The organism is Streptomyces niveiscabiei (genome assembly GCF_033794345.1).
GTDB lineage: Bacteria > Actinomycetota > Actinomycetes > Streptomycetales > Streptomycetaceae > Streptomyces > Streptomyces niveiscabiei.
This window is the reverse complement of record NZ_JARAYJ010000036.1, coordinates 53,811-94,448: the sequence shown is the minus strand read 5'-3', so window position 1 is coordinate 94,448 and position 40,638 is coordinate 53,811. Positions and strand designations below refer to the sequence as shown.

The 40,638-nt window shown below is 70.8% G+C and carries 28 protein-coding genes and 1 tRNA gene (1 of these 29 cut by a window edge); 11 read left to right on the top strand and 18 right to left on the bottom strand.

Annotated elements, in window-relative coordinates; all coding sequences use genetic code 11:
- Positions 1-140: 140 nt before the first annotated feature.
- The gene (locus PV682_RS35280; RefSeq protein WP_319735831.1) at positions 141-305 is read right to left on the bottom strand and encodes a hypothetical protein; all 165 of its coding nucleotides are present in this window, start codon (positions 303-305) and stop codon (positions 141-143) included.
- Between the two features lie 218 nt (positions 306-523).
- On the opposite strand from PV682_RS35280, the gene PV682_RS35275 reads away from it, so the two are divergent.
- Genes PV682_RS35275 through PV682_RS35265 form a run of 3 tightly spaced genes read left to right on the top strand, consistent with a single transcriptional unit; the run spans position 524 to position 2,110 of the window.
- Positions 524-751 (top strand): hypothetical protein, encoded by a 228-nt coding sequence (locus PV682_RS35275; RefSeq protein ID WP_319735830.1) that lies wholly within the window; start codon positions 524-526, stop codon positions 749-751.
- On the top strand, positions 729-1,256 hold the full coding sequence (locus PV682_RS35270; protein WP_407705795.1) for a DUF6879 family protein: 528 nt from the start codon (positions 729-731) through the stop codon (positions 1,254-1,256). The genes PV682_RS35275 and PV682_RS35270 overlap by 23 nt, the downstream gene beginning before the upstream one ends.
- Positions 1,253-2,110: a helix-turn-helix domain-containing protein gene (locus PV682_RS35265; RefSeq protein WP_319735829.1), complete on the top strand. Its 858-nt coding sequence runs from the start codon at positions 1,253-1,255 to the stop codon at positions 2,108-2,110. The genes PV682_RS35270 and PV682_RS35265 overlap by 4 nt, the downstream gene beginning before the upstream one ends.
- Here the strand turns inward: PV682_RS35265 and PV682_RS35260 are convergent.
- Positions 2,091-2,264 carry a DUF397 domain-containing protein gene (locus PV682_RS35260; protein WP_319735828.1) on the bottom strand — a complete coding sequence of 58 codons (174 nt, stop codon included), beginning with the start codon at positions 2,262-2,264 and terminating at the stop codon, positions 2,091-2,093. The genes PV682_RS35265 and PV682_RS35260 overlap by 20 nt on opposite strands.
- Before the next feature lie 11 nt (positions 2,265-2,275).
- The gene (locus tag PV682_RS35255; RefSeq protein ID WP_319735826.1) at positions 2,276-3,130 is read right to left on the bottom strand and encodes a helix-turn-helix domain-containing protein; all 855 of its coding nucleotides are present in this window, start codon (positions 3,128-3,130) and stop codon (positions 2,276-2,278) included.
- Between the two features lie 184 nt (positions 3,131-3,314).
- Here PV682_RS35255 and PV682_RS35250 point away from each other — a divergent pair, with 184 nt between their 5' ends.
- On the top strand, positions 3,315-3,773 hold the full coding sequence (locus PV682_RS35250; RefSeq protein ID WP_319735825.1) for an ATP-binding protein: 459 nt from the start codon (positions 3,315-3,317) through the stop codon (positions 3,771-3,773).
- Positions 3,770-4,282: a GNAT family N-acetyltransferase gene (locus tag PV682_RS35245; RefSeq protein ID WP_319735824.1), complete on the top strand. Its 513-nt coding sequence runs from the start codon at positions 3,770-3,772 to the stop codon at positions 4,280-4,282. Before PV682_RS35250 ends, PV682_RS35245 begins: the two co-directional genes overlap by 4 nt.
- Here the strand turns inward: PV682_RS35245 and PV682_RS35240 are convergent.
- Entirely contained in the window at positions 4,275-5,672 is a 1,398-nt protein-coding gene (locus PV682_RS35240; protein WP_319735823.1) for a M1 family metallopeptidase, read from the bottom strand. The two genes, PV682_RS35245 and PV682_RS35240, sit on opposite strands and share 8 nt — an antisense overlap.
- 39 nt (positions 5,673-5,711) lie before the next feature.
- On the opposite strand from PV682_RS35240, the gene PV682_RS35235 reads away from it, so the two are divergent.
- Complete coding sequence (locus PV682_RS35235; RefSeq protein ID WP_319735822.1) at positions 5,712-6,212, top strand: hypothetical protein; 501 nt, start codon at positions 5,712-5,714, stop codon at positions 6,210-6,212.
- A gap of 315 nt (positions 6,213-6,527) precedes the next feature.
- Here the strand turns inward: PV682_RS35235 and PV682_RS35230 are convergent, their stop codons facing one another.
- Positions 6,528-7,199 (bottom strand): hypothetical protein, encoded by a 672-nt coding sequence (locus PV682_RS35230; protein ID WP_109363336.1) that lies wholly within the window; start codon positions 7,197-7,199, stop codon positions 6,528-6,530.
- A gap of 3 nt (positions 7,200-7,202) precedes the next feature.
- Complete coding sequence (locus PV682_RS35225; protein ID WP_319735821.1) at positions 7,203-7,892, bottom strand: pentapeptide repeat-containing protein; 690 nt, start codon at positions 7,890-7,892, stop codon at positions 7,203-7,205.
- Positions 7,893-8,061: 169 nt separating this feature from the next.
- Between PV682_RS35225 and PV682_RS35220 the strand changes: the two genes are divergently transcribed.
- Entirely contained in the window at positions 8,062-9,030 is a 969-nt protein-coding gene (locus PV682_RS35220) for a zinc-binding dehydrogenase (RefSeq protein WP_319735820.1), read from the top strand.
- A 48-nt stretch (positions 9,031-9,078) separates the two neighbouring features.
- On the opposite strand, the gene PV682_RS35215 is transcribed toward PV682_RS35220, so the two are convergent.
- The 3 genes from PV682_RS35215 to PV682_RS35205 all read right to left on the bottom strand — a co-directional run bounded on the left by PV682_RS35215 (position 9,079) and on the right by PV682_RS35205 (position 14,764).
- Positions 9,079-12,555: a Tat pathway signal protein gene (locus PV682_RS35215; RefSeq protein WP_319735819.1), complete on the bottom strand. Its 3,477-nt coding sequence runs from the start codon at positions 12,553-12,555 to the stop codon at positions 9,079-9,081.
- A gap of 172 nt (positions 12,556-12,727) precedes the next feature.
- Complete coding sequence (locus PV682_RS35210) at positions 12,728-14,110, bottom strand: NAD(P)/FAD-dependent oxidoreductase (protein WP_319735818.1); 1,383 nt, start codon at positions 14,108-14,110, stop codon at positions 12,728-12,730.
- 9 nt (positions 14,111-14,119) lie between these two features.
- Positions 14,120-14,764, bottom strand: a complete 645-nt coding sequence (locus tag PV682_RS35205) for a rhomboid-like protein (RefSeq protein WP_319735817.1) — start codon at positions 14,762-14,764, stop codon at positions 14,120-14,122.
- Between PV682_RS35205 and PV682_RS35200 the strand changes: the two genes are divergently transcribed.
- Positions 14,763-15,680 carry an aminoglycoside phosphotransferase family protein gene (locus PV682_RS35200; RefSeq protein WP_319735816.1) on the top strand — a complete coding sequence of 306 codons (918 nt, stop codon included), beginning with the start codon at positions 14,763-14,765 and terminating at the stop codon, positions 15,678-15,680. The two genes, PV682_RS35205 and PV682_RS35200, sit on opposite strands and share 2 nt — an antisense overlap.
- Positions 15,681-15,777: 97 nt before the next feature.
- Entirely contained in the window at positions 15,778-16,881 is a 1,104-nt protein-coding gene (locus PV682_RS35195; RefSeq protein ID WP_319735815.1) for a DUF4037 domain-containing protein, read from the top strand.
- Positions 16,882-16,904: 23 nt separating this feature from the next.
- On the opposite strand, the gene PV682_RS35190 is transcribed toward PV682_RS35195, so the two are convergent.
- The 3 genes from PV682_RS35190 to PV682_RS35180 form a co-directional block, all read right to left on the bottom strand.
- Positions 16,905-17,636, bottom strand: a complete 732-nt coding sequence (locus PV682_RS35190; protein WP_319735814.1) for a nucleotidyltransferase family protein — start codon at positions 17,634-17,636, stop codon at positions 16,905-16,907.
- A 305-nt stretch (positions 17,637-17,941) separates the two neighbouring features.
- A complete protein-coding gene (locus PV682_RS35185; RefSeq protein WP_319735835.1) occupies positions 17,942-18,400 on the bottom strand; it encodes a hypothetical protein in 459 nt (152 codons plus the stop codon).
- 209 nt (positions 18,401-18,609) lie between these two features.
- Positions 18,610-19,695, bottom strand: coding sequence for an ABC transporter ATP-binding protein (locus tag PV682_RS35180; RefSeq protein WP_055722631.1), 1,086 nt, complete (start codon positions 19,693-19,695; stop codon positions 18,610-18,612).
- 214 nt (positions 19,696-19,909) lie between these two features.
- On the opposite strand from PV682_RS35180, the gene PV682_RS35175 reads away from it, so the two are divergent.
- Together PV682_RS35175 and PV682_RS35170 are read left to right on the top strand one after the other, a co-directional pair.
- A tRNA-Thr gene (locus PV682_RS35175) sits at positions 19,910-19,986 on the top strand.
- 215 nt (positions 19,987-20,201) lie between these two features.
- Positions 20,202-33,053 carry a DUF7927 domain-containing protein gene (locus PV682_RS35170; RefSeq protein WP_319735812.1) on the top strand — a complete coding sequence of 4,284 codons (12,852 nt, stop codon included), beginning with the start codon at positions 20,202-20,204 and terminating at the stop codon, positions 33,051-33,053.
- A 67-nt stretch (positions 33,054-33,120) separates the two neighbouring features.
- On the opposite strand, the gene PV682_RS35165 is transcribed toward PV682_RS35170, so the two are convergent.
- From PV682_RS35165 to ispD, 6 genes are all read right to left on the bottom strand, one after another.
- Positions 33,121-35,199, bottom strand: a complete 2,079-nt coding sequence (locus PV682_RS35165; protein ID WP_319735811.1) for an InlB B-repeat-containing protein — start codon at positions 35,197-35,199, stop codon at positions 33,121-33,123.
- 199 nt (positions 35,200-35,398) lie between these two features.
- Positions 35,399-36,967, bottom strand: a complete 1,569-nt coding sequence (locus PV682_RS35160; protein WP_319735810.1) for a DoxX family protein — start codon at positions 36,965-36,967, stop codon at positions 35,399-35,401.
- A gap of 117 nt (positions 36,968-37,084) precedes the next feature.
- A complete protein-coding gene (gene rlmB, locus PV682_RS35155) occupies positions 37,085-38,029 on the bottom strand; it encodes a 23S rRNA (guanosine(2251)-2'-O)-methyltransferase RlmB (protein WP_319735809.1) in 945 nt (314 codons plus the stop codon).
- Between the two features lie 109 nt (positions 38,030-38,138).
- Positions 38,139-39,539: a cysteine--tRNA ligase gene (gene cysS / locus PV682_RS35150; RefSeq protein ID WP_319735808.1), complete on the bottom strand. Its 1,401-nt coding sequence runs from the start codon at positions 39,537-39,539 to the stop codon at positions 38,139-38,141.
- A gap of 47 nt (positions 39,540-39,586) precedes the next feature.
- Positions 39,587-40,075: a 2-C-methyl-D-erythritol 2,4-cyclodiphosphate synthase gene (gene ispF / locus PV682_RS35145; protein ID WP_319735807.1), complete on the bottom strand. Its 489-nt coding sequence runs from the start codon at positions 40,073-40,075 to the stop codon at positions 39,587-39,589.
- On the bottom strand, positions 40,065-40,638 hold the 3' portion of the coding sequence (gene ispD / locus PV682_RS35140; protein ID WP_319735806.1) for a 2-C-methyl-D-erythritol 4-phosphate cytidylyltransferase. Its footprint extends 173 nt past the window's final position; 574 of the gene's 747 nt are visible here — the last part of the coding sequence; its start codon lies off the right edge, out of view; its stop codon occupies positions 40,065-40,067. Before ispD ends, ispF begins: the two co-directional genes overlap by 11 nt.

The window sequence follows — 40,638 nt, the reverse complement described above, 5'->3', positions numbered from 1 at the left end:
AGTGCGTAGAGATCGGTTCCGTCCAGCATCGTCGTACACCTTCCAGCTCGACTGGGACACGGCCGTGAGGTGGGCCGCCGCCGTCCGAATGCGTGGGCATCGGGCGGGAGTTGAGGGGGAGCAGGGGTGGACGGAGGACGTCAGTGCGCCTCGGCGAGGTGCCTGCGCAGCAGGACGTTCGCGTCGGTGACCGCGCTGTGGTCGTACGTCGAGCGGGCGTTCCGTCTCGCCGTCGCGAGGGACAGGCAGTCGGCGCAGCCGGGGACCGGGGACGGTTCGGGCAACGGGTAGTGCTGGGGTTCCATGGGGTGGCTCCCGGTGTTGGTCGATGCGGTGACCGTAGGGAGGCGGGGAGTTGGGGGGCTATGAACTTGCGTGAGCTTGCGCGGGGTTCACTCGGGTGGGTCAACCTCCCTGGTCAGGGGGTTGATCTCGGGGTTCGTAGAAGTTCGTGCAAGTTTCTGGCTACGGAGGGTTGTTGGGGGCAAGACTGTGCGTCATCGTCAACGTGAGGAGGTCAGCAGTGGCGCTGATCAAGCTGGGCAAGGACCCGGAGAGCAAGAAGGAAGGGTCACCCACCGTCTATCTGGACGACCAGACGGACAACTACGTACTCCAGGGCTGGGAACTGGACCCCGAGCGGCGGCGGCAGATGGACATCCCGGAAGGGGAGACGGCGATCGAGTTCCCCCGCCGTATGATGCAGTTCTTCCCGGAGGTGATCGGCCGTGGCAACGGAACCGACAATTAGGGAACGGCTGTTGGCCTGTACCCGTTCGGCCGTCCACCTGGAGATGCGCGACGGTTACATGGAGTCCGACCCCTCGTTCATCGCCTGGCAGAACGGTGTCCGGGGCGACATCGTCGACAACGACCCTGACTTCCGGCCCTGGTTGAAGCTGATCTCCGACATCGTGGCCAAGGGCGTCGAGGTTCGGCGGGCGCGCATCGTCTCGGAGCCCGTGTCGGACTACATCAGGTTCGAGCACCACGTGACTCCCGCCAACGTGACGGCGGGCGAACAGGTCCGCTGGCTGCCGCGCCGTCGCGCGTCCGCGCTCGCGCTCCCCGGCAACGACTTCTGGATCTTCGACAATAACTCGATGATCTTCAACCACTTCACCGGCGACGGAGAAGTGCCGGACACCGACGACCAGGAATTCACCGATGACCCGGCGGTCGTGAAGTTCTGCGTGGACTCGTTCGAGGCGGTCTGGGCTCTGGGGATCGACCACTCGGAGTACGTCCTGCGTTGACCGGCTCGTCCTCCAGCGTCGCCGAGGCCCGCCGCGCACTCGGCCGGCGCCTGCGCGAGATCCGGAAGGAATCCGGCCTCACAGCGCGGGCGCTGGCCGAGTTGTCCGGCTGGCACGAGTCCAAGTGCAGCAGGATCGAGAACGGCCGGACGATACCGTCCGACGCGGACATCCGTACGTACACGCTGCATTGCGACGCGGAGGACCAGACCGCCGACCTGATCGCCGCCGCGCACGCGGTCGAGGGCATGTACGTCGAGTGGCGCCGCCTCCAACGAGCGGGGCTCCGGCACATCCAGCAGTCCGCTCTGCCGTTGTACGAACGCGCGCGGCGCTTCCGCGCATACGAGTCGGCGGTGCTCCCGGGCCTGCTCCAGTCGGCCGCGTACACCCGCGCGATCCTCAACATCGCGGCGCTCCCCAGTGCGGGCCCCGTAGACACCGACGACATCGACGCGGCCGTAGCTCTCCGCATGGACCGCCAACGCGTCCTGCACTCCGGCGGACGCCGCTTCGTCTTTCTCGTCGAGGAATGGGTCCTGCGCACGGTCATCGGCGATGCGGAGACGATGGCGGGAGCGCTGGGTCACTTGATCTCGGTCGCCGCACTTCCCTCCGTGTCCCTCGGCATCATCCCCATGGGCGTGCCACGGGGCGGGGGTTGGCCGACGGAGTCCTTCCTGATCTTCGACGACACCTTGGTCAAGGTGGAACTGGTCTCGGCGAGGCTGTCGGTGACTCAGCCGAGTGAAGTGGCGGAGTACGCAAGGACGTTCGCGGAGTTGTCGGCGATCGCGGTGCGGGGGGCGGGGGCAAGGGGGTTGATCACGGCGGCTATTGACGCACTTGGGTGAGGAAGCGGGCCCAGGCGGAGTGGGGGAAGGTGAGGTGGGGGGTGGTGGGGGTTTTGGAGTCGCGGATGTGGATGGTGGTGGGGGCGGGGGCTATTTCGAGGCAGTTGGAGGTCTCCGCGCTGTAGGAGGACTTCCGCCAGGTGAGGGTGCGCACGCTGATTCCTTTCACAGGTCCTGGATGAGGCGGTGGACGAAGTCGCGAGTCCGGGCCGGGTCGAGAGCGCAGGCTTCCATACGGTCCAGGAGGTTTCGGTACTTCGCCAACTGAGCCTGGGCATCCAGGAATTCGCAACCCTCGTGGTACGTGTCCACCTGGACCGTGTCGAGTTGGGGCACCGAGCCGAGGGCGTAGTCGAAGGGCTGGCCGTTGCCGGGGAAGTGCCGCGTGGCGAAGGGGATGACGAGCACGGTGACGTTGTCCCGTTCGCTCATCTCGATGATGTGGGCCAGTTGGGCGCGAGCGACGTCCGGGCCGCCGTACTGCATCCGCAGGGCCGCCTCGTGGATCACCGCCGTGTAAGGGAGTCCCCCGGAGCGGTGGAGAACCTCCTGGCGCTTGATGCGATAGGAGAGGCGGTGTTCGAGTTCGTAGGGGAGGAACGGTGTGGCGGCATCCTCGAAGATCGCCCTGGCGTGCGCGGCGGTCTGGAGCAGCGCGGGGATGTGGAGAGCGATGGCCACCCGCAACGCGCTTGCGTGGTGCTCCAGTTCCGCGAGGTCGACCAGCCCGACAGGCAGATGCTCCCGATAGTCGTCCCACCACCCCCGAACCCGCCCGCCCGTCATCGCCGCGAGCGCCTCGACCAGCTTCTCGTCGGCGCAGCTGTACGCGCGGGCCAGCGTGCGTACCCGGTCCGCGCCGACCGCGTACCGGCCCGTCTCGATGCCGCTTATCTGCGCCTGCTTGAGGCCGAGGAGTTCCGCGGCGGCGGTCGCCGTGAGGCCCGAATGCTCCCGCAGTTTCCGGAGTTCGGCGCCGAGGCGCTGCTGGCGCAGGCTGGGCGGAGAGGTGGGCGGCACTGTCCTTCTCTCGTCAGGGGCACGCCCCGCGTGTCACTCACGCGAGGGAATCGTGAACCATTATTCCAGTTCGTCGTTAACTATCACATCGACGCCTCTAAGGTGTTCCACGTACCGCCGCCCAACTGTCCCACCTTTGCACGGCAGTTGAGCCAATACGTCCCCTTCCTCCCGGAGTTCACCCATGAGCACCGTACCCAACCCCGACACCTGGACCTACTCCCTCCGCCTCCCCCACGACCCCCGAGCCTCCCGCATCGCCCGCATGACCGTACGCGCCGCCCTCACCGCCTACGCGATGCACGAACTCCTGTACCCCGTCGAACTGTTGACCTCCGAGCTGGTCACCAACACGTACCGTCACACCAAGGGCCCCGCCTCGGTACGGCTGACCGCCCCCGGCAACGGCGGCCTCCGCGTGGGTATTTGGGACACCCACCCCCACATCCCGGACCCCTTCGCGCACCCCACGGCCGGCCGCACCCCGATGCCCCCGGCGAACAAGGAGGGCGGTCGAGGACTCTGCCTCGTCCAGGAGTACGCGTACGCCTGGGGCGGCTGGCCCCTCCAGGACGACCCCGGCAGCCCGGTCACCGGCAAACTCCTCTGGTTCGAGGTCCGCCCCACTACCCTCGCGGCATGATCCTTACGCCCCTCCCGCTCACGCCGGACCACGACATCCCGGCACCCGTACTCACCGAACTGACCGCCCTGTACGCCGCGAACGAGACGTTCCTCGCGTTGAGCGGCGACTTCCCGGACCCGGCGAACGTCCGCCCGGAGCAGATCGCGAAGGAACTGGCCGACGAACTCGCGAACCCGCACGCCGAGGTCCTGCTCGCGAGGAGTGAGGGCCAACTCGCCGGTATGGCGGTCACGTTGGCGCACCACCCCGACCCGTCGGACCCGGACCCCTGGATCGGCCTCCTGATGGTGAGCGAACACCGCAAGGGCCACGGCCGCCGCATCGCGGAAGCGGTGGAGGACACATTCCGGGAGGCGGGCCGAACGGCAGTTCGCCTGGCGGTGCTCGACAACAACCCCCAGGGCATGGCCTTTTGGACGGCCCTCGGCTACGAACTCATCGACCGCCGCAGAGACCGCCAACTCCAGCGCCCGTGCGCGGTGTTGCGGAAGCCGCTGGTCAAATAGCGGGCTTGGACTTCCCGTACACCCACTGCTCCCACACGCCGTCCCAGTCCTCATCCGGCGCCAGCTTCTCCAGGTACGCCTTCAACTGCCCCGCGTCGACGACGAGATGACGATGCTCGCGGGTCCACCCCTGCAAGAAGTCGTAGAACCCGTCGTCCCCGAGGATCTGCCGTATCCGGTGGACGACCATCGCGCCCCGCATATAGACGGGCGGATCGGAGATCTGCTCGGCCCCCGGCGGATCACCCGGCGCGAACGCCCACACCGCCTCGTTGGCCTCGGCGTCGTCGTAGTAGTCCCCGGCGTACACGGCGTCGAAGATCTCCTGAGCGGAGTCCCCGTCGTGGTCCTCGGACCACAGCCACTCGGCGTACGTCGCGAACCCCTCGTTGAGCCACATGTCGCGCCAGGTCCGGGGCGTCACCGAGTCCCCGAACCACTGATGGGCCAACTCATGGACGAGCAGGGAGAGTTCAGGTGCCCCGGGAAAGAAGGGCCGGTTCTGCGTCTCCAGCGCGTACCCGGCGTCACCGGTCCGCCCGACGACCACCCCGGCCGAACGGAAGGGGTAGGGCCCGAAGTTGTACGCGGCCCAGTCGAGAACATCCCCAAGCCGCCCCACAACCGCGCGACTTGCGGCCACCTGAGTCGTGTCGACGGCCGAATACACCGGAAGCCCGTCGACAGCCGTACGCCGCACCTCGAACTTCCCCACCGCCAGCATCGCGAGATAGCTCGCCATCGGCTCCCCGGTACGCCAGGCGAACGTACGCCGCCCCGCGCCGGCGGCCTTCTCGCTCACCAACTCCCCGTTGGACACGGCCGTCAGCCCCTCCGGCACCGTCACTCTCAGGTCGTACGTCGCCTTGTCGGAGGGGTGATGGCTGCCGGGGAACCAGGCCATCGACCCCACGGGTTCCCCGAGCGCGACCGCCCCGTCGGCCGTGGGGAGCCAGCCCTCCTCGGACCCGTCGGGGTCGGTGATCGTCTGCGGCGTACCGGAGTAGCGGACGGTCGTCCGGAAGACCTTGCCCTCGGAGAGGCCGCTCGCGGGGCGGACCGTCAGCTCCTGCCCGGAGCGACTCGTCTTCGCCGGTTCCCCGTCGACGGTGACCTTCTCGACGTCCAGACCGGTCAAGTCGAGGTGGTACGAGGTGAGTTGCCGCGTCGCGCGCGCCGTGATCACCGCCGTGCCGGTGAGACGGCGGGTCCCGGGGGCGTAGTCGAGCGTCAGGTCGTAGTGCGTGACGTCGTACCCGCCGTTCCCCGCCTTCGGGAAGTACGGGTCCCCGACACCGGCCGCACCCTCGCCGGCGTCGTCACTCTGAGAGCTGCACCCCGCCAGGAGCAGGAGTACGGCTACGGCGGCGGCGCGGGTTCGTCGGGACATGTCGGAGATCCTAGGGCGCGGTCATGACACCATCGGGGCGTGCTCGACATCGGCTATGCCCTCTCCAACCGCTTCCCGGACCCGCCGCAGACGGACTACCGGCGCGCGGACGTCCGCGCCCTGCGCCACGACCTGTTCTGCGGTGACGTGTACCTCGCGGACACGAAGGCCGACCGCGAGGTGTCCACGGCGTGGGGGTGGGTGCCGGTGCTCGACTTCGCGTGGGCGCTGTGCGACATCGTCGAGCGGATCGACCGGGACCCGGCGGGGTCCCGCGCCTCCCGGCCGCAGTACGCGGAACTGGACTTCACCGAGTCGACCGACCGGATGCTCTTCGCGCGGCGGTTCGGGTGGGTGGACATCGAGGCGGACTGGATGCGGGCGGAGGAGGAACCGCTGACGTTCTCCCACAGCGAGCTGCGGCGCGAGGCCCGTGACTTCCTCCACGACCTGATCGCCGACCTGACGGACCTGCACGAGGACCTGGGCGAGAACCCGGCGATCTGGACGCTCCAGGCGAAGTTCCCCCGGGTGAGCTGACCCCTGCGGGGGCGGGGCCGGGCGCGGCGGAACGTGCCGGGCGAGGCCGTCGGCGGTTGAGGTGCCGTGCGGCTGCGATGCCGTGGCGGCCGGTCGCGCCCACGCGGCGGAGCCGCGGATCGCCCCAGCCCCGCGCCCCAGCCCCGCGCCCCCGGCCCGGCCTCAGCCCCACGCCCCCGGCCCGGCCTCAGCCCCACGCCCCCGGCCCGGTACCGGCGCCCCGGCCCGTGCCACCGACGCCCCCGCCCTCAACGCCCCGCGCCCCTGAACGACGCGCCGCTGAAGAACCCGGCATCAGCCACTCCGCACTGCCCGTCACACCCCCGACGCCCCCGCCGGCGCACCTCCCGCCCAGAACGTCGCCCCGCCCAGCAGCCACAGCTCCGTCAGCGCCGTCCCCGGCGGCAGGTAGCCCTGCGACAGTGCCCCGTACCCCGTGTTCAGCCTCGGTGCCGACAGGCCCAGCAGCGCCATCACGTCGTAGTGCTGCGCGTCCGCGAACACGTACCGCCCGTCCTTGCCGTCCTCCCGCGCGAGCGGCACGCAGCGCAGCACGGACTCCAGCGCCGGGATGTCGAGGGGCGCGGCGGCGAAGGGGAGGAACGCGGTGGGGGCGGCGCCGAGCGGCTCGGGCCAGTCCGGTGCCGGGCCCGAGGACCACGTCTCGGCGGGCCGCTCCGCGCTGAAGTACCCCGGCCACGAGTCGTAGACGTGCCGCAGCTCGCCGTCGTCGTACACCTGCATGACCAGTACGTCCGAGTCGAAGACGTACATGCCCAGCGTCGGGACGGACAGGCGGCGGCTCACCGCTTCCGCGAGGGTCAGCGCCTCCGTCTCCTCAGCGGGATGGATCACGGTGTGCCGGGGGCCCACCGCGAGTGCGTACCCGCGTATCGCGGGGCGGCCCGCCGCCGTCTCCTCGGAGAGCAGCGGCACCACTTCCTGGCACGGCCGCGCCACCAGTACGTTCCCGTAAAACGTGCCCATCGGTCACTCCTCCACCCTGATCCCCAGTTCCCCCGCCAGCACCGGTGCGAGGTCGAGCAGCTGTGCCGTACTGATGACGGCACCGCGCAGTCGGTCCACACCGGCGGTGATGCCCAGTTCGACCGCTCCCCTCAGATCGACGTCCGACAGGGTCGCCGCGCTGAAGTCCGCGCCCTTGAGCGCGCAGTCGACGAACTCCACCCGTTCCATACGCGCGCCCGCGAAGTCCGGTTCGACGAGAACGCAGTTTTCGAAAACGACATCCTTGAGGCGGGCCTGCCGGAGGTTCAGACAGTCGATCTTTCCGCCCCGCACGACGACCCTCTCCAGCACGCTCCCGAACATCTGCGTGCCGCCCAGGCGGGCGTCGGTCACCTCCACGTCCCGCAGCGTCGCGTCCGCCAGGTCCGTCCCCACCCCGCGCGGCGCGGTCAGCCGGGAGTCCAGGAAGCGGGCGTTCCTCAGCCGCGTCTCGTCCAGCGCGCACCCCGTCAGCGCGCAGTCCATGAACGTCGACCCCGCGCCGTCCTGCCCCGCGAGGTCCAGCTCCTTTAGCTCCACCCCGTCGTAATCCCCGTCCGGCTCCACCTCCCCGCCCTCGAACCCCCGCAGCTCCGGCAGCCTCACCTCGGGCCGCCGAGCCCCCTTGACCCCGCCCCGCCTGCCGTCGCTGCCACGTCCGTTGCTCGCCATGCCCCCATCCTGCACCCCGCCACTGACAACGGCCCTGACCTGTGGATAACTCCGGAACCAGCGCCTCCGGCCCCAAGCTCCTTGACCTCAAGCGAGGTTGAGGCCGAAGGCTGGGACGCCTGACCGGTACGACAACAACACCGGCCACCCGGCATTCCCAGGGGGACCCATGCACGCCATCCGCCTCCACGCCTTCGGCCCCGCCGAGAACCTCACCTACGAGCAGACCGACGACCCCCACCCCGCCCCCGGTCAGGTCCGCATCGCCGTACGCGCCTCAGGCGTCCACCTCCTGGACACGGCCCTGAGACAGGGCGTCCAGGGCCCGGCCCCCACCCCCACCGCCCTCCCGACGATCCCCGGCCGCGAGGTCGCCGGCACGGTCGAGTCCCTCGGCGAGGGCGTGGACAGAACCTGGCTCGGCCGCCGGGTGGTCGCCCACCTCGGCTTCGCCCCCGGCGGCTACGCCGAACTCGCCGTCACGGACGCGACCCGCCTCCACGAGATCCCCGACCCCCTCGACGAAGCCCAGGCCGTAGCCATGATCGGCACCGGCCGCACAGCCCTCGGCATCCTCCAGTTCGCCACCCTCACCCCCGCCTCGATCGCCATCATTCCGGCAGCGGCGGGCGGAATCGGCACCCTCCTGGTTCAGTACGCCAAACACCGGGGCGCCACGGTCATAGCCCTGGCAGGCGGCCCGGCGAAGACCGCGCAGGCGCGCGCGAACGGCGCCGACCTCTCCCTCGACTACACCACCCCCGACTGGCCCCACCACCTCCGCACCTACCTGGGCCCCCGCCGCGCCACGATCGTCCTCGACGGCGTAGGCGGCGAAGCGGCCCGCGAATCGACCGCCCTCCTGACCCCCACCGGCCAACACCTCATCTTCGGCTGGTCCTCCCAGGGCGTCACCAACGGCACCGCCTACGAGGTGCCGGGCCTGTCCCAACACGTCCTCGGCCCCGTCATGTTCGAGAAAACCCCCCTCCGCACACTGGAGACCCAAGCCCTGACAGAGGCCGCGACCGGCACCCTCACACCAGCCGTCCACCGCTTCCCCCTCGCGAAGGCCGCAGCCGCCCACCGAGCCCTGGAAACCCGAAGGACCACCGGAAAGGTGGTCCTGGAACCGTGACCCCGCGCGCGGGTCGGACCCCCGAAGGCCCACCCGCGCGCGGGACGCTCACTTCACGACCGCCTTGGTCGCCGCACTCACCGCCGCACCGTCCTTGTGCCCGGCCCGCCGGGCCGTCACCCGCACGGTGATCCTCTGGCCCTTCTGCGCGGCCTTGAGCACCAGCGACGCCTTGGTGGCCCCGGAGATCGCCTTCCCTCCGGCGTACCACTGGTACGCGTATGACCCAGCCGCCGGACTCCACACACCGGCCCCGGCCGTCAGCGTCCGTCCCACCTTGGCCGTCCCGCTGATCGTGGGCGCCTTGGTGGCCCGGGGCGCGTCCCCGACGGCGACGGTCACGGCGGGAGAGGACGCCGTTCCGTTCGCCCATCCCGCGCGCACGGCCGTGACGGTCAGCCCGAGCTTCTTGCCACGCAGGGCGGCAGGCACGCCGTACGAGGCCCCCGTGGCGCCGGAGATCGCCTTCCCGTCGGCTGTCCACTGGTACCGGTACGAGCCCGCAGCAGGGCTCCACACCCCGGCGCCGGCCTTGACCACGGCCCCCACCTTGACCGCCCCGACGATCGCGGGCGCCTTGGCCGCCTTCAGCGCGTCCCCGCGGGCGACGACCACAGCGGCGGACTCCGCCGACCCACTGCCCCACCCGCTGCGCGCGGCCGTGACGGTGACCCCGAGCCGCTTGCCGAGCAACTCGGCAGGCACCACGTACGACGCGCCGGTCGCCCCGCTGACCGGCGAGCCGTCGGCGGTCCACCGGTACGTGTACGACGCCGGCACCGCCGACCAGGACCCGGTCCCGGCGGTCAGCGTGGCACCGACCTTCGGGGCGCCGGTGATCACGGGGGCGGCGGTGCCGGTGAGTTGGGGCTGGGTGACGGTGAAGGAGCCGCGCGAGTACTCGATGCCGGGAGTTCTGACGCTGACGCTCCACACCCCAGGCTCGGCGTCGGTCAGGTCGACGACCGCGGTCACGGACCGGTGATCGGGGGCGACCCGCGTCGCGGTGGCGGTGATGGTCCGGCCACCGCGGTAGAGCTGCACCTCGGTCTCAGGGCTGAGCGCGGTACCGGTGACTGTGAGGGTGGCCTTGCCGCCCCCGGGCGCGGTGGTCGGGGTCACCTGGCCGACGGTGAGCCTGTCGGGTCCGCATGGGGTGGACTTGCAGACGAGCCGGGTGCCGAAGGTGGCGGTGGAGGCGGTCTTCGGCAGGCCGAGCACGAGCACGCTCGGCTCGTCGGTGAGGGACGACATGCCGTTCACCGCGCACTCCCCGCCCGACGGGTAGTAGTGGATGCAGCCGTCGGCCCAGGAAGACCTGGTGTAGAGGGCGAACATCGCCGCGTCCGGAGCTTCCGTGCTCTCCATGTCGAACCGGTCGAAACGGCCGGTCGGCAGAGCCGCGCAGACGGCTGTGTGCTGCTCGTCGAGCGTCCCGGTGACCGGTCCGTACCCGTACGCCACCGACGGCACGCGCGTGCACTCGGGAGCCGGCCCGTCGGCCGTTGCGATGCGCAGGGCATCGAGGTGGTACTCGGGTGCGGCCTTGGACGTGGTCCTGACCTGGGTCAGGACCTGGTAGGAGGTGGAGCCGGTGACGGCGCAGGGCGCGCTGCTGAACGGGCACGCGGAGGTGCCGTCGGACTTCAGGACGCGCTTGATCGTGGTGCCGAGGGAGTCCCGGACGAACACGTGGATGACGTCGGTGGATGCGCCGGTCGTGATCTGACGGCAGCTCAGGGTGCCGGGCCCGGCGTAGGAACTGGTGACGGACGGCCCGCCCGCCTTGTTCGCCGGGGCACTCGTACAACCCGCCGAGGCGGCGGTGGCGGTGACGTCGCGTCGGGTCAGCGTGTAGTCGGCCGTCTTGTCGGAGCCGGTGACCAGGACGGTGTGCGCGAGGCCAGGCGTGAGCGGACAGACGATCCAGCTGCCGGCTCCCGAGGTCTGGGCGCAGATCCGCTTGCCGGTGCTGTCCAGGACTGAGAACCGTGCTGCGAGGTCACCGGCCAGCTGGAAGACCTCGCCACCAGTGTGAGCGTCCGCCGGAATGCTCAGACACTGCGAGAAGACGCCGTTACCCAAGGTGAAGGCGGCTTTGGCACCGTCGGCGGCGAAATTCCCCGACGGCAGGACGGGACAGTCGCTCGTCACGTCGGTGCGGTGCAGAGCCACTCCGTACGGTCCGGTCTTGCGACTGGACCTGTCCGAAGCGTGTGCCAGCGCGCGATAGGGAGCAGTCCCCGTCAACACACAAGACCCGTCACCCGCCAGTTCGGAGTCGTCGCACTGCACCACCCCGGCACTGTCGACAACCTCGACCCCCGCCCGCAGCTTCTCCGACGGCCCCAGCGGCGTCAGCGCCGCCACGGAGGCCCCCTCGGGCGCGTCGAGGGTCAGGCAGTCGTACTGGCCCGGGGACGTCAACTCGCCCTGGAACAGCCCCATCGGCACCGCCACGCACCCGGCGCCGGACGCCCGGTCGAGGGCGATCAGCGCCTCGCGGTCGGAGTGGTACGGGTAGGCGCCGTCGAGGACGGCGGTGTACGTCCCGGCCCGAGGCACCTCGCAGACCTCGCCGTACGCCTTGCAGACGGTCTTCCCTGCCGCATCGTGCACGGTGACGAGGCCGACCTCACCGCCCTCGTCCACGGACCGCAGTGTGTACGGACCTGCCCGGTCGGCCGTGAACGTGTGGCATGGTACGGAGCCGGACTCCAGCCCGGTGAGCGGTCCGAAGGGACGTACGGGAGTGGGCACGCACCCTTGAGGGTCGTTCAGGCGCCGTGCCTTGACCGCGTACTCGGCGGGGAAGCCGCGCTCCGCGTAGGAGATCCGCGACAGCACCCGGTAAGGCCCGTCGCCGGGCAGGACGCAGCTCGTCTCGTCGTCCTCGGAGAACTGCGGACAGACGCGCGCGCCGGTCTCGTCGGTGATCCACGCGAGGGAGCTGCCGTAGTACCGGGAGCCCGAGGTGAGCCGGATCCGCTCACCCGGCGCCGCGTCGAACGGGTGGCAGTCGACCTCCAGCGCGCTCGCCGTCGTCGTCCCCGGGTCCGGCTGGTCCCAGCGGGTGCTCACCGGGTCCGCGCACCCGCGCGTGCCGCCGAGCGGGACCACGGAGGCGGTCGTCTCGTCCCTCTCCCAGCCCCGGTTGGTGAGCGTCAGCGTGTACGCACCCGCCGTCGGCAGCGTGCACATGCCGTTCGTTGCGTACGAGTCGCCGGAGCAGTCCACCGCGCTGTCGTCGGGGCCGGTCACACTCAGGTCGGCGCGCCCGCTCTTCGGCACCAGAAACATTCCGGCGGCCTCGGCCGTGAACCTGAAGCACGCCGAACCGTCCGGTTCCAGCGTCGCCTTCGCCACCGCCTTCCCCGGGTCCCCGAACCCGGCGACTTCCAGCGGCGCGCACTCCGCACCCCCGGGATCGGCCTGCGCGGCCCCCGCCGCGCTCACGCTCACCAGCGAGGCGAGCAACGGCACGACGGCGAACAACCCCACCGTCCGCCGTCTTCTGACACCCACACCCCTCAACGCATCCCCCCTGGGATCGTGCTCGGTCGTTGAGGCGAATCGTCGCACACAGGTACGACACAGCTTCGGAGTTATCCACAGGCCCCCGAAACCCCCAGCTCAGCTGGTCGAGAACTCTGGCTCAGCCGCTCGGAAACCTGTACCCGGCCCGCAGCGCCCCCCTTCACCCCCGCCCCGCCACCACATCCGCCACCCGGGCCAGCCGCGAGGAGCCCGCCCCCGCGCGCATCTCCCGCTCTCTCCGGTCCGCCGCCCGGTACACCGCGTACAGCCCCCGGACCCCCACCCACCGCAACGGTTCCGGCTCCCACTTCCGGACCCGGTGCCCCACCCACGGCAGGCGGCTCAGCTCGCCGTCGCCGCCGAGGACCAGCTCCGTCAGGGTGCGGCCGGCGAGGTTGGCCGTAGCGACGCCGGAGCCGACGTAGCCGCCCGCCCAGCCGAGGCCGGAGGCGGGGTCGAGGGTGGCTGTGGCGCACCAGTCGCGGGGGACGCCGAGGACGCCGGACCAGGCGTGGTCGACGCGGACAGTGCGCAGGGCGGGGAAGAAGTCGGTGAGGACCGCGCGCAGGGCGTCGACCGTGGCCTCGGGGGTGCGGCCGTCCGCGTCCGTGCGCGAGCCGAAGCGGTACGGGACACCCCGCCCGCCCAGGGCGATCCGCCCGTCGGCGGTGCGCTGCGCGTACATGTACGCGTGCGCCATGTCGCCCAGCGTCTCGCGCGCGTGCCAGCCGATCTCCTCCCAGAGGGCGTCGCTCAGCGGCTCAGTGGTGATCATCGAGGAGTTCATCGGCAGCCAGGTGCGCCGCTGCCCCTTCAGCTCGGACGTGAACCCTTCGGTGCACCGCAGGACGTACGGCGCGCGCACGGTGCCGTACGCGGTGACCGCCCGCCCGGGACGGATCTCCGTCACCGCCGTCCCCTCGTGGACGCTCACGCCGAGCCGTACGACGGCTTCCAGGAGCCCCGTCAGCAGCTTGACGGGGTGCACGCGCGCGCCGTGCGGCGTCCACGTGGACCCCAGCGTGTCGACGATACGGACCCGTTCCGACGTCTCGGCGGGCCCGTACAGCTCGCGGTCCGTCTCGCCGTACGCCACCTCGTGCTCGTGGAACGCGCGCAGGCGCGCGAGCTGCGCGGGTGTACGGGCGACCTCCAGGACGCCGCCTTGGTGGACGTCCGCGTCGATCCCCTCGGCCCGGGTGACCGCGACGACCTCGGCGACGGTGTCGTTCATGGCCCGCTGGAGCCGTACGGCGGCCTCGTGGCCGTGCACGCGCGCGTACCGGTCGCGTCCGGCGATCCCGTTGTACAGCCAGCCGCCGTTGCGCCCGGAGGCGCCGTACCCGCAGAACGCGCGCTCCAGGACGGTGACCGCGAGGGAGGGGTCGGCCTTCTTGAGGTAGTAGGCCGTCCACAGGCCGGTGTATCCGCCGCCGACGATCACGACGTCGGCGGTCGCGTCCCCGGGCAGCGGATCGCGCTCCCTGGGGAGGCCGTTTCCCGCCCACCAGAAGGAGACACCGCCGTTCGCGAAAGCACCCATGCGCGGACGTTAGCCCGTACGGGTGAGGGCTGTCCCCTTCGGATTTCGTCGTCCCCGGGTCAGCGGATACGCCGCGAGCCCCAGCAGGACGGCGATGAAGTGGCCGAGATCGGTGAACGTCGGCGTGACCGTCAGGGGCGCCGCGAAGAACACCAGGAGCCCCGCCGCCCAGACGTACCGCCACGGCGCGCGCAGGCGGTACGTCAGGACCGCGGCGACCCCGGCCAGCGCGTAACTCACCCCCACGTCCAGCGTGTTCATCGCCGACCTCGGCGCGACCCCCTGCTCGATGGCGACCAGCAGCGCCCCCTCGCTGATGAGCGTCGCCAGCACGTGCGCGCCGGCCGCGACGGCCAGCCAGCGCGCGGTCCCCAGCCAGCGCTCCACCGGCGCGTGGATCACCGAGTACAGCGCCGCGTACGGCAGCCAGTACCCGCCGTCCAGCCACATCGCGCTCGCGACCAGTACGCGCACGGGGTTGTCCGACAGCTCGTGCAGGTTCGTCGACCGCTGTCGCAGGAACTCCTCCTCGAACTGCGGCGACATGCGGTGCGCGGCGGCAGTCGTGAACAGCAGGATCCCCAGCCAGACGTAGGTCCCGGGGGAGCGCCGGACGTACCTCCGGACCGCCTGTGGCCCGCGCTTAATTCGCATGAGCGGATGCACGCGGTTCAGTATCGTCCGAGAGGTGATCGACATTCCGCACGGATTGGTGAAGTCTCAGCAAAGGGCCAACGGGGAGGCGGGGATCGCTTTCCTGGACGGGCTGCCGGCGCTCGCGCAGGAGTTCCTCACGCGCTGGGACCTGCGGCTCGACGGGCCGCCGATGCACGGCATGTGCGCGCTGGTCCTGCCCGTCGTCCGTACGGACGGCCTGCGCGCCGTCCTGAAACTCCAGCTCCTCGACGAGGAGAGCGAGGGCGAGGCGGTCGCCCTGCGGCTGTGGGACGGCGACGGAGCGGTGCGCCTCCTCGACCTCGACGACGCCACCGGGACGATGCTCCTCGAACGGCTCGACCCCGAGCGCATGCTCGCGCGCGTGGCCGACGTCCACACCTCCGTCGAGGTCATCACCGGCCTGCTCGCCCACCTCACCGCCGGGCCCGCGCCGCAGGGCATGCGGCGGCTCGCCGACATCGCCGCGTCCATGCTGGAGCGCACGCCGGCCGCGCTGGCCCGCATCCCCGACCCCGAGCACCGCCGTATCGTCGCCGACTGCGCCTCCGCCGTCGCCGAGGTCGTCGACGAGCCCGGCGACCGGCTCCTGCACTGGGACCTCCACGACGAGAACGTCCTCGCCGCCGACCGCGCGCCCTGGCTCGCCATCGACCCCAAGCCCCTCGCCGGCGACCCCGGCTACGACCTCTGGCCCGCCATTGCCAACCGCTTCGACGCGGACGACATCCGCTGGCGCTTCGACGCGATGACCTCCGGCCTCGGCCTGGACCGCGCCCGAGCCCGGGCCTGGACCCTGGGCCGCCTCCTGGAGAACTCCCTCTGGAACGTCGAGGACGGCGAACCCCTCGACGAGGAGGACCTGGAAATCGCACGGCGACTGAGGAACGCCTGAAGGGGCGGCACGAGAGGCGAGGAGGATTCGGAAATTGCCCAATGACTCGGGAACTCCCGGCGAATCCGGCACGTTGGACCCGACAACAGCCCGATCCTTGGCATCGAGAACAGAGCGACAGACCTTCCTCCCCGGCCTGCTCCTGGCCCGCCGCTTCTACACCGAGGCCGTCCGCCCCCTCCTCCCCGGCCTCCCCCACTCGGCCGCCCGCATCGGCCCCGGCTCCGAGGTCCTCGGCTACGACACACCCCGCTCCGCCGACCACGAGTGGGGACCGCGCCTCCAGCTCTTCGTACACGACGACGACCCCGCGGCCCACGACGCCCTGAGCGCCCACCTCGCGGAGAACCTTCCGAAGTCCTTCCTCGGCCACCCCACCCACTTCGCCCCCACTGGCACCGACGGCGACCGCGACATCCGCGTCATGACCCCGACCGACGGCCCCGTCCACCACCGCGTCGAGATCACCACCCTCCCCGCCTGGCTCACCCGCACCCTCGGCTTCGACCCCACGAGGGGCGTCACCCCGGCGAGCTGGCTCACGACCCCGACGCAGCGCCTGGCCGAGGTCACGGCCGGCGAGGTCTTCCACGACGGCCTCGACACCCTCGTACCCACCCGCGAGGCCCTCTCCTGGTACCCGCCGGACATCTGGCGCCACGTCCTGGCCGCGCAATGGCAACGCGTCGCACAGGAAGAGGCGTTCGTGGCCCGCAGCGGCGAGGCGGGTGACGAACTGGGCTCCGCCGTCACCGCCGCCCGCCTGGTCCGCGACCTGATGCGGCTCTGCCTCCTGATGGACCGCCGCTATCCCCCGTACGGCAAATGGCTCGGCACCGCCTTCTCCCGCACCCCCCTCGGCGCCCGCCTCACCCCCGTACTCCGAGCCGCCCTGACCGCCCCCGACTGGCCCACCCGGGAAGCCCGGCTGGCGCACGCGTACGAGGAGATCGCCGCCGCGCACAACACGCTCGGCCTCACGGCCCCCCTCGACCCCGCCACCCGCCCGTACCACTCCCGCCCCTACCGAGTCCTCCGCGCCGACCGCTTCGCCGAGGCCCTCGCGGCGACCGTCACCGACCCCGCGATCCGCGCGCTGCCGCTGCTGGGCGCGATCGACCAGCACGTCGACAACGCGGACGCGCTGAACATGCCGAAGGCCCAGCTCAGCGCGGTACTGAACCGGGCCTCCGAGGGCTAGCGCCGGCAGCACCCCGCGTTCGGTCAGCGGTTCAGCGCCGCGAGTTCCTTGGCCGCCTCGGTCAGGTCCTTCGCGGTGTCGATGGCCCGCCAGTAGGCGCCCTGGGGCAACGGGAACCCGGCCAGTCGCAGTTCCCGCGCGAGCTGGGGGAACGTACTGCGCTCGTGGTCCCCGCGCTCCGGCAGGAGCCCCGCGAACTCGGGCGAGAAGACGTACACGCCCGCGTTGATCTCGAACGTCGAGGGCGGGGACTCTATGAAGTCGGTGACGTGGCCGAACCCGTCGGTCTGGACGGCGCCCCAGGGGATGCGGGGGCGGGCGAGGGCGATCGTGGCCACGGCGTCGCGCTCGGTGTGGAAGTCGGCCATCTCCCGCAGCGAGAACCGGGTCCAGATGTCCCCGTTGGTGGCGTACCAGGACCGGTCGGGATGCGGCAGCCGAGCCGCGGCGTACCGCAGCCCGCCGCCCCGCCCGAGCGGCTCGGGCTCGACGACGGTGGTGACGGAGACCGGCAGGTCCGTCTCGTCCAGCCACTTCTGGAGGACGTCCGCGAGGTGCCCGCAGGAGACGACGACGTCGGTCACCCCCTCCTCCGCGAGCCAGTTCAGCTGGTGCCCGATGATCGGCGTCCCCGTCCCCGGGATCTCGACCATCGGCTTCGGCCGGTCATCGGTGTACGGGCGCAGACGTGAGCCCTGGCCCCCGGCGAGGATGACGGCTTGCGTGGGCCGCGACGCGGCGTGCGGGTCGGTCATGACCGCACTGTACGAGACGGGGGTGAAGGGGAGACCGGGAAGGGGCTCCTACGTGGGAATTCTCGCGCACGACCCGGCACGCCGGACCTCGCACCGCCGGGCCTCGCACCGCCGGGCCCCGCACGCCGGGACCCCGGCGCCGGGCCGCTCGCTCCCGGCCTCTCGCACGGCGCCTGCGCCGGACCCGGGCGCCGGTGCCATGACGCCGGGCGTCCCGCGCCGACGCCCCCTGTCGGCCCCCTCACACGCGCCAGGCCCCGGGGATCGCCGTGATCCCCGGGGCCAGGTGGCGGTACGCGACCGGGTCAGCTCGTGTGCGCCGCGAGGACGCCGGACGCGAAGGACGTGTCGCAGACGGGGCGGGAGAAGGACTGGGCGCGGCTGGGGCCGTACACACGCACGGCGGCGCGGCCCAGCGCCCGCGCGATGGACGCGCAGTGCTTCGCGAGGGCCGGCTTGCCGTTGACCGCCTGCTGGAGGTGGGTCAGGGCGATGCCGGGGTCCTTCTGCTGGAGCTCCGTGAGGAGCTGGTCCCGCAGGACGTCCTGCGGTGCGCGGGCGACGCTGCCGTGGCCGGTGCGGGGCGCGGAGACGTCGGACGCGGTCAGCACCGAATCCGACGGGTTTCCGGTCCAGTTGACCCGGGTCACCGCGAGGGTCCCGGAGAGCACCATGACGACAGGCAGGACAAGGGCGAGGGAGCGACCGATCCGGCGGGCGGGACCCCTGCCGCCGCGTCGCGTCCGCGTGGTGGTGTGCTCCACGGAGCGCTTCGAGTGCTTCACGCGAGTGATGGTAGCGCCCAGTAATGATTTGGAGACATTTAGTCACTCGGATGGGGGACGATGAAGTGGCGGTTATTGGGTAGTGGGTTGACGCGAGCGCCCGAAAAGTCGGGAGTGCCGGGGATTTTCAGGGGGACGCAGAGGGACCCCGCGGCCTCTCGGCCACGGGGTCCTTCTCACATCTCGCGTCAGTCCGACAGGCGCGCGCCCGTCGAGGTGGAGAAGACGTGGGTCTCGCCCGCGCGCGGGACGACGGAGAGGGTGGAGCCCTTCTCCGGGACGGCACGGCCGCTGACGCGGACGACGAGGTCCTTGGACTCCTCGCCGACCTTGGCGGTGCCGTAGACGTACGCGTCGGCGCCGAGCTCCTCGACCACGTTCACGGTGACGACGAGGCCCTTGTCCGTCTCGGTCGCGACCTCGAAGTGCTCGGGGCGGACACCGACGGTGACCGTCTTGTCGGTGGTCGCGGAGAGCGCGTCGCGCTGGACCGGGACGACCGCGTTGCCGAACTTCACACCGCCGTCGGCGATCGGGACCTCGACGAGGTTCATCGCCGGGGAGCCGATGAAGCCGGCGACGAAGAGGTTCGCCGGGCGGTCGTACATGTTGCGCGGGGTGTCGACCTGCTGGAGCAGACCGTCCTTGAGGACCGCGACGCGGTCGCCCATCGTCATGGCCTCGACCTGGTCGTGCGTGACGTACACGGTCGTGATGCCGAGGCGGCGCTGGAGGGACGCGATCTGCGTACGCGTCGACACACGGAGCTTCGCGTCGAGGTTCGACAGCGGCTCGTCCATGAGGAAGACCTGGGGCTCACGCACGATCGCGCGGCCCATCGCGACACGCTGGCGCTGACCGCCGGAGAGCGCCTTCGGCTTGCGGTCCAGGTACTCCGTGAGGTCGAGGATCTTCGCGGCCTCCTCGACCTTCGCGCGGATCTCCGCCTTCGGGACGCCGGCGATCTTCAGGGCGAAGCCCATGTTGTCGGCGACCGACATGTGCGGGTACAGCGCGTAGTTCTGGAACACCATGGCGATGTCCCGGTCCTTGGGCGGCAGGTGCGTGACGTCGCGGTCGCCGATGCGGATGGCTCCGCCGTTGACGTCCTCAAGACCCGCCAGCATCCGCAGGGAGGTCGACTTGCCGCAGCCGGACGGGCCGACGAGGACCAGGAACTCCCCGTCCTCGATGTGGATGTCGAGTCCGTCTACGGCGGGCTTCTCGGAACCCGGGTAGATCCGGGTCGCCTTGTCGAAAGACACAGTGGCCATGGTGCTAGGCCCCCTTCTACCGGCAGGAACGTGCCGGACGATCCGTTGTAGGAAGGTGGTGGTGTAGTCCACGGGTGGACTGCCTCAGGACGCTACCTCGCGTTTTCCGTTATGTCAGTACCCGGAGGACTGTGAACTTCGCGGAAATTTTCGACGGGGCGGCCGATCGGCTTGGGTACACTGCACGGGTCGCGTACGCGCTCTTGTACGCCACGCCTCCTTAGCTCAGCTGGCCAGAGCACCGCTCTTGTAAAGCGAAGGTCGTCGGTTCGAATCCGACAGGGGGCTCCAGCACCATGGACAGCCAGCTCGCAAGACGCGCGAGCTGGCTGTTTTCGCGTACCGCCGCAGCGGCACGACCGCATCCCCCCTGAACGGCGCATCCGGAAGGCCGGGCACGGCGCCGTCCGGGCGATTTCGGACAGTCTGATGATCAAGAAATCTGACGCAGGGTTATCTCTCCCAAGGCTGACGGATAGTCATACTTACCTGGTCTGGGGTTGCCCGTGTTCGCGAAGGTCACACACCGTTACGGCCGCCTGGTGGCGGCGTTCGTGGCGCTGGCGCTCGGCACGGGTGCCGCTCCGGCGCTCGGGCAGCCGTCCGGACCGGGCAACCCGCTGGGCACGGGGCGCGCCGTCCTCCTCGCCGACTGGCCCGGCGGTGCCTCCGGTGCGCTGGGGAAGACGGTCGAGGACTCCGCCGGGTACCGGATGGAGAGCACCGCACGACGGTCCGCCGGAGACGGTTCCCCCGCCACCCGTTGGTCCACGGTCGAGCTGCCGGAGTCCGTCGCCGGGCGTCAGGGCGCGCGGGGCCTGCGGCTGCCCGCCCCCGGTGAGGGACGGCCGTACAGCGTGACGCTCACGCTTCCCGAGGCCCGGCCGGGGTGGCTGCGGCTCGGAGGGCTGGCCGCGGGGGCGGTGACCGCGGTGGGGAAGGGGGCGGACGGCGAGGGCGTACGGCCCGAAGCGGCCGGTACCCGTGCGCTCACGTCGGTCATCGGCGGCAAGCTCGCCGTGAACTCGCTCGCCGGGGCGGACGAGGAGGTGTGGGGCGCCGAGCGGTCCGCCGAGGTGGTGTTCCGCGAGGCCGTGCGATCGGTGACGCTGACGGTGGGGGAGGGGAACGCGGACGGGGTGATCGTGGCGGGGCCGTTCGGGACGGAGTCCGGCTCCTCCGACGAGGACGAGGACGAGGCCAAGGCCAAGGGCAAGGCCAAGGCCGAGGACGACGGCGAGGCCAAGACCGCGTCCGCCGCACCGCGAGAAGGAGCCGAGGCGTCCGCCGGACCGAAGGGGACCGCGACGCCCGGGGCGGCCGACGCCGCCGCGAAGAAGCCCGGCGCCAGAACACCCGCCGCGAAGAGACCCGGCGCTCCCCGGGCACCCGCCTCCCGCCGCGCCAACGTCAACTTCCCCGTCGACGAGCCCTTCACCGGCACCTCCAGCACGCTCAACAACCACTGGACGATCGCCGGTTCGGCGAACGTCGGCAACGGCTGGCTGAACCTGACGCCCGCGACCAACAACCAGGCCGGGTCGGCGATCATGCAGGACTCGTTCAACACGAACCTCGGCGTGCTGGTCGACTTCGACTACAACATCAGCGGCGGCAGCGGCGCGGGCGACGGCTTCTCCGTCTTCCTCATGGACGGCTCCTCCACCAATCTGACCCCGGGTGCGTCCGGCGCGGGCCTCGGCTACGCCTGCGGGAACGTCTACAACACCGGCTCCGGCAACGTCTGCCACTCCAACGGCGTCCCCAACGCCTACGTCGGCATCGGCTTCGACGCGTACGGAAACTTCAGCGGCACCCTCGCGGGCAACGGACCGGCGCCCGGCAACGGATACAACAAGGTCGCGATTCGGGGCTCCGGCAACGGCACCAGCGGCTACAAGTTCGTCACCAACGCGGCGGCCCCCGGCGGCCTGCGCATGACCAACGGGACGACGACCCGGCACGTGCAGCTCCTGATCCAGGGCTCGACGGTGTCGGTGTGGCTCGCCGACCCGACGACCGGCGCGATGACGGAGATCATCACCAACGCCAACCTCGCCTCGGTGAGCGGCCAGGCGGCGCTGCCGGCCACCTTCCACCTCGGGTTCGCGGCCAGCACCGGCGCCGCCACCGAGGTGCACAAGCTGAAGAACGTCGTGGTCACCCTGCCGGTCGACGCGCAGATCAGCAAGAGCGGGCCCTCGCAGGTCAACTCCGGTTCGCAGGCGACGTACACCGTCACCGCCACCAACAACAGCGACAGCATCAACACCGTGCAGAACGGGTCGATCACCGACACCGTGCCGTCCAACTTCACCAACGTGACGTGGACTTGCTCCGCTTCGGGCGGCGCGAGCTGTGCCTCCGCCTCCGGTTCGGGGAACAACATCAACGCCGGGGTGACGCTTCCGGCGGGCGGTACGACGACGCTGACGGTGACCGGGACCGCGACGACCGCCGGGACGGTCACCAACACCGCGAACCTGGTGCTGCCCGCGCAGTACAGCAACATCAACGCGGCCAACCCGCTGTCCGCGAGCGTCAACACCACGATCATCGCGGACGACTTCGACGTCACCAAGAGCGGCGGGAGCGCGGCCACCGCACCCGGCAACGCCACGACGATTCCGGTGGTCGTGGCGAACAACGGGCCCAACAACGCCCAGAGCAACGCGACCGTCACCGTCACCATGCCGCAGTACGTCATCGCCAACTCGACGCAGCCGTCCGGGTGTTCGGTCAACTCCAACGGCACACAGGTGACCTGTACCGTCCAGGCGTCGCAGCTCACCAACGGCGCCTCGGTCAACTTGCCGATCTCCGTGACGGTCTACTCCAGCGCACCCGGCAACACCGCCCTGACCGCGCCGAACGGCATCCAGGTCACCGGCACGCTGGACGCCGTCTCCAGCAACAACCAGGCCGACGCGGTCGTCAACACCTCCTCTTCCGTGGCCGACTTGAACGTCGCGAAGTCCGCGAACCCGACGCAGGTCAACTACGGCTCCAACACGACGTTCACGCTGACCGTCACCAACAACGGGCCCAGCGCGACGAGCAACGTCCAGGTCACCGACCAGCTCCCCAGCGGCCTGACGTACGTCAGCGACGACTCGAACGGCGCCTACAACTCCGGCACCGGCGTGTGGAACGTCGGCTCGCTCCCGCTCGGACAGAGCGCGACCATCCACATCACGGCGACGGTGAACAGCACGTCCCCGCAGACGAACCGGATCACGCAGGCGACGTCCAGCGGCTCCGACCCGACGCCGTGCGCGACCGGCTCCACGGCCAACTGCGCCTCAGCGACGGTCACTCCGGTCGCCGCCGACCTCGCGACGACGAAGACCGCGACGGGGACGCCGATCGCGCCGGGGCAGACGTTCCAGTACCAGATCACGACGGCGAACAACGGCCCGAGCGCCGCGACGAACGTGACCGTGACGGACACCCTGCCGTCCCAACTCACCTTCGTCTCCTCGTCGTCGGGCTGTACGGCGTCGGGCCAGACGGTGACGTGCCCGCAGATCGCGTCCCTCGCGAACGGGGCGAGTCAGACCAACACGATCACCGTGAAGGTGCCGTCCTCGTACACGGGCAACGGCGGCGACATCCAGAACACGGCGTCGTCGATGTCGGCGGTCCCGGACCCGACGCCGGGCAACAACACCTCGCAGCCGTCGTCGCCGCAGGTCAGCGGCCCGGTCACCGACCTGTACGCGAGCAAGGTGCTCAACACGACGCAGGCCGTTCCGCCGGGGTCGAACGTCCAGTACACGATCTGGGCGAACAACGGCGGCCCCTCGGACGCGACCGGCGTGACGGTGACGGACACCCTGCCGGCCGGGATGACGTACGTGTCGGGGCCGTCGAACTGCTCGGCGTCCGGGCAGACGGTGACCTGTACCGGCATCGGCCTCGGGGCCAATGTGGGCAAGGCGCTGCCGATCACCGTGAAGATCGCCTCCAGTTACACCGGCAACGGCAGCGACATCCCCAACCAGGCCACCGAGTCCGGCGGCAACGGCACCGACCCGAACCCGGACAACAACACGACGGCGCAGGTCCCGCCGAACGTGGGCCCGGCCTCCGCCGACCTGTCGACGGCGAAGCAGGCCGCGTCCAGCACGCCGATCTCGCCGGGGCAGACGTTCGCGTACACGATCACGACGAGCAACGCGGGCCCCTCGGACGCCCAACAGGTCGCCGTCACCGACGCGTTGCCGTCGCAGCTGACGTTCGTGTCCTCGTCCACCGGCTGTACGGCGTCGGGCCAGAACGTCACCTGCCCGGCCATCGCGACCCTCGCGAACGGCGCCTCGCAGACCAACACGATCACGGTCCGGCTCTCCCCGTCGTACACCGGCAACGGCAGTGACATCGGGAACGTCGCCACCTCCAACTCCCCGACCGGCGACCCGAACCCGAACAACAACTCCTCGTCCCCGGCCCCGCCGCCTCCGGTGAACGGCCCGCAGACCGCGCTGTCGATCAGCAAGGCCGGCTCGGCGACCTCGTACCAGCCGGGGCAGTCGTTCTCGTACACGGTGACCGTCTCCAACGCGGGCCCCTCGGCCGCGGCCGGTGTCACCGTCGCCGACACCCTTCCGGCGCCGATGAGTTCGTTCACGTGGACCTGCACGGCGTCCGGCACGGGCAGCGCCTGTGGCGCGGCGAGCGGCAGCGGGAACCTGAGCGACAAGCCGACCGTCGGGGTCGACGGGACGCTCACGTACGTCCTTTCGGGCACCGTCGCCACCTCCGCGAGCGGCCAGCAGACCAACACCGCGACCGTGACCGCCCCTTCGGGCGACACGGACGCCAACTGCCAGTCCACGTGCCGCTCGACGGTCACCACCAACGGGCCGAACATCACGATGTCCAAGTCGTCGTCCCCGCACGGCGCGAAGCCGGGCCAGACGGTGACGTACACCGTCACGATGACCAACAACGGTCAGGGCGACGCGAGTTCGTTCAGGTTCGACGACGATCTGAAGGACGTCGCCGACGACGCGACGTTCGTCGACGGGTCGATCACCTCGAACCCGGCGGGTGGCACCGGCAGTTACGACGCCTCGAACGCGGCGCTGAGCTGGACCGGCCCGGTGCCCGCCGGGCAGACCGTCACCGTCACCTACCAGTTCACCGTGGACTCGCCGCCCGACGGCAACGGCGTCCTCAACAACGACGTGTACGCCGACGGCACCAACTGCGCCCCCGGCACGAACGACGGCGACTGCACCGACAACAACGGCGGCGGCACCCCGCGCATCACCCTGTCGAAGGTCGCGAACCCGCAGGGCCCGGTCTCTCCCGGCCAGACGGTCGGCTACACGGTGACGCTCACCAACGCGACCGCGTTCGACTACCCCGGCGCCTCCTTCCAGGACGACCTGACGGACGTCCTCGACGATGCGACGTACAACAACGACGCGTCCGCCTCGGCCGGTACGGCCAGTTACAGCGAGCCGACCCTGTCGTGGACCGGCACCGTCCCCGCGAACTCCTCGGTCACCGTGACCTACAGCGTGGTCGTCGACAACCCCGACGACGGGAACGCGGCCCTCAACAACACCGTCACCTCCACCACCGACACCAACTGCGGCGACGGCTCCACGGACCCGAAGTGCGCCGAGACCGTCCAGGTCGGACGGCTGGACATCACCAAGTCCGTCTCCAACAGCACCCCCAAGCCCGGCGACCAGGTCACCTACACGGTCACCGTCGAGAACACCGGCACCGGCACGTACTCCGGCGCCACCTTCACCGACGACCTGACCGACGTCGTGGACGACGCGACGTACAACAACGACGAGAACGCGTCGATCGGCACGGGCACTTACAGCGCCCCCAAGCTGACCTGGACCGGTGACGTCCCGGCGGGCCAGACGGCGACGATCACCTACAGCGTGACCGTCGACAACCCCGACACGGGCAACAAGACCCTCACCAACGCCGTCACCAGCCCCTCGGGCTCCAACTGCGGTACGGGCTCCACGGATCCGGGCTGCTCGACGTCCAGCGGCAGTCCCCAGCTCACGCTGACCAAGACGTTCAGCCCGGCGAACCCGGTGGCGGGCCAGAAGGTCACGTACACGGTCGTCGCGCAGAACACGGGTACGGCCACCTACACGGGCGCGACCTGGTCCGACGACCTGTCCGACCTGATCGACGACGGGACGTACGGCAACGATGCGAGCGCGACGTCCGGGACGGTGAACTACTCGGCGCCGAAGCTCACTTGGAACGGCGACCTCGCGGCGGGCGCGTCCTCGACGACGACGTACAGCGTGCTGCTGGGCGACCCGATGCCGGGCAACAAGCAGCTCACCAACAAGGTCACCTCCACCCTGGACACCAACTGCGGCTCCAGCTCGACCAGTTCGGCGTGCGGAAACACCACCCCGCAGGGGGTCGGCCAGCTCCAGATCGCCAAGACCGTCGACAACTCGGCGCCGAAGCCGGGGGACACCGTCCACTACACGGTGACCGTCCAGAACAACGGCACGGGCGTGTACGACGGGGCGACGTTCACCGACGACCTCACGGACGTCATCGACGACGCGACGTACAACAACGACGCGGGCGCGACCGACGGGACGGTGAGTTACACCTCCCCGAAGGTCACCTGGAGCGACGACCTCGCGGCCGGGGCCACCGCGACGATCACCTACTCCGCGACGGTGAACGACCCCGACACCGGCAACCAGTCCCTCGGCAACAGCGTCGTCTCGACGGCCGGTTCGAACTGCGCGCAGGGTGCGCAGGCCGCGTCCTGCTCCACCAAGTCGGCCGTCCCGCAGCTGAACATCACCAAGTCCGCCTCCGACACCACCCCGCAGCCCGGCGAGAAGGTCACCTACACGGTCACCCTCACCAACCCCGGCACGGCCGACTACACGGGCGCGACGTTCACGGACGACCTGACGGACGTCATCGACGACGCGGCGTACGACAACGACGCGGGCGCCACTGCGGGCACGGCCAGTTACTCCGCCCCGAAGGTGAACTGGACGGGTACGGTCCCGGCCGGCGGCACGGTCACCGTCACCTACAGCGCGACCGTCGACTCCGACCCCGCCCAGCTGGGCAACGGCGTCCTGAAGAACGCGGTCACCTCGACCTCGCCGGGCTCCAACTGCGCCACCGCGTCCGGCACCGGCTGCTCGACGACCTCCAACCAGGTCCCGACGCTGTCGATCACGAAGAAGCAGACGTCCACCGGACAGGCGACGCCGGGTTCGAAGGTCACCTACCAGGTCACCGTCGACAACCCGACGAACAGCACCTACACGAACGCCTCCTACACCGACGACCTGACGAAGATCCTGGACGACGCGACGTACAACGCGGACGCCAACGCCTCGGCGGGCAGCGTCAGTTACTCCTCCCCGAAGCTGACCTGGACCGGTGACGTGCCGGGCGGCCAGACGGTCACCCTCACCTACAGCGTCACCGTCAACGACCCCGACACCGGGGACAAGCAGCTCAGCAACACCGTCGTCGGACCGGCCGGCTCCAACTGCCGCCAAGGGTCCACCGATCCGGGGTGCAGCAGCGTCCCGGCCGGGGTCCCGACGCTCACCATGCGGAAGACGGTCTCCCCGGCCAACCCGGTACCGGGACAGACCCTCACCTACACGGTCACCCTCACCAACACCGGCACCGCCGACTACGACGGCGCCACCTTCACCGACGACCTGACCAAGGTCCTCGACGACGCGACCTGGCTGAACCAGACCAACGCGGCCGGAGGAACGCTGAGTTACAGCGCGCCCAAGCTGACCTGGACCGGTGACGTCCTCCAGGGCCAGACCCGGACGGTGACCTACGCCGTCCAGGTCGACGACCCCGACACGGGCGACGGGCAGATCGACAACGCGGTCGTCGGCCCGGCGGGCTCCAACTGCGAGCAGGGTTCGACGAGTCCGGACTGCTCGGCGAACATCGACGGCGTCCCCGCGCTGAACATCAGCAAGACCATGTCGCCGAACGCGCCGCTCCAGGGCCAGAAGGCCACGTACACGGTGACCGTGAAGAACACCGGGACGGCGACCTATCCGAACGCCTCCTACACCGACGACCTGACGAAGGTCCTGGACGACGCGGCGTACAACAACGACGCCAACGCCTCGGCGGGCAGCGTCAGTTACTCCTCACCGAAGCTGACCTGGACCGGCACCCTCGCCGCCGGCGCCACGGCGACGATCACCTACAGCGTCACCGTCAACAACCCCGACACCGGCGACAAGCAGCTCATCAACGCGGTCACCGGACCGGCGGGCTCCAACTGCGAGCAGGGTTCCACGGATTCGGCCTGCTCCACCGGCAACGACCCCGGCCAGGGCGTCCCCCAGCTCACGCTGACCAAGACGTCGAGCCCGGCGAACCCGGTGGCGGGCCAGAAGGTCACGTACACGGTCGTCGCGCAGAACACGGGTACGGCCACCTACTCGGGCGCGACCTGGTCCGACGACCTGTCAGACCTGATCGACGACGGCACGTACGACGACGACGCGAGCGCGACCACCGGCTCCGTGTCGTACGCGGAACCGAAGCTGACCTGGACCGGCGACCTCGCGGCCGGCGCGTCCGTCACCACCACGTACAGCGTGCTGCTGGGCAACCCGATGCCGGGGAACAAGCAGCTCACCAACACGGTCGTCTCCACACCGGACACCAACTGCGGTCCCTCGTCGACGAGTTCGGCGTGCGGGAACCGGACCCCGCAGGGCGTACCGCAGTTGACCATGAAGAAGACGGCGTCCAGCAGTACGGCGACGCCGGGCTCGACGGTCACGTACACGGTGACGGTCCAGAACAGCGGCACGGCGGCGTACGACGACGCGTCCTGGAGCGACGACCTGACGGACGTCATCGACGACGCGACCTACAACAACGACGTCAACGCCTCGACCGGCAGCGCGAGTTACAACGCGCCCAAAGTCACCTGGACCGGCGACCTCGCGGCGGGCCAGACGGCGACGATCACCTACAGCGTGACCGTGAACGACCCCGACACCGGCAACCAGCAGCTCACCAACACCGTCGTCTCCGACGTCCCCGGCTCCAACTGCGGCTCGGGCTCCACGGATTCCTCCTGCACCTCGGGCCCGCTGGGCGTCCCGCAGCTCGCGATCACCAAGACGGTCTCCCCGACGACCCCGATCCCCGGCAACACCCTCACCTACACGGTCACCCTCAAGAACACGGGCACGGCCGACTACGCCGGCGCGACCTTCACCGACGACCTGACCAAGGTCCTCGACGACGCGACCTGGCTGAACCGGACCACCGCCAGCACCGGCACGGTCTCCTACGCGGCGCCGAAGGTCACGTGGACCGGCGACGTACCGCAGGGCCAGTCGGAGACGGTGACGTACGCCGTCGAGGTCGACGACCCGGACACCGGCGACAAGCAGATCAACAACTCCGTCGTCGGCCCGCCCGGTTCGAACTGCGAGCAGGGTTCCACCGACTCCCGCTGCACCGCCGACATCCCGGGCGTACCCGAGCTGCACATCACCAAGACGCAGTCCCCGGCGACCCCGACGGCCGGCCAGAAGGTCACCTACACGGTGACCGTCGACAACACCGGCACGGCGGACTACCCGAACGCCACCTTCACGGACGACCTGACGGACGTGATCGACGACGCGGCGTACGGCAATGACGCCAACGCGACGACCGGTACGGCGAGTTACACCTCCCCGAAGGTGTCCTGGACCGGCGACGTCCCCGCCGGCCAGACCGCGACGATCACCTACTCCGCGACGGTGAACAACCCCGACACCGGCAACCAGCAGCTCGCCAACTCCGTCGTCGGCCCCCAGGGTTCGAACTGCGAGGCGGGCAAGCAGGACGCGGACTGCACCTCGACCTCCGGCGTCGGCCGGCTCCAGATCACCAAGACCTACTCCCCGAGCAACCCGCTCCCCGGCGACACGGTCACCTACACGGTCAACGTCACCAACACGGGCACGGCGACGTACACGGGCGCCTCCTGGGACGACGACCTGACCGGCGTCCTCGACGACGCGGCGTACAACAACGACGCCTCCGTGACCGGCGGCAGCGTGAACTACACGTCGCCGAAGCTGAGTTGGTCCGGCAACCTGACCCCCAAGGCGACGGCGACGATCACCTACAGCGTCACCGTGGACGACCCCGACACGGGTGACGGCAAGCTCGCCAACACCGTCGTCGGCCCCCAGGGTTCGAACTGCCCCGCCGGTTCCACCGACCCGGACTGCTCCCCGGCCCCGGCCGGTGTCCCCCAGCTCTCCATCACCAAGGCCGCGTCGGCGACCAACCCGAAGCCCGGCGACAAGGTGACGTACACCGTCACCCTCACCAACGCCGGCCAGGCGCCGTACCCGAACGCCACCACCTCCGACGACCTGACCGGCGTCCTCGACGACGCGGCGTACGACGACGACGCGAACGCCTCGGCGGGCAGCGTGAGTTACGCCTCCCCGAAGGTCACCTGGACCGGCACGGTCCCGGCGGGCGGCACGGTCACCGTCACCTACAGCGTCACCGTGAACACCCCCGACACCGGGGACCACAAGCTCGTCAACTCCGTTGCCGGCCCCCAGGGTTCGAACTGTGAGGCGGGCAAGCAGAACGCCGCCTGCACGACCAGCGACGACCCGGGCAACGGCATCCCCGACCTGTCCCTGTCGAAGACGTCCTCCGACCCGACCCCGGAGCCCGGCGACACGGTGACGTACACCATCACCGCGAAGAACCAGGGCACGGCCGTCTACACGGGCGCGCAGTGGTCCGACGACCTGACCGGGGTCCTGGACGACGCGGCGTACAACAATGACGCCAACGCCTCGCTCGGGACGGTCGGTTACTCGTCACCCACCCTGTCGTGGACCGGCGACGTCCCCGCCGGGCAGACGGCCACCATCACCTACTCCGTGACGGTGAACTCCCCCGACACCGGCGACAAGAAGCTCACCAACGCGGTCGTCTCCACCCCCGACACCAACTGCCCCGCAAGCTCGACCGACCCGGACTGCGGCTCCAACGCCACGGGCGGCATCCCCAGCCTGACGATCACGAAGTCGTCGTCCACCACGAACCCGCTGCCGGGGCAGCAGGTCACGTACACGGTGACCGTCCAGAACACCGGCACGGCGACCTTCCCGGGCGCGACGTTCACCGACGACCTGACCGACGTCATCGACGACGCGGCCTACGGCAACGACGCCGACGCGACCTCCGGGACGGTGAGTTACGCCTCCCCGAAGGTCACGTGGACCGGCGACGTCCTGGCGGGCGCCACGGTCACCGTCACCTACAGCGCGACGGTGAAGTCCGACCCGGCCCAGCTGGGCAACGGCGTCCTGAAGAACGCCGTCACCTCGACGTCGGCCGGCAACAACTGCGCGACACCGAGCGGCACCGGCTGCTCCACGACGTCCAGCCAGGTCCCCACCCTCCGGATCGCGAAGACGCAGACGACCACGCAGGCGCTCCCCGGCGACACGGTCGGCTACCAGATCACCATCACCAACCCGACCACCTCGGACTACCCGAACGCGTCCTACACGGACGACCTGACGGGCGTCCTGGACGACGCGGCGTACAACAACGACGCCAACGCCACGGCGGGAACCACCACTTACGCCTCTCCGAAGCTGACGTGGTCCGGTGACGTCCCCGGCGGCCAGACGGTCACCCTCACCTACAGCGTCACCGTGAACACGGTCGACACCGGGGACGGGGACCTCGCGAACACGGTCGTGGCGAACGTCCCCGGCTCCAACTGCGCGGCCGGTTCGACGAGTTCCGGCTGCACGACGGGCGGGGGCAACAGCCCCAACGGCCTGATCCCGCACCTGAAGATCGTCAAGACCGTCGACAACACGAACCCCCTCCCCGGCGACCTGCTGAACTACACGGTCACGGTCACGAACGACAGCCAGGCCGCCTACCCGGCCGCGACCTTCACCGACCAGGTGACGCAGGGCACCGGCCTGATCAACCAGCAGCCGGTGACCCCGCCCACGGCCAGCGAGGGCACCATCAGCGCCCGGTCCGGGTTCACGTACACCTGGACCGGCGACATGCCGGCCGGCGCCACGGCGACCATCACCTACACCTATATGGCGAACGCGGTCCCCGGCTCGGGCAACCGGCAGATCGTCAACCAGATCACAGGCGCCAGCGCGAACACGACGTGTTACGGCAACACGACGACGCCCGGCTACCCCACGGGGTGCGGCGCGACCGTCGTAGCCCCGCTCTACAACTTCGGCGAGGCCCCCGACTCCTACGGCACGACCACCACCGCCGACGGCGCCTACCACGTCATCGTCCCCGGCCTCGGTCTCGGCAACGGCCCCCAGGCCGACCTGAACGGCTCCCCGGACGGCCCCCGCCTCGACCAGGACAGCGGGCGCGGCCCGACGTCCATCCCCACGGCGTACGCGTCCGGAACGGGCTACAGGACGCAGGTCGAGCTGACCAACACCACAGGCGCGGCAACCCTGTTGGCCGCCTGGCTCGACTACGACTTCGACGGCGTTTTCGAACAGGGCGAGCGCATCACCCGCACGATCCCGGTCAACGCGACGACCACGACGCTGAGTTGGCCGGACGCGGACTTCGCGAAGGCCGGCACGACGTACATGCGCCTGCGCCTGTACGGCGAGCAGGTCCCGGCGGGCCGAGACCCGCAGGTACCGTCCGGGGAGACCCTGGTGAAGGTCGGCGGCAAGCTCCGCGCGGTGCCCTTCCAGAAGGCCGCAGTCCCGGCCGACCCGAAGCCCACCGGCTACGGCGGCGCCGGGCAGGTCGAGGACTTCAAGATCCCTGTCGCGAAGGGCGAGTTGGACGTCAAGATCACGTCGAACAACCCGAACCCGAAGCCGGGTGACAAGGTGACGTACACGATCACCGTGTGCAGCCCGACCGGCGTCCCGTACACGGGCGCGACCGCCTCGGCGAACCTGTCGCAGGTCCTGAAGTACGCGACGTACGGCAACGACGCCCACGCCACCACCGGCGCGGTGAACTACTCGGACGGCAAGGTGAGTTGGCAGGGCACGGCCCCCGCCGGCTGCGCCCACCCGGCGAAGATCACCTTCACGGTGACGTACAGGTCCGCACCCCCCTCCGGGACGAAGGTCGACATCCCGGTGACCGGCGGCCCCTCCGGCTCCAACTGCCCGCCCGGCTCGCGGAACCCGGACTGCACCGCGGTCGTCGAACCCCGCCCGGCCCCCGGCAAGCCCCTGCCGGACACGGGCGGCGACCTCAACCCCCTGTGGCTGGCGCTCGCCGGCTGTGTGACGGCCGCCGGGCTGGCCCTGCTCCACGCGGTCCGCAGGCGCCGGGGCTGAGCGGAGGGCGGGCCAAGCGATGGGCGTCCGGCCGGGGGCATGGTTCGCCCGCCGGCCGGACGGGCGGTCAGCTCTTCCTGAAGACCGCCGTCAGGGTGTGCGCGGCGTCCATGCGGACCGCCGTGCGCGCCTTGCCGGGCCGCTCGTGGCCGCCGTACGGCTTGCCGTCGAGGAGCCAGTCCTGGAAGACGTAGCCCTTGGCGGGGACGGCGGTGACGGTGACGGTCTCTCCCTCGGCGTAGGGGCCGGGGCGGAGCGTTTTGACGGTGCCGGTGCCGCCTCGGGTGGTGAGGGTGAGGGGGGTGTCGAGGGGCGCGAACAGGGCGGTGAGGGTGGAGTCGTGCCGGCCGACGCGCAGGACGATGTCGTCGTGGTTGCCGGCGTAGGAGCCGTCGAGCTGCCAGCCGGTGAAGCGGTGGCCGGGTTCGGGTACGGCGGTGTAGAGGAGGTCGGTGCCCTCGGTCTCGGCGCGGCGGGTGGACGCCTTCTTCACCGTGCCGTGTCCCTTCGTCGCCGTGGTGACGGTGTGGGTGGGGGTGGTTCCCTCGCGGAAGACGGCCTGGAGGGTGTGGTCGGAGTTCATGGTGACGGTCAGCTGTGGGCTGCCGCCGGTGACGGTCTTGCCGTCGAGGACCCAGTGGTCGAAGACGTGGCCGCTGTTCGCGGTCGCCGTGAAGTTGCTGGTCATGCCGGTCGGGTACGGTCCCTGCTGGGCCGCCGTCACCGTGCCGGAGCCGGCCGGGGACACCGACTCGGCCACCGAGCACAGGGTGTCGGGGGTGACGGGCGCGTTGTACGCGGAGACGACCGGCCCGGTGGTGTTGAACACGGAGACCGTGTCGGAGGGCTTGGCCTGGTTCAGCGGGACACCCAGCGGCTCGCCCCGGTAGGACTGGGCGGCGTTGGAGAACCGGTTGATCCGGCCGCAGGGACCTTTCGTGGCCTCCTCGCAGCTCGTCTGGTACGACATGACGGTCGACCAGTCTCCCGAGGCGGGGAAGTAGCCGTTGGCGCCCAGGGGCTGGGTCGGCTGGACGGGTTCGGTGGTGCGGTCGTGGGAGGCGCCGAGGTTGTGGCCGAGTTCGTGGCCGAACGAGTAGTGCCAGATGGCCTGTTCGGCGACGACGGAGTAGGCCCAGTTTGCGTAGCCGGGTCCGGGCGGGTCGGGGATGTAGCCGACGCCGCCCGCCGCGAGGCCGCCGACGACCGTGGAGACCTGGTCGGCGCCGACCTGGGTGCGCAGGGTGGGGAGGGTGTCGGCGATGCCGTCGCCGGGGGTGGCGAAGGCGGCCAGGGACGCGTTGCTCGCGTTGTCGTAGGACGCGGGGATCTGGAGGGCCGTCGTGCCGACGAGGCGGGCGCGGACCTTCGCGCCGCTGTCGGCGAAGGCGTCGTTGGCGAGGGCGACGCCGCGCGCGATCTGCGCCTCGATCTGCGCGGTGCCGCCGGCCTCCTTCAGCGCGAGGGGGGTGTAGGCGACGAGCTGGTCGACGACGGGGACCGTGTCGCCGGGACCGGTGCCGCAGCCGGGCGCCTTGCTCTTCCCCTTGGTCCCGCCCTTCGCCCCGGCCGGGGTCGTCGTGCGGTGAGTGGCGCTGGTGGGGCGGGGCTTGGGTGCGTGCAGCCCGCCGTCGTGTTCCTCCGTCGCCGGGGTGATCTGGCTGACCAGGACCTTGCCGGGGCCGTCGGGGACGATGGCGTAGTGGTCGCCGCCGAGCATGAAGTCGGCGCTCAGGTGCTCGTTGCCGTCCGTGCCGTCGCAGCCGCCCTTGAGGGTGAGGATGACGTCGTGGTCGGAGTCGGGGGAGGTGCCCTGGAGGGTCCCGTGCCAGACCAGGTGGCCGTTGATCGTCTCCCGGCCCTCCTCGACGGCCGTGACGACGACGTCGTCGAAGAGCGGGAAGCGCGCCGCGCGGCCGGGGGTGCCCGTTGCGCACAGGGGGTCCAGCGCGGTGGGGCGGATGCGCGCGGTGCGTTCGCGGACGACGTTGCGGCCGAGGCGTTTCGCGGTGTCGGCGGCGTCCTCCGGGGAGGGGCCGCCGTCGCCGGCGGTGACGACGTTCGCCGGGGCCGCGGGTGTGCCGCGGGTCTCGGCCGTCGCGGCCGGCGCGGTGACGGTCAGGCCCAGGACGACCGCTCCCAGCACGGTGTTCCGGGTGAATGGAGTGAACGCGGGCAATGAGGCCGCCTTTCTGATCCCCCCTTTGCGGTCATGACGCGGGAGGAATCCCCTGCGGGCGGGAGGGCGTCACAGGCGGTGCGGCAGGAGACCCCGAATGCCCGAACGAAAGAGGGGTCCCCTTCCCGCGCGGAAGGGGACCCCGTCGTCGTACCGGAGGAAGGGCCTACCCCAGCAGGCCGCCCACCAGGTTCTCGTTCCCGCCGGACGACTCGCCCCCGTCCGACCCGCTGGACGACGAGCTGCCGCCCGAGGACGGGCCGGAGGACGTCGTGCTCGGCGCCTCCTGCACCGGCTCCGTGTCCTTCGACGGGGTGTCGTCCGAGGACGTGCCCTGGGTCTGGCTGGGGGTGTCGGACGTGTCGCGGGTGGAGGCCGGCGCGTCCTGGCGGGACTCCGTGGCCGGCGTCGAGGCCGTGCCCTCCGTCGTGGGGGAGGTGGAGGCGGAGCCGGTCGGCCGGGAGCTGGGCTCGTCCTTGCCGGAGGCGCTCGGCAGCGGGGAGCCCGGCAGTTCGTTGCGCGGCGCCTCGCCGGGGCCGGGGACGACCACGCGGTCGGCGTCGCGGACGGCCGCGCCGAGCAGCGAGCCGAAGAGGAGGGTCAGGCCGACGACGATGGCGGTGACCAGCGCGCCCCGGCGCAGCGTGTAGCGCCGCAACTGCCACAGGGGAGCCCGGGGTCCGAGGCGCCGCCACGCGGCGGACGCGAGCCGCCCGTCCACCGAGTACACCGGAGCGCCCGCGATGATCAGCGGCGACCAGGCGGCGAGGTTGATGATGTCGGGGGTGTCGTAGACGGGTACGGTCTTCCAGCTCACCGTCACGATCAGCGCGGCCGACAGCAGCGCGCCCACCACGGCCGCGACCCGCTGCCAGCACCCCAGGATCGTCAGCACGCCCACGACGACCTGGAGGAAGGCGATCACGAGCCCCGAGCCGACGGGGTGATGCAGCGCGAACTGGCGCAGTGGCTCAGCCACTTCCCACGGATGCAGCGTGTTCAGCCACTTCACCATCGACCCCCGCTTGCCCCCGTCGAAGTAGACGGGGTCGCAGAGCTTGCCCATCCCCGCGTACACCGCGAGGAAGCCGAGGAAGATGCGCAGCGGGAGCAGGACGACGCCGAGGTTCAGCCGCCGCCCGGGGTAGTACGCGTGCCGCGCCGGATCGCCGGGCACCCGCTCACGCGGCTGGTCGTACCCGTCGTACCCGTCGTACGGCGGGGGCGCGTACGCCGGTTCGTCGTAGACGCTGTCGACGGCCCGCATGTGCGGCAACAGCCGGTTGTCGCGGGTGCGTTGGGCGCCGACGAGGGGCGTCTCCATCGTCCGCTCGGCGAGGTCCTCGACCTCCACGCGGGGGATGACCTGGGTGGCGCCCGCGTCGGCGGAGGGCTGCTCGGCGTGGCCCACGCTGCCGGCGCGGACCGCCTGGAGGAGGCGGTGCGCACCGGTGTCGTCCGGCGCGGAGTGCCCGCTCCAGACGACGGGACGGCGCCGCGCGGGGGCGCCCGCAGGCACCTCGGACGCGCTCAAGTGCCGTGCGACGCCGGGGGATTGGTTCCGTCGCGCCGACGCGCCCAACTGCACGCGGAAGGAGGCGTGCGTGACGATGACCTGCGCCGGATCGCTCGGCACCTTCACCATGCTCAGTGCGGGACCGTCGTCGAGTCCTGAGGCGAATCCCGACTGGCGGTCCCCCGCGGGTGTACGGGGTGTTCTGGTGTCCACACTCATCTAACCGAGTGACTTGTGTTTAGGACACTGCCTTGACTCGCCGGATGTGTCCGGACCCCGTCAAACCCCAGAGCTACCCCGTACGGATCCAGAGCTACCCCGTACGGATGACAGGTACTACCCCCGTCGGCGCGCCGCCTCGTACAGCACGATCCCCGCGGCCACCCCGGCGTTCAGCGACTCAGCGCCGCCCGGCATCGGAATCCGCACCCGGAAGTCGCACGTCTCGCCGACCAGCCGCGACAGCCCCTTGCCCTCGCTCCCGACGACGATGACGACCGGCCCGTCCAGCGCGGCCAGCGAGCCCACCTCGGCCTCGCCGTCCGCCGCGAGCCCGACCACCACGACGCCGGCCTTCTTGTACGCCTCCAGCGCCCGCGTCAGGTTCGTCGCCCGCGCGACCGGCGTGCGGGCCGCGGTGCCGGCGGACGTCTTCCAGGCGCCCGCCGTCATCCCGGCCGCCCGGCGCTCCGGCACGACCACCCCGTGGCCCCCGAACGCCGACACCGAACGCACGACCGCGCCCAGGTTGCGCGGGTCCGTGACGCCGTCGAGCGCGACGATCAGCGGGTCCTCGCCCGCGTCGTACGCGGCGGCGGCCAGGTCCTCCGGGTGCGCGTACTCGTACGGCGGGACCTGGAGGACGAGGCCCTGGTGGTTCAGGCCGTTCGTCATGCGGTCCAGCTCCGGGCGGGGCGCCTCCATGAGGTTGATGCCGCCCCGGTCGGCCGCGAGCTGGAGCGCCTCGCGGACGCGCTCGTCGTTGTCGATGAACTGCTGGACGTACAGGGTCGTCGCGGGCACGCCCCCGCGCAGCGCCTCCACGACCGGGTTGCGGCCGACGACCATCTCGGACGTCCCCTTGCCGCCCCGGCCCTTCGGCGTCGCCGGACGCCCCTGCGCGCGGCGCGCCTGGGCCGTGGCGATGCGGTTCTTCTTGTGCCCCTTGCGCATCTCGGCGGGCGGGGTCGGACCCTTGCCCTCAAGGCCCCGGCGCCGCTGGCCGCCACTGCCGACCTGCGCGCCCTTCTTGCCGGACATGCGGCGGTTGTTGGCTGCCATGACCTACCAGTCCTTAAAAAGTTCCACTGCTCAAACAGCAGTACGTCTCATGAAGTGTGCCGCCCGGAAGGCCGGACGGCACAATCGATCTTCGCGAAGCGGAAACCGGCTACCGCGGTCCCAGCGTCCAGCGCGGCCCCTGCGGGCTGTCCTCGATCACCAGCCCCGCCTGCCCGAGCTGGTCGCGGATCGCGTCCGCCGTGCCCCAGTCCTTGCGCGCCCGCGCGGATTCCCGCTGGTCCAGGACCAGGCGTACGAGGCTGTCGACCACGCCGTGGAGGTCTTCGCCCCGGTCGGACTCGCCCGCCCAGTGCGGGTCGAGGGGGTCGAGGCCCAGGACCCCCAGCATCGCCCGGACCTCCGCGAGGCGGGCGACGGCGCCCTCCTTGTCGTCGGCGGCGAGCGCGCTGTTGCCCTGGCGGACGGTGGTGTGGACGATCGCGAGGGCCTGCGGGACGCCGAAGTCGTCGTCCATGGCCTCGGCGAAGGCCGGGGGCACCTCGGCGGCGGGCTCGACGACACCCCCCGCCTTCTCCACCACCCGCTGCACGAACCCCTCGATCCGCGCGAACGCGGACTCGGCCTCGCGCAGCGACTCCTCGCTGTACTCGATCATGGATCGGTAGTGAGGCGTACCCAGGTAGTACCTGAGGACGATGGGCCGCCACTGCTTGACCATCTCCGAGACGAGCACGGAGTTGCCCAGCGACTTCGACATCTTCTCGCCGCTCATGGTGACCCACGCGTTGTGGACCCAGTACGTCGCGAAGTCGTCGCCGGCCGCCTTGGACTGGGCGATCTCGTTCTCGTGGTGCGGGAAGATCAGGTCCAGGCCGCCGCCGTGGATGTCGAACGCCGGGCCCAGGTACTTGCGGACCATCGCCGAGCACTCCAGGTGCCAGCCGGGCCGCCCCCGGCCCCACGGCGTCTCCCAGTCCGGCTCGCCCGGCTTCGTCGCCTTCCACAGCGCGAAGTCGCGGGGGTCGCGCTTGCCGGTGATCCCGGACTCGTCCGGCTGGCGCATCTCGTCGAGATCCTGCCGGGACAGCTCCAGGTACGAGGGCCACGAGCGGACGTCGAAGTACACGCTGCCGTCGGCCTCGTACGCGTGACCCCGCTCGATGAGCGTGCGCATCATCTCGACCATCTCGGTGACATGGCCGGTCGCGCGGGGCTCGTACGTCGGGGGGAGGCAGCCGAGCGCGCGGTAACCGTCGTTGAACGCGCGCTCGTTCTCGAAGCCGATGGACCACCAGGGACGGCCCTGCTCAGCGGCCTTGTTGATGATCTTGTCGTCGATGTCGGTCACGTTCCGCACGAACGTGACGTCGTACCCCCGGTAGGTGAACCACCTGCGGATGATGTCGAAGTTGAGGTTCGACCGGACGTGCCCGATGTGCGGGGCCGCCTGCACGGTGGCGCCACAGAGGTAGATCGAGACGCAGCCCGGCGTGAGCGGGGAGAAGTCACGGATCTGCCGGGCGCTGGTGTCGTACAGGCGAATAGTCACGGGTCCAAGGGTAGTGGGAGAAGGCGGCGAAAAAACACCGCCGTTGTTCAGGGCTTCCGTACGACGAGCGCCGTCGCGACCGCCATCAGACCCTCGTCCCGGCCCGGGAATCCGAGCCCGTCCGTCGTCGCTCCCGACACCGACACCGGGGCGCCGACCGCGTCCGACAGGATCTTCTGGGCCTCGTCCCGGCGCTTGCCGATCTTCGGGCGGGGGCCCACGACCTGTACGGCGACGTTCCCGATCACGAAGCCCGCGTCCCGGACGATCCGGGCCGCCTCCGTCAACAGCGTGACGCCGGATGCACCCGACCACTCCGGGCGGCCGGTGCCGAAGTGCTGGCCGAGGTCGCCGAGCCCGGCCGCCGAGAAGAGGGCGTTGCAGGCCGCGTGCGCGACGACGTCCGCGTCGGAGTGGCCGGCCAGGCCCGTGCCGTCCCACTTGAGGCCGGCGCACCACAGCTCGCGGCCCTCCTCGAAGGCGTGGATGTCGGTGCCGATGCCCACCTGGGGCAGTACCGGAAGCTCAGAAGCCATCGTTGGCCCTCCTGCGCGCCAGGACCGCCTCCGCGAGGACCAGGTCCAGCGGGCGCGTCACCTTGAACGCCTCCTCGTGCCCGGGGACGACGACGACCGTCCCGCCGAGCTGCTCGATCATGCTCGCGTCGTCCGTGACGTCCTGGGTGACGGTCTCGTGCGCGTGCACGAGGACCTTCCGGTCGAACCCCTGCGGCGTCTGCACGGCACGCAGGCGCGCGCGAACCGGGGTCGCGACGACCGGTTCGGGCGCCCCCGGCGTCGGCTCGACCTCCTTGACCGTGTCGGCGAGCGGTACGGCGGGCACGACGGCGGCGGCGCCCTCGCGGACCGCCTCCACGACGGAGTCCACCGTGTCGACGGGGACCAGCGGCCGGGCCGCGTCGTGGACGAGGACGATGTCGTACCCGTCGGGCAGCGCGTCCAGGCCGAGTTTCACCGACTCCTGGCGGGACTCGCCGCCGGGGACGACCACGAATTCCGTGCGCTCGGGGAGCGCGTGCGCGTCCAGGAGGGAGCGGACCTCGGGAGCGCCGTCCGGGGGCGCCACGACGACGACCAGG

Bases quoted from the DNA above. Each gene is read 5' to 3' on its own strand.
- PV682_RS35280 (WP_319735831.1), bottom strand. From the start codon at position 305: ATGGAACCCCAGCACTACCCGTTGCCCGAACCGTCCCCGGTCCCCGGC.
- PV682_RS35245 (WP_319735824.1), top strand. From the start codon at position 3,770: ATGATCCTTACGCCCCTCCCGCTCACGCCGGACCACGACATCCCGGCA.
- PV682_RS35205 (WP_319735817.1), bottom strand. From the start codon at position 14,764: ATGCGAATTAAGCGCGGGCCACAGGCGGTCCGGAGGTACGTCCGGCGC.
- PV682_RS35250 (WP_319735825.1), top strand. From the start codon at position 3,315: ATGAGCACCGTACCCAACCCCGACACCTGGACCTACTCCCTCCGCCTC.
- PV682_RS35210 (WP_319735818.1), bottom strand. From the start codon at position 14,110: ATGGGTGCTTTCGCGAACGGCGGTGTCTCCTTCTGGTGGGCGGGAAAC.
- PV682_RS35225 (WP_319735821.1), bottom strand. From the start codon at position 7,892: ATGGCGAGCAACGGACGTGGCAGCGACGGCAGGCGGGGCGGGGTCAAG.
- PV682_RS35230 (WP_109363336.1), bottom strand. From the start codon at position 7,199: ATGGGCACGTTTTACGGGAACGTACTGGTGGCGCGGCCGTGCCAGGAA.
- PV682_RS35200 (WP_319735816.1), top strand. From the start codon at position 14,763: ATGAGCGGATGCACGCGGTTCAGTATCGTCCGAGAGGTGATCGACATT.
- PV682_RS35190 (WP_319735814.1), bottom strand. From the start codon at position 17,636: ATGACCGACCCGCACGCCGCGTCGCGGCCCACGCAAGCCGTCATCCTC.
- PV682_RS35160 (WP_319735810.1), bottom strand. From the start codon at position 36,967: ATGAGTGTGGACACCAGAACACCCCGTACACCCGCGGGGGACCGCCAG.
- ispF (WP_319735807.1), bottom strand. From the start codon at position 40,075: ATGGCTTCTGAGCTTCCGGTACTGCCCCAGGTGGGCATCGGCACCGAC.
- PV682_RS35180 (WP_055722631.1), bottom strand. From the start codon at position 19,695: ATGGCCACTGTGTCTTTCGACAAGGCGACCCGGATCTACCCGGGTTCC.
- PV682_RS35240 (WP_319735823.1), bottom strand. From the start codon at position 5,672: ATGTCCCGACGAACCCGCGCCGCCGCCGTAGCCGTACTCCTGCTCCTG.
- PV682_RS35220 (WP_319735820.1), top strand. From the start codon at position 8,062: ATGCACGCCATCCGCCTCCACGCCTTCGGCCCCGCCGAGAACCTCACC.
- rlmB (WP_319735809.1), bottom strand. From the start codon at position 38,029: ATGGCAGCCAACAACCGCCGCATGTCCGGCAAGAAGGGCGCGCAGGTC.